This window comes from Paenibacillus sp. GCM10012306 (assembly GCF_042649265.1).
Taxonomy (GTDB): domain Bacteria; phylum Bacillota; class Bacilli; order Paenibacillales; family Paenibacillaceae; genus Paenibacillus_AQ.
This window is the reverse complement of the sequence record NZ_JBHRYW010000011.1, coordinates 19,660-77,330: the sequence shown is the minus strand read 5'-3', so window position 1 is coordinate 77,330 and position 57,671 is coordinate 19,660. Positions and strand designations below refer to the sequence as shown.

Below are 57,671 nucleotides of genomic sequence, written 5' to 3'. Positions count from 1 at the left end.
CTCGCTTGTGAATGTGCGGATCATTGCCATTATGGCCGGAGGGATACTGTTTGGTCCATGGGTAGGGCTGATCACCGGGGTGATCTCAGGCGTACACCGTTTTCTAATCGATATCGGCGGGGTAACCTCGGTCCCCTGTCTTATCACGAGCGTGATTGCGGGGGTAGTGTCTGGTGTGATTTACCGTCGCAGCTCTGTTGAACGGCGCTGGATCGCCGGCATTCTTGCCGGGATGGCCTGTGAGGCGCTAACGATGGTGCTTATTCTAGGAATGGCACATCCAACTTCGCTTGGGGTGGACATCGTGTCCAAGATTGCTTTTCCGATGATTATCGGCCAGGTCAGTGTAGGCCTGATCGTAATGCTGGTTCAGAGTGTGGAGGGAGAAAAGGAGCGGATCGCCGCCAAGCAATCCAAGCTTGCACTCGATATCGCCAACAAGACGCTGCCGTATTTTCGCAACATCAATCCCGAATCCTTGCATACCATCTGTCAGATCATCAAGGAGGATATTGGAGCGGACGCTGTAGCCATCACAGATACCAGGCTGATCCGCGCATACGTTGGTATAGGGGAAGAGCATTATGCCGAGACCAGCGAGATTATTAGCGATGAGACCAAGCAGACGCTGTCCAGCGGCGAGATTACGATCCGGAACAATGATACCGACCATACCAACCCCCTGATCAAATCGTTGATTATTATCCCGCTTAAGGAGAAGGGCGAGGTGACGGGGGCGCTCAAAATTTACTACACCAAAGCCCATAAGATTACGTATTCCCTTCAGGCTATGGCGGTGGGGCTGTCGCAGATGATTTCTACACTGATGGAAGTATCGCGGGTGGAGGGCATCAAGGAGATGGCGAACAAGGCGGAGCTGAAGGCATTACAGACAAGCATCAACCCCCACTTTCTGTTCAATGCGCTGAATGCGATCATTTCCTCGATTCGGATCAATCCAGATAAAGCACGGGAGCTGATTGTGAATCTGTCCGGGTATATGCGGTATAATCTGGAGCTGACGGATGAAATCATTGATATTAACAAGGAGCTGCAGCAGGTTCAGCAATATGTGGAGATTGAAAAAGCGCGCTTCGGCAGCCGTCTAACGGTGCTTTATGATATCGATGATGAGGTGGAGGTACGCATCCCCAGCCTCATTATTCAGCCGCTTGTGGAGAATGCCATTGTACACGGGATTTTGAAGGAAAAAGGGAAGGGTACCGTGACCATTTCGGTAAAAGATCAGGGTGATACGGTGCGAATCGGTATCCGCGACACTGGAGTTGGCATTTCTGAAGAGACGATCGAGAAAGTCTACAGCGGCGATATGCCGGAGAACAAGATCGGACTATACAATGTACACCAGCGGGTGAAGCTGATCTATGGGAACGGACTGACGATTCACCGACTGGACAAAGGAACGGACATCTATTTTGATGTCAAAAAGGAGAGCCGATGAGAGCGATAATTGTAGAGGATGAGGAGCTGGCCAGACAAGAGCTGGCCTTCTTGATTGAGGCCCACAGCGGAATCGAGATTGCTGCCCAATTTGAGGACGGGCTGGATGCGCTAAAATATTTGCAGAGCCAGGAGGCAGATGTGCTTTTTCTGGATATCAACATTCCTTCCATCGACGGGGTGCTGCTCGCACAGAATATCAGCAAGTTCTCGGTGAAACCCTATATTGTGTTCATCACTGCGTACAAAGAGCATGCCGCTGAGGCGTTCGAGATAGAGGCGTTCGATTATATTCTGAAGCCGTACAGCGAGGTGCGGATCAAAGCGATGCTGCACAAGCTAGAGACAGCCTATGCCGCTCGTGGTCGGCAGGACGAAGAGGGTGAACGTAATCCGCTCAGCGATAAGGTGAATTTATGGAAAAACGAGAAGATCATCGTGGTGGATGCGGACGATATTTATTACGCATCAGCACAGGAGAAGACCACCAGTGTGATGACCAAAAGCGAAGAGTATAGTATGGCGCTCAGCATCAGTGATTTTCATGCCCGGCTGCCGCAGGACAGATTTTTCCGATGCCACCGTTCCTACTTAGTTAATTTGTCGAAGATCAAGGAAATCATTCCTTGGTTCAACAATACGTATCTGCTGCGTCTGCGTGATCTGGAGTTTGAAGTGCCGGTTAGCCGCAGTCGGGTCAAGGAATTCAGGCAGATTATGCGATTGTAAGCGCATTTCATTCCTCATTTCAGTCATCTCATTCCGTATTTCCCTCAAGCGGTGTTGCTTTCGCTACAATGAAGAGGCAATAGAGACTCTTGCAGCGACCAACGAGAGAAAGAAGGAAATGGCTATGACTACAACTACGGATAGTAAAAGTGCCAAACGATGGCTTATTGTACTAGGTACCGTCATAATGCAAATGGGTCTGGGTACGATCTATACCTGGAGCTTGTTCAACGCACAACTGGTCTCCAAATTCGGATGGGAGCTAAGCTCCGTCGCAATAACTTTTTCCATTACCAGCTTCGCGCTGGCTTTCGCAACGCTGTTCGCGGGTAAGCTGCAGGACCGGTTCGGTCTCCGTAGACTAACTGGAACCGCAGGGATCGTGCTAGGACTGGGGCTAATGCTCAGTTCACAGGCCAGTTCTCTCCCGATGTTCTATCTACTGGCAGGATTGATTGTCGGCTATGCGGACGGAACGGCTTATATTACTTCGTTATCTAACCTGATCAAATGGTTTCCCAAAAATAAAGGCTTAATCTCCGGCGTATCTGTTGGTGCTTATGGGACAGGAAGCCTGGTATTCAAATATATTAATGGCAGTCTGATCGATTCGGTGGGTGTATCTAACGCATTCCTTTATTGGGGAATGATGGTGATGGTGATGGTCGTTATTGGTTCGCTTCTGGTTAGAGAAGCTGCGGCGCCAGTCGCTGTGCCAGTTGCTAAGCAGCCTTCATCTGGTGGGGCTCCTGCGAGAACGCGGACAGGTGCAACTGCAACCGCCTCCGGTATTTCCACCGCTGCCAAGGACTATACCGTTAAAGAAATGCTTCGCACCAAAGAAGCGTATCTGCTGTTCATCGTTTTTTTCACCGCTTGTATGAGCGGCCTGTACCTGATAGGCATTGTTAAGGATATCGGCGTGAAGCTGGCTGGACTTGATGTGCAGACGGCAGCCAATGCGGTGGCGATGATCGCGATTTTTAACACAAGCGGACGTCTGATCCTTGGGGCATTATCTGATAAAATGAGCCGCTTGAAGCTGGTGGGTGCATCACTCGTAGTAACCGCTGTGGCGATGCTGACGCTTAGCTTGGCTGATCTGAGCTTTGGTCTGTTCTTCGCCTGTGTGGCGGCAATTGCCTTCTGCTTCGGCGGTAACATTACGGTATTCCCGGCTATTGTCGGTGATTTCTTCGGTCTGAAGAATCACAGCAAGAACTATGGCATCGTCTATCAGGGCTTCGGTATCGGTGCTTTATCAGGATCATTTATTGCCGCTTTACTGGGTGGATTCAAGCCTACCTTTATCGTGATTGGTCTCTTGTGTCTGCTGGCTTCGATCATTGCGATCTCCCTGAAGCCGCCAGTGCAGAAAGAGAAAACAGAAAAGGGATTGAGTCTGAAACCTTACGGGGGGACAGCTTAACCATATATAGATTGTGATGTTGGCCTAAATAAAGAGACAGACAGAGCAAAAGGTAACACCTAAGTAGAGGATGGTTAGTTCATTATGTGGGCTAATCTCCTCTATTTTTGCTTTGCGTTCACTTGATCGCCTATGCTGCTACAGTTGCCATCCCGCCATGTTCCTTCAAGTAACGTTTCTTTTTCCAAAGTCGACTCAGCGTTTAAATAGCGGCATTTTTGTACCTTATATTGATGATTTTAGCGTGAAAAAGGGAATTAAGAGCATTATTGCACCTTATTTTCCTACATATCCCTAAAAAGTTGATATACCTGAAGAATTAACATACAAAAATGCCCTTAATGAATGTTCCCGCTTCGTTGCCGCCGAATTAAGGTACAAAAATGCTCTTATTTATATATTCGTGAGGCTGGTTCTGCTGACGATGGACAAGTTATTGCACATGCTTGGGGGAAAGCACTGTCAGGGAGTGGGTTAGCCCCTATTGATCTTCCCATTGATCTTCATACCCCCTATGGTTATGGAGCCGCGCAGGCTTCCCTTCACTAAAGCTAAGCGGAATGTTAGTTGAATAAATAACTATATAAAGTGAACTTAAGAATAACACCTTACTGATTGATGATATCCGTATATTCACAGGGCATTCTCCAGTCAGTTTAGTTCTAACATTTTGTTTGGAAATTCGCTTTTCCTTCTAAGACTGTATGCAAGAATTTTTTCGATTTTTTCAATCGTTTCTGGACATCTTCAATTTCTTTAATTTTTTGTTCAACAACCTGCTTCTTTACCTCGTATGATAAATTAAGCTCTTGGCTGACTAACAGACTTATTTCCTCTATGGAAAAGCCTACGGATAAAAGTGCCTTTACATCTTCCAGGAACTCAACAATCTCCTTAGAATAAATACGATAATTATTGGCATCTCTTTGCAGAAAGATGTCCGGAATTAGATTTTTACGTTCATAGAATCTCAACGTTGAGATAGGCAGACCCGTTAATTTCGAAACCTCATTTATTTTCATAATCTATGACCTCTTTTACTTGTTGCTATAAACTTAGGTTTATAGTTCATAATGCGAATATGATAACGAACGACATACACAATGTCAAAAAACTACCGTTATCAAGAGGAGAGAAATTCTATGTTTAATAATACTCTAAATAATGATTTCGCCAGTATTGTCAAGGAACGCCGTTCTGTTCGTAATTATGACGAGAACTTTAAAATATCGAAAGAAGAGCTTAGTGAAATAATTGCGGAAGCCAGCCTGGCCCCGTCCTCTGCAAATATGCAGCCTTGGCGTGTAGTTGTGGTGGATACTCCGGAAGGAAAAGAAAAACTAAGACCGCTTGTGCGTTTCAACACTTTGCAAAATGATACTTCATCAGCCATGCTGCTGATTTTTGGCGACACCGAAAGCTATTTAAATGTTGAAGAAATTTACAACACAGCTGTGGAACAAGGAAAAATGCCAGCAGAAGTACGTGATAGCCAGGTTCAAACGATCCTGTCGATGTATCCAACTTTACCGAAAGAATTGAAAATCGAAGTGGCAAAAATCGATAGCAGCCTGTTTGCTATGCAGTTAATGTTAGTCGCTCGTGCACATGGGTATGATACGAATCCAATGGCAGGCTTTGAAGTTGATCAGGTAGCCAAAGCATTTGATTTAGATGAAGAACGCTATGCGCCAGTAATGATTATCTCCATAGGCAAAGCGAAGGAAGCAGGATATGAATCCGTGCGGTTAAGCTCTGACAAGATTACATTTTGGAGATAAGCATTTGTATTAACGAGAGGCGATCATTCAATAAAAAATAGCGGTAGTCTAGTACTTTATATCGTCCATGACTGCCGAATTTACTTCCATTGGGAAGGTTAAGGTACAGAAGCTAAGCAAGACCGATAAGTATGGTCGTAAAAAAAGGAGGTCCCTGGAGCAACGCTCCGGGAATCTCCTTTTTGATTGATATGTTTGCTTCCTCATGGCCAACCTGGATGAAGGCAATTAGCCTTCCAACAGCAGCGCTTCCGGATCTTCCAGCAGTTCCTTGACTTTGACCAGGAAGCTTACGGCTTCGGAGCCGTCGACGATCCGGTGGTCATAGGACAGGGCGATATACATCATCGGCCGATTGACAGTAGTCTCTTCGTCCAGTGCAATCGGGCGCAGTTGGATTTTGTGCATACCCAGGATACCTACCTGTGGGGTATTAAGGATCGGTGTAGAGAGCAGTGAGCCGAACACTCCGCCGTTAGTTATCGTGAATGTGCCGCCTTGCAGCTCAGCCAGGCTAAGCGTGTTGGCCCGTGCTTTAGCGGCCAGCGCACCGATTTCCCGCTCGATCTGCGGGAAGCTCAGCCGGTCCGCATCGCGGACGACCGGTACGACCAGACCTTCCTTGGCCGCAACGGCAATGCCGATATCATAGTATTTCTTCAGCAGCAGATCCTCGCCGTCGATCTCGGCGTTAAGCATTGGATAGGCCTTCAAGGCGCCGATCACGGCCTTGGTGAAGAAGGACATGAAGCCGAGCCCGACATCATGCTTCTCTTTGAAGTTATCCTTGCGGCGTTTGCGGATATCGAGAATCGCCGTCATGTCCACCTCGTTGAAGGTGGTCAGCATCGCCGCTGTCTGCTGCGCTTCCACCAGACGGCTGGCAATAGTCAGCCGTCTGCGCGACATGCGCTTGCGCTCAGTCGCTTTGCCGTCCTCCGGGTGCGGCGCTTTGCCCAGCGCCGCAAGCGGCTTCGCCGCCTCCGGCTTGCCTTGCGGCGCCGGAGCAGCTGGCGCAGCAGCACTCGCTGCGCCATGGTCCTGTACATCGGCCTGGCCAATCCGGCCGATTGGGTCACGGGCGCTAACCTCGCCAAGGGCGATGCCGCGCTCCCGTGCCAGCTTGCGCGCGCCCGGCGTAGCCAGGGCCGCGGAGCTGTCGCCCGCGCCCACAGCTACGGGCGCGGGACTTGTAGCGGGTGCAGGCGCTACCGCTACTGCCTGAGGCGCGGCGGCGTTGCTGCCGCCTGCCGCTTCCTGTGCGGCCACGGTGTTACTGCCGTTCGCCGCTTTTGGCGTGCCGGCTGCTGCCGCGCCGATAATGCCGATGGCTTCGCCAACGGCTACGTTCTCGCCGGCTTGCCGCAGGATGGAGGAGATGACCCCATCCTCCTCTGCACTAATCTCAAGATTGACTTTGTCCGTCTCCAGCTCTGCCAGTACATCTCCCTGGCCGACAGTATCGCCCTCTTTAACCAGCCATTTGTAGATCGTTCCTTCGGAAATGGATTCGCCTAGATCAGGTACTTTAATTTCAGACACAGGCCGCTACCTCCCCAAACTTTATAGTTTACGCTATAGTGACACCGTCCTCTTAGGAGGACGGTACAGCCGTTTGTACTTGCGAATTCAATTTCAGGGCTTCCGTAACAATTCTACGTTGCTCGTAGGTGTGAACATCTGCATATCCGCTTGCCGGGCTGGAACGCTCCGGACGGCCGATATATTTAACCTTGGTATTCTCGGGAGCGATGGCCCGTAAACGAGGCTCAGTGAAGCTCCAGGAGCCCATGTTCTTCGGTTCTTCCTGTACCCAAACGATTTCCTCCAAAGAACGGAAGGTGCTCAGATGAGCAGCCAGTTCCTGTTCTGGGAACGGGTAGAGCTGCTCCAGCCGCAAGATATGCAGCCAGGACCATTCCTTGCCCTTTGCAGTAGCAGCTTCCAGCTCGGCTTGCAGGTCAATAGCGACCTTGCCGCTGCAAACCACGAGCCGTTTCACTTCAGCCGGGTTTTGGCCGAGCAGCGGCTCAGGCAGTACAGCCTGGAACTGCCCTGAAACCAGTTCGGTTCCGGCAGAGGTGCTGCGCGCGTTGCGGATCAGGCTCTTCGGCGCCATGACGACGAGTGGACGGGCATCTGCTTTGCCGCACAGAGAAGCCTGACGGCGCAGCAGGTGGAAATACTGGGACGCAGTGGTCAGGTTCGCCACCGTCCAATTTTCTTCCGCTGACAGCTGGAGGAAACGCTCCAATCTAGCGCTGGAGTGCTCCGGTCCCTGACCTTCGTAGCCGTGTGGAAGCAGCATAGCTAGGTTGCTGCGCTGTGTCCATTTTGCCCGGCCGGCTGAGATGAACTGGTCGATGATGACCTGCCCGGCATTGGCGAAGTCGCCGTACTGGGCTTCCCAGATCACGAAAGTCTCAGGTGCAAATACGTTGTAGCCATACTCGAAGCCAAGCACCGAAGCTTCAGACAACGGGCTGTTGTACACGCCAAAGGAGGCGTGAGTTTCGCTCAATTGATGCAGCGGAGAGAACAACTCTCCGGTCTCGCTGTCATGCAGGACGAGGTGACGGTGCGCGAAGGTACCGCGCTGTGCATCTTGGCCGCTCAAGCGAATCGGAGTCCCGTCTCTAAGAATGGTCGCGAAGGCCAGAGTTTCTGCCAGTGCCCAGTCCACCTTCTCGCCTTCGTTCAGCGCGTCTTTGCGCCGCTGCAGAATCCGCTGCAACTTAGGATAGACTGTGAATCCGTCAGGAACGCTAAGCAACTCGCGGTTGATCTGTTGGAGCGTAGCAAGAGAGACGGCAGTCAATTTGCTAGGGACAGTCTCTGTCTTCACGGGAACGGAAGTCTTGCTGTCCGCGCTCTTATTTTTGCCTTCTTTCATATTATCATAAGCCTGCTGCAAGATGCTCTCTGCATCGGCATTCATTTGCTTCACATCTTCATCTGTGACGACCTTCTCCTGACGGAGGCGTTCGGCATAGATTCTGTGAACTGTCGGGTGATTGCGGACCTTGCTGTAGACGATCGGCTGGGTTGTTTCCGGATCATCCATCTCATTATGGCCGTGGCGGCGGTAACCGATCAGATCAATGACAAAATCCTTCTTGTACTTATTGCGATAAGCGCTAGCCAGACGAACAGCTGCTACACAGGCTTCCGGGTCATCAGCATTAACATGGATGATAGGGATCTCATAGCCTTTGGCCAGGTCACTGGCATAATGCGTCGACCGAGAGTCCTCGCTTTCGGTCGTGAAGCCGATTCGATTGTTGACGATGATATGAATTGTACCGCCATTCGTATAACCGTCCAGCTTGCCGATATTCAGTGTCTCGGCCACAATGCCTTCACCTGGGAAGGCGGCATCTCCGTGCATCAGCACAGCGATTGCCTTGTTCGTGTCGAGCTTCGGCAGGCCTGGTGTGCTGCGCTCTTCTTGAGCGGCACGGGCGAAGCCTTCTACGACAGGATTAACAAACTCCAGGTGGCTCGGGTTGTTCGCCAGTGTCAGCCTAGTGCGGACGGTTTCGCCTTCACGTACGGCGCGATCAGCACCCAGATGGTACTTTACGTCTCCGGTCCAGCCGTAGTTAATACCCATGGAGCCTTCCGAAGGGAACAGTTCCTTGTTCGGTGAATGATGGAACTCGGAGAAAATGATATCGTACGGCTTGCCCAGGATATGAGCCAGTACGTTCAGACGCCCGCGGTGGGCCATACCCATCAGGATATGCTCGGCACCTTCATGCGCGGCAGCGCGTACGATTTCGTCCAGCATTGGTACCAGGGCATCATTGCCCTCCAGACTGAAACGCTTTTGGCCTACGAAAGTCTTGTGCAGGAAGGTCTCAAACTGCTCCACTTGAATTAGCCGATTCAGCAAATCCTTGCGTTCGGCGGTATTCAATGGCGCAGGTGAGTTAACGGACTCCGCCTGGCTGTTCAACCAGCGAAGTTCCTGTTCATCATGCACATGACCAAATTCGTAGGCTATAGTTTGTGTATAGGCTTGGCGCATCCGGTGAACGGCGTCCCAAGCGGTTTGAATATTATCCGGGACATTCTCCCAAATTAGTGAAGCAGGGAGGGCCATGAGGTCCTCTCGCGTCAATTCATACGTTTCATGATTCAGCCATTTTGTCATAGGATTGTGATCCCGCTCCAGCGGGTCAATATTGGCGGCCAAATGGCCATATATACGAATGTTAGCGATTAGCTTAGAGGCTTTGACAGCCTTGCGAAGCCAAACTGCATCTCCCGAGACGATAGGCTGCGGAGCTGGTTCAGCATCCGGCGCCAGGGGAGGCGGGCCATAAACAGTAAAAAGTTCACGGTAATTATTTTCAACTGAGGAGGGGTCTTTCACAAACTGCTCATACTTCTCCTGAATGTAGCCCAGATTGGGGCCATAATATTTGCTCCAAACAGATTCATTGTAGGGCTCTTTGGCTGCCATGAATACATCCTCCTAACGGATGAACTCCAAACGCGGGGCGCTGGTATGGGCCTTGTTCGGAGCTGTGATGGTTGCGTTTTCATTTCCTTACTATTGTGCTACTTTCGGTGGCCTTAATCAATTCATACTTTCGTCCAATCCAATCGCAAAACGGTATGGTTCAGCCTGGTCATTGATGCCATAGCGCCATAAATAGATTACATCAACAAGTGTAACTATTAAAATAATTCGATAGTCCTCGTTTTTTTTATAAAACCTGATTACAATGCTCGGATATGGGTTAATGGTTCTATAATTAGTCTATTTTGGGTTAGTAGAATTATTAATAAGTTCAAAATTGTGCATTGGGTACAGGTGGTTTCAACTTGGACAGGTATTAGTCAAAAAGAGCTAAACTTTTTACATTTCTCACCTTAGAAATTCCCAGAAAACGACACACTTTTCCGATTCTTTCTTGTATAATGTTATTGCAGTATGGTTTTTAATAATAATTTCTAGCCAGATCCTTTCATGTAAAGGGTCCAGTAAAGGGTAAACCTGTTGAAAGGCAGGGGCACAAAGTCTCGGGTCTAAGGTAGAAATACTACGACGGCCGGACTGCCTGGGGACGCGAAATCTTAGGAGGAGATTTTTTGGATAAGTCCAACCAGGGGAACAACGGAGAACTGCAGACAGTTGATCTGGATTTAGAATGGGTATATTTGCTGCTGAGTGCCAAGAAGGCGGGCATCAAGGCGGAGGAGATTCGCCGTTTCTTTAATGAGAAGGCTTTGAAGGCTATTTAGCAGCTTGAATCATAACAGATACATATAGAGAAGGGCACAGCATATGCTGTGCCCTTCTCTATATGATGGGGCCCCAAGCTATTGAAGCGCTCAGGGCCGAAATCTTTAATCCTTTTGTTCAAGACGCCATTTTTGATAATCTAGAAATTCCTTGAACTCCCGCTTGCTGATGCCGGAGCTCATTGCCTCTTGCACGAGCCGGAACCATTCCGAATCCAGCGGCGTCTCTTCAGTGTCGGAGAGGTCTCCATATAGCAACACGTGAATAGATACTTGTAGTGCGTCGGCAATTTTTTCAATGAATTGGATAGAGGGGTTGGACTGAATATTTCTCTCAACATTACTCAGGTACGACTTGGCCACATCCGCCTTGTCCGCAAGTTCGGATAAGGATAAGCCCTTCTCGACCCGGAGTTCATGGATGCGCCCTCCCATATTATCAGGCACGATGACAACGCCCCTCCGTACTTTTTGTATAAGTATAACAAATTTCCTTGAAACGGACAAAGACACATTGCTGTTCAGAGGAGAAAAGAGGAGGGGATTGGAGCAAAAACCGGCATGTCTTAGCCCGGTGAAGGGTGTAAGAGATGCCGGTAGTTTTTAGGAATCAGACTTATTTTAATTCTCCGGCGCCTTGCTTGGCGTTGAAGGTCAACTTCACGTCCAGTTTGTCACCTTGGAAGATGTTTTGATCCTGGCCGTTCTCAACGAACTCAAAGGCTAATTTGAGCGTCTTGGATTGGGCTGCGGAGATGCCGCCTGGGAAGGCATTGGCTACCAAATCGTAGCCTGGATTGCTCTGCAAATCCTTGAGTGTTGCTTCGGCAACGACATGGCCAGCAATTGAGCCGCTAGTATAGCTGCTGTCAAGGAGCTTTACTTTAAAGTGAGCACCCAGATCCTGTCCGGCGTTGTTGCTGTTAGTATCAGTTACGATATACGTAGTAACCAGCTTCAGTTCTTTAATGTCGAGCGAGCCGCTATTCTGCAGAGTGAAGTTGCGGACAGCGATGTCACCTGGCTTCAGATTGCTCAGGTTCACATTTTGCTCAGGATTAGTATTCAGATCCAGCGTACCAGCGGCGAAAGTTGCTGTGCTTTCCGCTGTATCGCTGAAGTAAGCGAAGGTGCCGCCCCCGATTAAAGACAATCCCAAAGCCGCCGTTGCTACGCCAAGACCCAATGTTTTTTTGATACCCATGAATAAATTCCTCCTCTTATATGGTTAATAAAATGGTAGACAAAATAGTTAATGCGTTGAGATCGAACGGCTTACTTGTATTCGCCAGCGCCTTGTTTAGCCTCGAAGGTCCACTTCAATTTCAGGCTGTCTCCCTGGTAGTAGTTCTGAGGCTGGAGGTTGTCGACAAAGGCAAACTGAACAGACAGCTTATCCAGAGTTCCTGCCTTGATCCCTGATTTTTCGCCGAAAACTGAACCAAGGATGCCTGCTTTTACAAGGTCAGGCGAAAGGTTTTCCAGCTCAGACAGTTTTTTAATCAGAACCGGAGAAGTGATCTTGTCTTTATTAACCAGGAAGGTGACCACGATGTCATCTTTCAAGTTATGGGTTCCATTGTCATTGTTCACGTCTATAACTTCAGTTGCCGTTTTCAGCAGCACTTGGGAAATATCAAGTGAGCCGCTATTCTTCAGCTTGAAGTCTCTGGTGATGATATCACCTGGCTTGAGATTGTTGAGGTCCACGATCACAGAGGGATCAGAATCCAAGCTCAATGTTCCGTTGTTAAAAGAAGCTGTACTTTGCGCGGTATCGCTGAAATATGCGAAGGTTCCCCCGCCGACCAAAGTCAATCCAAGCGCTGCTGAGACAACGCCCAGCCCCAGTGTTTTTTTAATATTCATTCTTTCATCCCTCTCTCGATCTTTTTAGTTTCTGACTTTACGTCATGTATATTGTTGCTCCACGTTTCGTAAACGGGAGTTTACAATCCTATTAATGTAAGGTGTCCGGCAGTGACTCAGCAGGGGCAGGCACATTATTCTTCTTTTCCAGAGCGGTGATAGCTTTCCAGGTACTGTATAACGCGTACAACAGGAGCAGGAGACCTGGTACGATCATTAGCAGCACGCTACCTGCCTTGGAAACTGCGAAGTTCATGGCATAACCAACATAAGGAACGGTAAAGCCGGTATACTCTCCGATCACGTTGGTCGAACTGACCGGGGACATGTCGGCAGCGTTATTGTTGTCGCCCTTGGTTGTATAGCTGGCCTCGCCAATGGCGCTGTTCATGCTGACATCGACGATACGGTGGGTGATCAGAATGTTCTCTGGATTCATGAAGGTAATGACATCGCCTTTCTGGAAGCGGGTCATATCACCACCGGGTTTGAGCGCAATGATGGAGCCGGTATGGATGCCCGGTTCCATGGAACCGGATAGGACCGTCTTGATTTGATAACCGAAGAAGGTAGGCTCTCCGCCTGAGGCCTTGGAGACTACAACTGCTGCGACTACCACCAGGAACACGATAAGCATCAGGGTGGTTATCGTATTGCCAATGATTTTTTTGATAAGCATTTCTTAATCGCCGCCTTTAATGGAATCTGATTCTGGAGAAGCAGAGGGTGCTGGAGTTGCCGAAGGAATTGAATTCGTTACTGGCAAAGTTGTAGCTGAAGGCGACGGCTCTGCGGACGGCTGTACGTTCGGTGTTTCCTCAGGTGTGGAGATAGGGGCAGGCTCTCCGCTCGGGGAGTCTGCGGGCTCAGCAGTAGCTGTTGGTATTGGAGAGGCCGATGCCGCTGGTTCGTCCGTTCCGTTGTTCTTGCCATCAGGATCGGGGTTGCCGGCCGGAGGTGTTTCTGGCTTAGGTGCACCTTTATCCGGCTTGCCTGCTTTTTCCTTGGCTTTCTCAGCAGCTTCTTCCTGCTTTTTCTTCTCCTCTGCTTGCCGTTCTTCTTCCTCCTTGCGGGCTTGTTCCAGCAGCTTGGCTTTTGCCTCGGCGATCTGCTCTTGCTGTCCTTTCAGAGTGTCAATCTCGCTGGCGAGGGAACGCTTAGCCTCGTTCATCTCTGTATTCATCTGTTCATAGCTAGACTGTAACTCCGTGGAGACTTCTGTTTGGGGTGTGTAGGCTCTGGCGAAGAATGTCAGGATGGGCTCCTGGGTCAGGAAGGCCGGAATGTTTGGTTCCAGCAGGGATGTAACAGGACTCTCCGGAGGAAGTGAACCTCCGAGTTCATGAATTGAGACGAGATAATTTAGAATTCCGGTCAAGGTGGTTACAAGAGATTCGGACAGTACGTTGCTTTGACTAAGGCTGCTTTGGAACTCCTCGAAGAATTGGGCATCGCGGATTTCCAGACAGTTGGGTTCTAAGTTGATCATATACCCTCCGATCTGGGACAAAATTCGGGCAGAGCTTGCAACCTCTTGCATAATCTCTAGCCAGACCCCTGCATTGAAGCTAAGCTGGCTATCAAGCGCACCAATCTCACCGGTAGCCGCTGTAATCTGCTGCGCGGTCTCCTGCGCGGCATGGTCCAGCTCTTCCAGCGACAAGCCTTCGACCGCTGCGGAGCTTCCCAAAGCTAGCGTGACAGAGTGGCTGTTCAGTGAAGCTGTGAGTTCGTTAATCCTTTTAATGTGGTCGCCCAATTCCTGCAGCAGCTTCTCGATCTGGCCGGGGAATACTTTGCACAGCTCTATTGTGGTGTTCTGCTGCTTCGAAGTGTTGAATTCACCATAAGTGCTGCCGATCTGATTGGACGTATAAAGGAAAAGAACCGATATGGCCATGCCTGATTGCAGCATTCGCAGACCGATATGCTTACGTTTTCTTTTTCGTTGGCGAGCTGATCTAGGATACAGAGGAATACCTCCTCTCATTTCTTACCGGGATGCCGGTTCGCTATATTTGTTCTTTATTAAGAACGATGTGATAACCAAATCATACACGGGCACTAGGAAAAAGAAAACCGCTAATTTCATTGATTTGTGCTTTATAAAGAACTAAAAATGCTTATTATCTCTTATATACTCTGTATATCGCTAGTTTTCTAATAAAATTCGTAATAAAGAACGATATTGTGTGCCTGATTATGAAAAAAACCGGACCACATTTAATGTGGTCCGGTTCGTTACGTTTTGATCATTAGAGTAGGGGGACTAAGAGGGGGATAGAGAATGTTCCCTCCTTTTTGTGATTAAAAACCTGTATTGTATTTCTCCTCACTGGAAGAGCGGTGTTTGGTGTTGTCCTTGTCTTCCTTCTCTTCGTGCCTCTCCAGATTCAGATCTTCCATCGGAATTGCGTCAACGGTTGCTTCACTTTCGTACATCTCGAACAGGCTTTCCTGATCTGTAGGGTACTGTTCGGGATTATCAAGGCTGGTGCCTCCGAACGGTTTCTTGGGATTGCTCATAACATGTTCCCTCCCTTGCCTAATAATGATGAAGCTGGTTATTTCTTAAGGGTTATGACGACAGTGTGCCCGTGATCTTACTAATCCATAACCATTCTAGACCCGACAGATTTGTTTCTACCCGTATCCTTGTTAGTAGCATTCAGCTTACCGACGGTCATCACCCTTTAATGTGCAATTTTGAGCTGGTCCAAAAAGTAATATCTGATTAGATAAAATACCATTAAATCCTTGGCATTGGTTAATGCATACAAAAAACAGAGGCCCTCAGGCCTCTGTATCCAGTGATGTTCCGATATCGCATAGTTTGTTGGCCAGCACATCCTCATAAAGACGCTTAAGCCACTTTAGTTCGGTAAGACAATGCTCGTACCGTCCATACATTACATGCAGCACAGATCGGGGCACGAGGGGGATATGCTCTTCATAAATCTGATAGGTCAGATTGACATCATGTTCTGCCTTCAGAACACGTTCGTTCAGCAGTTCTGCAAGCTTTTCCTGGTCTACATAGCGGGAGAAGGCGAGTGGAATATATAGTGGATGGAAGACAGGATCATTCTTCTTGATCTGCTGCAGGATGAGCTGCTCGAATATATTCTTGCCCTTGTCAGTAATGCTATAGATCGTCTTGTCAGGTCTGTCCTTGCTGCTTATCACTTCTACCGCTTCAATGAGCCCATCTTGCGACATCTTGTCGACAGCATAATAGAGTGACCCCATCTGCAGCTTCATAATCTGGTCCATTCGGCGATCCTTCATCACCAGTGTGATTTCATACGGGTGCATGTTCCGTTCCAGGAGCAGGCCGAGAACTGCAAGTTTAATGGACATGGCTTACCTCTTGGAGGGGGACGTCTGTGCCGATTTACCTGGAATCAACAGACGGTCACCTGGCGGCATCAGCAGCACGAAGACCAAAGCGAGTACTGCAGGGACCAAGGCCCACAGGAAGGTATCCGCAATGGATGTGGAGAGTGCAGATGATATTTTCTCCAGAACTGGTGCTGGAATCTTGGCTCTGGCTTCCGGAGTCAAAGCGGCACGTGGATCACCGAACGCCGCGGTTTGGCCACCGGCACCAAAGGCTTCAGTTAAGCTATTCGTAAAGCTGTTACGCTGAATAATCCCAAAGATCGTAATCCCGAGCGTCATCCCGAGCGAACGCATAAATGTGTTGGTGGAAGTAGCAGAACCGCGTTCACGCATCCCGAAGTTATGGATGGAGGCCATGCTCAGAACCGAGAAGGAGAAGCCGACGCCGAAGCCAGTCAAGGCCATAAATACATTGAGCAGCAGGCGAGAAGTGTCCGGTGACAAAGTGGTCAGCGTGAACACCCCGGCAACGAAGCAGATCGCTGACAGTATCATAATGTTGCGGAAGCTTGTCTTGCTTGCGAGTAGACCACCTGACTGGCTTCCTAGAACGGAACCAATCATCATCGGCATCAGAATTAGCCCGGAATTGGTTGCTGAACCGCCAAATACGCCTTGGACGAAGATCGGAATATAGATGGTTGCCACAATAAAGGCCGAACCATAGAAGAAGGCGGTAATGCTGCTTGTTGCGAACAATCTTTTACCAAACATGGCGAACGAGATGACTGGCTCTGCAGCTACACGTTCGATGAGAATGAATGCGATTAGGAGAACAGCAAAGCCTGCGAACAACCCGAGGATTACGGAGGAGTCCCACGCATATTGATTGCCGCCCAGTTCCAGGGCGAACATGAGGCAGATGATGGCTGCAACCAGTGTGAAGGCTCCGCCCCAGTCAATACGCTGCTTGGAATGGGTAACAGATTCTTTGTAAGACAATGCAATCAGGAAGATGGCGACAATGCCCAGTGGAAGGTTGATGTAGAACACCCATTGCCAGCCTACATAATCAGTGATGTACGCTCCCAGTAACGGGCCTAGTACACTGGAGATACCGAAAACGGCCCCGAACAGGCCGGTGAGCTTGCCTCTTTTCTCAGGCGGGAAAATGTCAAAAACAATCGTGAAGGCGATCGGCATCAGCGCCCCGCCACCGATTCCTTGAACCGCGCGGTAAAGGCTAAGCTGGGTAATCGTAGTCGCCGTTCCACACAGCGCCGAGCCTACCAGGAAGACAATGAGTCCGAACATGAAAAATCGTTTGCGGCCATACATATCGGAGAGCTTGCCGAAGATCGGGGTACCAGCCATGACCATAACCATGTAAGCAGAGGTGACCCATACGATTTTATCCAGCCCGCCCAAGTCGGCAACGATGGTGCCCATCGCCGAAGCTACTATGGTATTGTCCATTGCAGACATCAATATACCGAGCAGCAGGCCTACAACTACAAGTTTAAGATTACTTTCTTTCGAATGCATGCGTACAGGCTCCTTTTTATTATAGTGTTCAACATCAGAAAATCAGGAAACATGGATATTATATTCAAATTTGAATAGGGTGGCAATATGCAAATTTCTTTTATAGTTATTCTGGGCACTGTCTGAAAAATGTAGTCAAAGAAAAAGAGCACCGGAAGCGATGCTCTTCAATAGATACTGAATATAAGTCTATGAGCTTAGGATGTACCTTGTAACGCCTGCTCTGAACCCACGTCTTCTGTTGGGAATGCTCTGGATTCGATATAGTTGATGAAGAACTCTGTCAACTGCGGATCGAACTGGCTTCCCGCGCAGGCTCTTAGCTCCACGATGGCTTCTGTTATGGATTTTGTAGGCTGGTAAGGTCGTTCGGTAGTCATGGCGTCAAAAGAGTCGATGATGGTCAGCATCCGGCACAGGCGGGGAATTTCCTCACCTTTGAATCCGTAGGGGTATCCTTGTCCATCATACCTTTCATGATGCAGCTCGATGTAGGGCGCCAGATCCTTGAATTTTTCATTGGTCATCGCCATTCGTTTGCCCCAAGTGACATGCCATTTCACCATTTCCCATTCTTCAGGCGCCAGCTTGTCCTGCTTGTTGAGGATGCCCCATGGAATCTCCAGTTTCCCGATATCATGAATCAGCGCACCCAGGGTAAACTGACGTTTGGTGAGATTGTCCAGATTGAGCATTCCGCTGATGTCCAGGGCATATTGAAACACTCGCTTGGAGTGCTTGAAGGTCTCCAAATCTTTGTACATGAACAGGTTCAGCTGCTGCTCAATGTCCCGCACGTCCTGGCTGAAATCAATCTCGCGTTCCAATGGCGATTGGTTGCCATAAATATGGACCATATTCTTGCCCTGCTTCTTGGCATAATACAAAGCCTGATCCGCGTGTTCGACAAGTTCTGATTTCTCATGCACATCTGGTCTGTAGCCAGCGATGCCTGCCGAGAAGGAGAGACAACCTTGCGGGAAAATTTCTACCCCTTCGAAAGGGGAACGGTTCAGTGTCCTACGCAGCCGTTCGATGAACTGCTTGGCTTGAACTGTATCATGCGCAGGCAGGAGCAGTGTGAATTCCTCGCCGCCATAACGGGAAACGATAATCTCCGTCCCCTTGGACTCTTTTTTCAGCAGCTCTGCGAGGAAGACAATTAGCCCGTCGCCTTTCAAATGACCGAAATGATCATTGTATTTCTTGAAGTCATCAATGTCGATCATGGCCAGGGAAAGCGCAGAGCCGTCGGCCTTGGACTTGCGCATGGCTTCTTCCAGCGCCGTCTCGAAATAGCTGTGGTTAAACAATCCAGTGCGCTGATCCCGGTTGGCACGTTCCTCAATGCTGCGGTACATCGCGAACAATTGTTTGAATGAATAGGAGAGCAGCACGCTTAGACATAGAAATAGTGCCAGTCCGACAAATTCGTTGTGGGACACCAGAATAGTTAATACAAGTGAAAGCACCAGCGTGCTAAGATACGCCAGAAGGGTATCTCTGAGCATCCCTTTGAGCGTATCGTACAAATTTTCGTGGAAGACGACGTAATAATAGAGTCCAATCAAGAACGTGTTTAGGATAAAATATACAGCCATGCTTCCGGCATAGGCGTACAGGTGATGGCTCAGCAGAGGACCTTCAGCCCCGCCAAGTGCGGTGAAAATTAGTGAAGATGTACAAATCATGATGGAATAGACTGCAAAATTATTGAGAGGCTTCCACCAAACCTTATTCCGCTCCAGGAAGAAAGAAATAAGAGAAGAGAGCAACAGTACCGTTAATGAAAATGAAGGGCCGAACAGAAAGATGCAGGCCAGGTACACCGAAGAATCCAGGGATAAACCATTGCCCTGTGGAGGAAGCTGAAAAGTGAACACGGTCAGAATGACTGCGGCTGTCGACATGGCGCATATCCATACCCAGTCCGAAGCAGCGTAATGCAGAAAGGCACCCCTATTATAGATGGCAAAGAGACCAAACCCAGCCATGCAAACGATTAGTGCATACAACTGGCCTATATTTCGCCTGAAAAAGTTTAATGTACGGTTGAGCAATATAAGCCCTCCTCTCGTGCAATGTCATGATGTTCCATTATTTTAAGGGAAAGTACCCAAATTTCCTAGGGTCGAGGATACAAAGAATTTATCTGGAAAAACAAGGGTATAATTCTAATTGAATTCGCTTCCATACCCTGAATTCCTGCTATTTTATAACAAAAAACAATTATTTTTACTCATTTTCAGCATCATTAAATCAAAGAAAAGTATGGTGATGTGACTTTTTTGATAGTCTTGACATACCCATGGGGGGTATATTATAGTGGATTCAAGGAGGCTGATGCATGTGTCTGTTAATGAAAAAGAACGGGCAGGGCATTCCTGCAGCGATGAATGCGGGACTTCCGATTCTGGTGTGCGTAAGAGTCATCACTCTTCCGATTTCAAGAGCCTGCTGACCACAAGACTCAACCGAATTGAGGGCCAGGTTCGCGGAATCAAGGGAATGATTGACCGAGATACCTATTGTGATGATGTCCTTAATCAACTGGCTGCGGTTCAATCGGCACTGGGCGGTGTTGGACGGCTGCTGCTCGAAGGCCATATGAAGAGCTGCATTATCGAACGTATCGAAGCTGGTGAGCATGAGGTCATCGACGAGTTGCTGGTGACTGTGAATAAATTAATGAAATAATTGGCCCAATTAAAAATTAGAGGTTAACTATACGCGGGCATTAGAGCGAAGGGTCGGAGGGATTCTGTAGAAACGATAGTGTTCGCCTTTAAATCCTGATTTCAACCTATAACTCTTTTTACCATCTAGAAATCGGGATTTAACAGCGATCGGAAGAACCCTCCGAGCCCGTAGCGCCCTCATTTAGCGCAACCACCGATTTTGATTTTGAGCCAAAAAATTAGGGAGGAATTATCATGTCAAATGCTGTACTTAACGTTGAAGGAATGTCTTGCGGTCACTGTGTGAGTTCTGTAGAGAAGGCTGTATCGAATCTTGGTGCTTCTGCGAAGGTAGATCTGTCAGCCAAGACAGTAGCCGTTGATTTCGATGAGAACAAGGTTAGCCTCAGCGCCATTAAAGAAGCTATCGAAGATCAAGGGTATGATGTAGTTTAACTTGAAGCACAGTAATAAGGCTTGGAGCAGTACGGACCTTCTTGGTTCCCGAGGCGCCAACGCCTTTTCTTTTGAAGATTATTATACCCCTTGGGGGTATGTGAAGAGGTGGAGAAGATGGGAAACACTGCAGCGGTACCGGAGGAGAAGCAGACGACTCTGCAAATTACAGGCATGACTTGTTCGGCTTGCGCAGCTCGGATTGAGAAAGGGTTGTCCAAAATGGAGGGCGTCTCCCGTGCGAATGTGAACCTGGCACTGGAGCAAGCGACAGTGGGCTTCGATCCGAAGGTGGCCGGACTGCCTGAGATCGAAGCGAAGATTCGTGCACTGGGCTATGATACCGTAAAAGAATCTGCCGATTTTGATATCTCGGGCATGACCTGTGCAGCTTGTTCGGCACGTATAGAGAAGGTGCTGGGGAAAATGCCGGGGATTGCTTCGGTGAATGTGAATCTGGCACTGGAAACCGCGCATGTCGAATACACACCAGGCGATATCGGGACCCGAGAGATCATGGAGAAGGTCAGCAGCATCGGATATAAAGCTACGCTTAAGCAGGATCGCAAAGACAATGTTGATCGGCGGGGAGCGGAGATTAAGCATAAGCGGAACAAATGGATCATCTCCGCTATTCTGTCCTTGCCGCTGTTATGGGCAATGGCTGGACATTTTTCCTTTACCACCTGGATCCCTACTCCTGATCTGTTCATGAATCCTTGGTTCCAATTGGTATTGGCTACTCCAGTTCAGTTCATTATCGGCTGGCAGTTCTACGTCGGCGCTTATAAGGCGCTGCGCAATGGCAGTGCCAATATGGACGTGCTAGTCGCACTAGGGACCTCGGCTGCTTATTTCTATAGCTTATACCTGACAATTGATTCGCTTAACATGTCGGGCATGGATCATACGGTAGAGATGTATTATGAGACGAGTGCGATTCTGATCACGTTGATTCTGGTCGGCAAATGGTTCGAGGCGCTGGCCAAGGGCCGCTCATCGGATGCTATTAAGAGTCTTATGGGCTTGCAGGCGAAGACCGCGCTCGTTATTCGGGACGGAGCCGAGATCAGCATCCCTGTGGATGAGGTAGTTCCTGGCGACATCGTATTGGTTAAACCGGGAACAAAAGTACCTGTGGACGGCGAGGTCGTAGAAGGTTTGTCATCAGTGGACGAATCTATGCTGACTGGCGAGAGCATCCCGGTGGAAAAGAAGCCCGGGGATACTGTAATTGGCGCAACGCTGAACAAGAACGGAATGCTGCGGGTGAAAGCCAGCCGAGTAGGACGGGACACTGCGCTTGCACAGATTATCCGAGTCGTGGAAGAGGCGCAGGGTTCCAAGGCGCCGATCCAGCGGATCGCTGATGTCATTTCCGGTATCTTCGTACCGATTGTGGTCGGGATTGCGGTCTTGACCTTCCTGATCTGGTATTTCGGTGTTGCTCCCGGCCAGTTCTCGGAAGCGCTGGAGAAAGCGATCGCGGTGCTGGTTATTGCCTGTCCGTGTGCCTTGGGGCTGGCAACACCAACGTCAATCATGGCGGGCTCGGGCCGGGCAGCGGAACTGGGCATTCTGTTCAAGGGCGGTGAGCATCTGGAAGCCGCACAAGGCATTCAGGTCGTTGTCCTCGATAAGACAGGGACTGTAACTAACGGCAAACCTGTGCTGACCGATGTTATTATCGCTGAAAGTGCTGCAGGGAATGACAAGGCAGCAGCCGAGAATGAGCTGCTTTCGTTGACCGCCGCTGCGGAAAAGCTGTCCGAGCATCCGCTTGCGGAGGCGATTGTCGCCGGAGCGGTGGACAGAGGACTGACCCTGCCGGAAGCAGGACAGTTCAATAACATACCTGGCCGGGGTATATCGGCTGTGGTGAATGCCCAAGCGGTGAAGGTTGGTACACGCCGCATGATGGAAGAAGAAGGCCTGGATATTACGGCCTGGACGGCGCTGATGACAGGACTGGAGCAGGAAGGGAAGACAGCGATGCTGGTAGCTGTCGAGAAGGCAGTGGTCGGGGTCGTCGCTGTGGCCGACACGATCAAAGACACTTCACGGGCAGCTGTAGCTGCACTGCACAAGATGGGTATCGAGGTTGTCATGATTACAGGTGACAACAAGATCACTGCCGAGGCCATTGCGAAGCAGGCCGGGATCACTAAGGTGCTAGCCGAGGTCCTGCCGGAGGGCAAGGCCGAGGAGGTTCGCAAGCTGCAGGCGGGCGGAACCAAGGTGGCGATGGTCGGCGACGGCATCAACGATGCGCCGGCGCTGGCGACCGCCGACACAGGCATGGCGGTCGGCACCGGGACAGACGTGGCGATGGAAGCCGCGGACATCACACTGATGCGCGGCGATCTGAAGAGCATCCCGGATGCGATTGAGATGAGCCGCAAGACGATGCGGAACATCAAGCAGAATCTGTTCTGGGCGCTGGCCTACAATACGATCGGGATTCCAATCGCGGCCCTAGGCTTCCTAGCCCCATGGCTCGCGGGAGCGGCGATGGCTTTCAGCTCTGTATCTGTTGTGCTGAACGCACTGCGGTTGCAGCGGGTGAAGTTGTAAGGCAATATAGAGTTGATTTCTGTCGACAGGAGCGTCATAAAATCTGTAGACAGAATTAATAAAAAGTCGCAGGTGCCGTATTAGGCAGCTGCGACTTTTTTTAATATCAGGACAGGAAGACACGATGACTTTCTCTTAGATAAGGGTCATAATTTTGCTGATTTAGACATCGGCATATTAACAGGAATTGCGGCAGCTTTTTTCCGGCCCAGACGGTTCGTGCCAATAACCCCTGCGATGATCAGAGCTGAGCCAATCAAGTGGTACATCGTGATTTCTTCACCCAGAAAGATCGCCCCAGCCGCAAGCGATACAATTGTGGAGAGATTGGCGAACACGCTCATGAGGGAAGCTTCGATTTTGGACAAGATATAGTTAGAGGATAATGTAGTGACGAGTGAGGCAATGACGCCCAAATAAAGTGCCGATAAGATAAACGTATCGCTGCTCAGCGGTTTGAAGAACTGGCCCATTGTTCCGTTGCTGATATGCTCGGTTACCGAAATAATCAGGAAAGTGGCGAAGCCGATTCCCATCATCAAGTAGCTGATTTCAGCAGGGCTGAAATGCTTGGTGAGTGAACGGGCCATCACGCTGTATCCGGCAAAAGCCACACAGGTCAGGAACAGCAGCACAATTCCGGTCATATTGGACAGATTAATGCTGCTGCCTTTCATCACAAAGATGAACACCACACCGAATACGGACAGGAAAATACATAACTTTTGCAGGAGCGTCGTTGTTTCTTTCAAGAAGATCGAAGCGATAATCATCGTAACTACCGGTGTAAAAGCATAGAGAATCCCTCCTTCGGCCGAGGTGGCGTGCTGGAGTCCGAATACTTGAAGCGTGAAGAACCCGAGCGGATACATGGTTGCCAGCAGTAGTGCCTTGAAAATAGGCTTGCCACGGTAGGAGATTTTGACCCAGCCGAAGGCGACCGGGATCGACATCACCAGGAAAGAAGCGGCGAAGCGGAAGGTCAGTGTATCGAGCGGTCCGGCGTGGCCGAGTGCTACTTTGGTAAACAAAAATGAGAATCCGATGATAGCCGCATTGAGTACGGCGAGAATATATGCCAGTTTGAGACCTTTTGGCTGCATGGTTGCATCTCCCTTTCTATAGCAAGGCGGAGAGTGAATCCGCCTCTGTTTGTTACTTTAAAATTAAAAGAATTTATGTCGCCCTACAATGTCTGTTTTTCATAACTGTACCGATACAGATGCAAGATTCGTTTATAATGAATGGAGAAGAATGGTGTTAGCATGAACGTATGCTTGGTGCGGGAATCTATAGGATAAAATATTGGATTCTACTTTTTGTGCGAGACGAAGGTTGTATAGGAGGGCATTATGAAAAAGTATCATTCCGTCTTAGCGGATATGGAAAACCAAATTCGGGAGGGGAAATATAGCCCTGGACAAAAGCTGCCCTCCGTGCGAAGTGCCGCAGCATTCTACGAGTGCAGTATTAGCACTGTTTTAAGGGCATATGGAGAGCTCGAAAGAAAACACACAGTATATTCCATTCCGCAAAGCGGATATTACATAGTGGAGAAACCTGAGGACCAGGGGCCTTCGACTGGCCATGAGACTCTGGATTTTGCCTCCGCTTCGCCCGATCTGAACGTATTTCCGTATTTGGATTTTCAGCATTGTCTCAACAAAGCAATTGATATCTACAAATACCACCTGTTCACTTACAGTGATATTTTGGGATGGGGGACGCTGCGTCATACCTTGGTATCCCATTTGGCTGAATATCAGGTGTTTGCCAAAGCAGAGCGGATCATTATCACCTCGGGCATCCAGCAGGCGCTCGAAATTCTGGCCAAGATGCCATTTCCAGGCTGGGGGACACAAATTCTCGTCGAACAGCCAGGCTACGACATCTATCTGCGTTATTTGGAGGGCGAGGGTCTGCCCGTCAGTGGAATCGCTCGTTCGGCAGCAGGCATTGATCTGCAGGAGCTGGAGGAGAAATTCAAGAGCGGGAACATCAAATTTTTCTATACAATGCCTAGGTATCAGAATCCGCTTGGAACCTCCTATAGCGCAGAGGAACGGAGAGCCATCGCCAGCTTGGCCGCCAGATACGATGTCTATATCGTTGAGGATGACTACATGGCCGATCTGGGTACGGAGCGGCGTTTTGATCCCATTTATGCGTATGATCAGACTTCACACGTTATTTATTTAAAAAGCTTTTCGAAGATTATCTTCCCTGGTCTCAGACTGGGTGCGGTAGTGTTACCAGAAGCTCTGCTGGAGGCCTTTCGTTCGCATAAAGGTTATACGGACACCTCCCTATTGTCTCAGGCGGCACTTGAGATCTACATCAAGAATGGGATGTATGAGCATCACAAGCACAAAATAAAGGACCTGTACGGGGAGAGAATGGACGCGCTGTATGCGGCACTTGAACGGCACAACACAGAGGGCTTGATTGAGGTGTCTCCCGGTAGTTCCGGTGTCTATGTGCAGTTTAAACTGCCGGGAACGCTGAACCTGGACCGCCTGCTTAAACGTCTGAAAGAGAGGAAGATCAGCGTTGTGTCCGGAAGGGGATTCTATCTAACCGACTATCAGGAGCGGGAGAAATTTATACGGATCAGCATTTCACGCGCCCGGTTGGAGCAGATCGACGAGGGCATTCAGGTGATTGTTCAGGAGGTAAAGCGCACGGGCAGGTGGTAGACCAACTAGTCTGTACATTTTTATTTGTATGCTCATGTATGTTATTAATATAGAGACAGGCTTGCAAGAGAAGCCAATTCCGGGATAAAGAGAGGCGAATGAGTAATGAAACCGAATAATGAAACTCTGGAGCTGTTGAACCGACATGCCTCGGTTCGTCAGTATAAGGATACCCCTGTCAGCGAAGATCAGCTTGCAGCTATCATTGGTGCAGCTCAGATGGCTTCCACTTCCAGCAACGTTCAGGCGTACAGCGTTATCGCAGTGACCGACCCTGCATTAAAAAGCCAGCTTGCTGCATTAGCCGGTAATCAGGTCTATATCGAGCAGTCCCCTGTCTTTCTGGTCTGGTGTGCAGACCTGTATCGCCTTCGGGAAGCGTCCACGCCACATCTGGCCGGCAGCCCCTCCTATGAGGACACCACGGAGAATCTGATCGTCGCTACAGTCGATGTGGCCCTCGCTGCGCAAAATGCAGCTGTAGCAGCAGAGTCGCTGGGGCTGGGCATCGTCTACATTGGCGGTGTCCGCACTAAGATTGCAGAGGTGTCGGAGCTGCTGGGGCTTCCAGAATTGGTCTACCCTGTATTCGGTATGTGCGTTGGTTATCCGGCAGCAAGGGCAGGGCTGCGTCCGCGTCTGTCGCTTCAGGCTGTGCTACATCGCAACGGCTATGATGCTAAGGCAACTGTGGAGCAGGTTAAGGCTTATGACGAAGAAAGTCGGGTATACATGCGTGAACGGACCGGCGGTGCGAATGACACACCTTGGTCTGCAATGATGGCAAAACGATTATCGGAGCCGGCTCGTCTGCAGTTGAAGGACTTTTTACAGGCAAAAGGCTTCCTGCGTAGATAATTCTGGGTACATCTATCAGAAATATATAGAGCAATTAGAGGAAATCCCCCGGGAGCTTAGGCTTCAATCGGGGGATTTTTTAATGGGAATTTCCTTATATCTATAACGAATGGAAAATGATATTATCCAAATAAATGCAATTATGTATGTTTATTTTGGCCGAAAGATTCTTTCGATCAACAGGTGACAATTGTCAACTTAAAGCAGTGACACTCCATACTAATGTCATCTCCTTTTTGACATTAGTATTAGATGCATGAAGAAGAACTCAACGGATTATGGGAGGGAATAGGGCATGGAGACAGTAATTGCAATGAAAGGCGTCAGCAAAGTATTCAAGGAGAAAAAGGCGGTAGATAACATTAGCTTTAACATAAACAAAGGTTCGATTACCGCCATTCTGGGGCCGAATGGAGCAGGCAAGACCACAGCCATCCTGATGATGCTGGGTCTGCTGGAGCCGACTGAAGGCTCTGTAACCATCTTTGGACTGCATCCCAAAGACAAGGCGGTGCGTGAGAAGACGGGTTCCATGCTGCAGGAGGTCAGTGTCATGGACCGTTTGAAGGTCAAGGAGATCATCAACCTGATCTCCAGTTACTATGAGCGCCCCATGGATCAGAAGCTACTGGTGGAAGCAACGGGTCTTGTCCCGGCAGATCTAAACCGGTATGCCGAGAAGCTATCGGGTGGCCAGAAGCGCAGTCTCGGCTTTGCGCTCGCACTTGCTGGAGATCCTGATCTGCTGTTCTTTGATGAGCCGACGGTCGGGCTGGATATTACCGCCCGGCGGCGGTTCTGGGAGAAGGTGCGGGGACTGGCAGCTCAGGGCAAGACAATTCTGTTCACTACGCACTATCTGCCGGAAGCGGAGGATATCGCCGACCGTATTCTCCTTTTTAACCGGGGAATCCTCGCGGCAGACGGCAGTCCGGACGAGATCAAGGCGAGAATCGTGAAGCGCTCGCTGTCCTTTTTGCAACCGACTGGTGGACCGGATCTTCAGCAGCAGTTGCTGGCTCTCCCTTCCATAGACGGCTGTTACTATAAGGACGGGCGAATCTTCGTGACTACAGAAGACACGGATGACGCGTTGCGGGATATTTTTACGGCTGGTCTGCCGGTGAAGGATGTACGCATTGACCAGGGACGGCTGGATGAAGCCTTTGAACAGCTTACAATGAACCAAGAGGGGGCGATCTAACGATGAGAAGTCTAACGATGCAGTGCAAAGCAGAAATGCTGCGAATTGTGCGCAATCCCTACTATGTATTTTGGTCGTTATTCATGCCGATCATGTTCTATTTTATTTTCACTCGGGTCGTAAACACGAGCGACAGCGATCCGACCTGGGCAGCACATTATCTCATGTCGATGGCGGCCTTCAGCGTGATGGGATCAGCGATTATGACGCTTGGCATTCGTCTTGTGCAGGAACGCTCGCAGGGGTGGACGACTTTTATCCGTATTACTCCGCTACCGGGATACGTGTACTTTTTGGGCAAAATGTTCGGTCAGACGATGATGCATCTCTTCTCGATCATCTGCATTTTTGCAGCAGGCTATCTCATAAATGGGGTCTCGCTGTCTATGGAGCAGTGGCTGCTAAGCGGATTGTGGCTACTGGTCGGCTCCTTGCCTTTCCTCGCAATGGGTACGCTGGTGGGTTCGATGAAACGGGTGGATACAGCCAGTGGTGTCAGTAACGCCGTCTATATGGCCCTTGCTATAACCGGTGGTATGTGGATGCCGCTGGAGGTTTTGCCGCGCCTGATGCAGAAAATCGGAGTTTGGCTGCCTTCTTACAACTATGGAAATGGTGCCTGGCAGATCGTGCAGGGTTCGCATCCGGAATGGAGTAATATCCTGATTTTGCTCGGTTATCTCGCCGTATTCATGATACTATCGGTGTATATTCGTAAAAAACAGGAAGCGGTGTAAAAAACGATGAAGCAGTGGCAGTTCCGGCTATTTCCCAAAAAGCACGGCATCTTCCCGTTTATTTGGGTGGTTTATATGATCCTGCCGATTTTGAACATGCAAGAATATACCGGAATCAAACTGGCGGTAGGATATGCCATGATGGGGTTGTTCGCAGTAACTTATCGCCAGTTGTACTGGGCCCAAGGCCGTGCATTTACCGCTTGGTTGGCCGTGCAAATGCTGATTATTTTACTGCTCTCGCTTCTTTACAACCCCCAAAACGTTTATCTCGGTTTCTTCACAGCCAATTTTGTCAGCTGGTATAGCGATAATCGGAAATTCAATATCATCTATGCCATCTTTGTGGTGCAGGAATTATTCCTTGTGGCTTGGGGACTCAGGGAAATGGAAAGTACGGATTCATTGTTTCTGCTTCCATTCATTATAATCATGCTGATTTCGCCTTTTGGGATACGTTCTATGTTCCGCCGCCGTCATCTGGAGAAGGAGCTGGACGAGGCCAACGAGGTCATTAAAGAGCTTGTTAAGCGCGAAGAACGCATGCGTATTGCCCGTGACTTGCATGATACGCTTGGTCATACGCTTTCGCTGATTACCCTGAAGAGTCAGTTGGTTGAGAAGCTCGTATCCAAGGATACGCAGCGCGCAGAGGCTGAAGCGCGGGAGATTCAGCGCACCTCCCGTGCTGCGCTTAGGCAGGTGCGGGAACTGGTCTCCGAGATGCGGGCCATCACAGTGGCCGAGGAGTTAACCGAGGCCGGAGAGATGCTGCGCACAGCAGAGATTGCCCTGGAGATTGAGGGGGATGTTTCCCTTGGGGAAGTATCCGACCTCAATCAGAACATACTCAGCCTCTGTATCAAAGAGGCGGTTACCAACATTGTGCGGCATAGCGGGGCCAGTAAATGTGTTATTAGCACTGTGAAGAGTGATGGACAAGTGAGAATCATCATCCGGGACAACGGGCATGGATTGCAGTCTCAGGTTAGCTCAGATGCTGGATTCAGAGAGGGCAACGGCCTGAAGGGAATGCATGAACGCCTGTCCCTGATTGACGGCTCACTGACCATCAGTGCCGACGGGAGTAAGGGTACAGTATTGACCGTAATGATTCCCCTGGTGGTCAAAGAACGAAAGGATGGGGAGACCGCATGATAACAATCTTAATTGCAGAGGATCAGCGCCTGCTGCGCGGCGCCATGGCTTCCTTGCTAGACCTGGAAGATGATATCGAGGTGGTTGGAGAGGCGGGGGACGGTGCTGAGGCGCTGGCCCAGATCGAGAAGCTTCAGCCGGATGTCTGTCTGATGGATATTGAAATGCCACGAATGAGTGGGTTAGAAGTTGCTGAATTACTGAAGAAGAAGGGCTCGCGAACCCGTGTCATCATCCTGACAACCTTTGCCCGGCCTGGTTATTTCGAACGGGGGGTGAAGGCGGATATACAAGGCTATCTGCTCAAGGACGAGCCTGTCGAGAAGATCGCAGGTGCGATTCGCCAAGTCATGCAAGGCCATAAGGAAGTATCCCCGGAGTTGGTCTTCGGAAGCTTGCGGGAGGAGAATCCGCTGACCGCAAGAGAGCGTGAGATCCTTAAGCTGGCGGGAGAAGGCCAGACAGCGGGTGAGATCGCAGCTACACTGCATCTTTCTTATGGCACAGTCCGCAATTATATTTCCGAGATTCTGAACAAGCTTGAAGTGAAAAGTCGGATTGAAGCGGTAAGAATTGCTGAGGAGAAGGGCTGGATTTAAGGAGCGGCCTCTTTAGCTTAAGTCACGCTTTCTTCAATGAAAACAGAATATAGATCGTATCAATTGCCTGGGACTCTTCCAAAACCCACGAGGTTTGGGCTAAAATTCGCTGCAACCCCTCCAGCCCAAGGTATTGGATTTGCACGCCAATAAACTCTGTAAATCCCAGGTATCCCGGATTTATATGCAACCGGTCGAAAATTAATGAACCGGTGACCCGGGCGTCCGCCGGGGAGTTGATATAGAAATGGTTTAAATTATTAATGATATCCGAATCCGAACCGTACTCAAAAAGACCGCCCTCCGATGAACAGAGCTGAATCCACTCGGAGCGCTCCAAACTCATCTTTTGTAAAGCCTCCGGTTGGCTCCAGTCATAATGAATAGTATTAAGGGTAATGTCTATGTTATGGAAACGTTCCCCCGGCTGCTTCAAAACTTCAATGCACCGTTTTGCGAAACTGGGGCCGTAGCTATCGATATCTAGAATGTTGATTTCAATCTTCCGTCTCTTGAGTAATTCCGGGTCAGATTCCTGGATTAGAATCAGTGTGTTGATGCTGTCGGTAGCGGCCCCTCCAGCAATATTGAAGAAACAAAGGTTCCGTTCAGGGAATTGCTCCAGCTGGGGCAGCAAAATTTTCAACTGGTGCCGGCAAAGATCTCTCAGTCTGATCCGAAGTCCCATGAAGGAGGTTTGCTTCACCGCCTACTTGTCCCGGAGCCCTAATTTTACCCCCCGGCTTAAACCTGGGCCGAGTTTGTACAGCAAAGTATGCACGCCGCTAAGATAGGAATTGTCTACATTCGACATTTTCACAAAGATCTTTTGAATAAAGCTAGGCATCTTCTTTAATGATTCATACTCATAGTTTTCAACTCCACCTCTCATTATCACTTTTCGTAAATTAATTCATTTAACAAATAAAGCTCAGGAGAATTAGAATACTCTCCTGAGCTTTATCGTATCATTTTCTGTTAAAAAATTACATATCATTCCGTTGATTAGAGCGTTACTTGAGCGCTTCTGCAGAGTTAGGATTGCTGCGCTCGGCTCTTGGCCTGCTCCTCACGCATCCACTGCGACAGCTGACGCTTCAGAGCAAGGAATTCTGGCGTATCCCCAATCTCCTCGCGGCGCGGGCGCGGGAACGGCACATCTACCGTGTGCAGAACCTGACCCGGGCGGCCCGAGAACACATAGATACGATTCGAGAGGAGCAGCGCCTCTTCAATGTTGTGGGTGATGAACAGCACGGAGCGGCGGTTTTCCTCCCACAGCTCCAGCAGCCAGCGCTGCATTTCGCTGCGGGTCAGTGCATCCAGCGCACTGAATGGCTCATCCAGGAGCATCAGCTCCTGCGGTGCCAGCAGCGCCCGGAGGAATGCCACGCGCTGCTGCATCCCGCCTGACAGCATATGCGGGTAAGCCCGTTCGAAGCCGGCGAGGCCGACTTTGGCCAACCACTGACGAGCTTCTTCGCGGCTACCGTCCCGTTTAGCGCCCTTGATCTCTTGGGACAAGAGGACATTATCCTCGATGGTCCGCCAAGGAAAGAGAGCTGGCTGCTGTGGCATATAGCTGATCTCCCCGCGCTGGCCGGTAACGATGGCTCCGTTCATGCTCACCGTTCCACTGTCCGGCTGCTCCAGGCCGCCGATGATATGGAACAGCGTGCTTTTGCCGCAGCCGGAAGGGCCGAGAATGGTCACGAATTCTTGTTGCTCCACCTTTAGTGAGACATTGTTTAGTACAGGAGTAGAGCGGCGGCGCTGGGTGAAGGTCTTGGAGACGGCACTGACTTCGAGAGCAGGTGGCAATCCGTGCAGTCCTGTAGCGACAGTCCTAGCCTCGTTTTTCACCGGCTCCTGCGGTGCAGGTGTATGTGTAAGTTGAGACATTTCGGAAATCCCTCCTTTCTAGGGGTTGCGGCGCGGCTTCCAGCGCACCAGCCATTTTTCCAGCAGAGCGATAATGGCGAAGAGCACCAGGCTCAGCAAGACAACAATGACGATGGCGACGAACATTCGGTCGGTGCGGTAGGCTGATTTTTGCAGCTGCATATAATACCCGATCCCCTTGTCGGCGCCGATCCATTCGGCAACCACGGCTCCCATGACAGCATAAGTAGCGGAGATTTTAACCCCCGAGAACATCGCAGGCAGAGAATGAGGCAACTCCAGCTTGGTGAAAATCTGCCATTTGCTTGCCCCAGCCATTTTCATATAATTCAACATCACCCGATCGCTCTGTGACAGTCCGCCCATGGCGGCCACGGCGACAGGGAAGAAACAGACCAGCGTAATCAGCACCATCTTTGGCAGCAAGCCGAATCCGAACCAGATGACAAGCAAGGGTCCCAAGGCGATGGATGGGACGTTCTGGCTCAGGATCAATAGCGGATAAAAGGCTCGTTTCGCCCACGGCAGCAGGTGCAGCAGCAGCGCTACCACAAGGCCCACACCAGTACCAATGGGAAAGCCGATCAGCGTCAGCTTCAGTGTAGCCAGCGTATGCTCCCAGATGCCGGCGGGATTGCCTGCGAATTCATGCCCGATATCGCGGGGACTAGGCAGAATCCATTTTTCAATATCAAAGAAAGATACGGATAGCTGCCATACTGTCAAAAAGAAGATGACCGCCACAAAGGGCGGCCATATCTGCTTCCAGGACGATCTCACGGCCGGTATTTCTCCGTCAGTTTGTCCATGCTGATTCCGTTCGGATTGTGGGCGATTTTGATCTGGGAGATAACGCTCGGGCTGCCGGCTTGGACTAGTGCTTCATGCATCTCGCGCACGACTTCTAGCAGGTCATTTAGTTCGCCTTCCATCGTCGTTTCGAGCGGGTTCACTTGATGCTTCACACCAGACTTCTGAATAACCTCGATAGCTTTATCCACATAAGGGATGGAATCCTCATTGTTAGGAGTTTTAGGAATAACCTGAATGCTGAGTAGTGTGTTAGCCAATATAATCAATCCTTTCTTAATCTATTATGGTTGAATATGAATACACTTATTTACTGTGCTGCCGGGAGATAATCATTCGTAAACGCTTTGCTGGTATCTACTGGTTTCTCGAGCAGCTTAAGGCCATACATCCAGTCGGCATAGTTTTTCCAGACCTCGGCCTTTTGTTCACCCCAGCGCGGCGCATCATCCTGATATTTTGGACTGAGCCATTTCTGACTGGCCATCACAAGTTTCGGATCGAGGTCAGGGACGGCTTTGATCAGAATATTCGCGGCATCCTCTGGATGATCGATGGCGTATTTGTAGCCTTTGGAGGTCGCTTTAACGAAGGCTTTGACGATCTCGGGATGCTCGGTGATCTCTTTCTCGCTGGTGGTCAGCACAGGTGTGTAATAATCGAGCTGTGGCGCGTAATCCTTTACATAGAGCATGTCGATTGGTTCCCCGCGCAGTTCAGCTTGAATACCGGTCCAGGCATAGAAAATCCAGGCGAAATCAATATCCCGCTTCACAGCTGTAAAAAAGTCGGCTTCGCCCATATTGATGATCTTTACCTTTTTCACATCGGCGCCTTCCGGGTCCATGATAGCTTTGAGTGCTGCTTCTTCCACCGGGGAACCCCAGCCTCCATATGTTTTTCCTTCAAAATCCTTCGGAGAGGTAATGCCCTTGCTCTTCGGAGCCGCAAAACCAGACGTATTATGCTGAATGATGGCGGCAAGCGAGACCAGCGGTACGCCCTGTAGGCGGGCCAAAGTCAGGCCTTCCTGATACCCGATACCAAAAGCGGCTTCACCGGAAGTGACCATCGTGTCTGCACCGGCTGCGCCAGGCTGCACAATTTCAACATCCAGTCCCTCTTCCTTGTAGTACCCAAGATCTCTTGCGACATATAACCCCGTATGGTTCGTGTTCGGTGTCCAGTCGAGCGCGATCTTGATTTTGGTCAGTTCTTGCGGCGTGCCTGACTCCCCGGCGGTCTGAGTGGCGCCAGTGTTTGTCTTGTCTGCTTCCTTGTTGCTTCCGGCAGAGTTGCCGTTATTGCTACCGCATCCGGCAACCGCGATAACGAGCAAACAGGTCAGGCTCAGCATAAGCAGTTTCTTGACTCCCATTTTTTCTATCTCTCCTTTGATGGTACCGGTCCTCAGCAGTATGACTGCGTCAATTCCGGCGAATTTCCCGTCTTCACATCGTCACCCGCTACCTAAAATGCAGGCAGCGCGATTCAATTCCCCATGAAATGCATTAATCGGAAATATACCATAAAAAAAGCGTCCCGAAGATGAACGGGACGCGGCTTTGCGCAAGGATGGCATTGGCCCTAAAGCGGCCATGCTCAATTACGGTTCCTACGCTGGCATTATCCAGATCAGGTATAAGGGTCAGTATCTTGAGGGATACACTCTCAGCCGGCCAATTCCAGCCCCCCTGGTGCTATGAAGTTAACGGGTGATGCTACTTGCTTACGGTGTAATTATAGACGCCCATCTTTTCGTTGTCCAGCAGCTTTGTTGTTCATTTGGCAGCTTAAGGCGCTTCGACTACCCCTGATATTTAATTTTTTTCCGGCGGCGGGCCGTGATGCTGTTCCAGATCTCCCGTACAGTCAGGACAATGCTGATCACAATACCGCTGAAGGTTAATGCTAGCGCGAAATACTGGAAGAGGGAATATTCCATCATTTTGCCCCATTGAATACTGCCCTCCAGATCGTCAATCACCTGATTCATTCCGTATATCCCGCTTACCACAGTGAAGACGGTCAGAATCATCAGCAGCATATCTCGCCGTTTCGACTGGAACTGCACCTGATACTGAAACAGATCATTCAGTGTCTGCTTCACCTCGTCGAACAGCGCATCGTTGCCATAAACTTTGCGGAGCTGGATGAAAATCTCCCGACCCTGCGACCCCGAGATCAGCTCCAGAAAATAGAATTTGGCTGAGAACTTATTGATGTAGAAGATCAGATCCTCAATATCATCATTATCCCGATTGATGCGCAGCCGGGAGTGCATATTGGCAAGTTTCAGCAGGACGATCTTGTGGAACATATTAAGTAGCAGGCCATAATAATATTCCCCGTACATTTGATTGGCAAGCGGTACGGCGAGTGAGCGTTCAGCCCGGCTGATGCAGCAGAAGGTCTGTTCATTGGTTATATAATACGTTTGGGGACCCCAACGGTTATAAGTATGCTCTTGACAGTATTGTTCGATGTATCCAGGATCGCTGGCACTGATGTAGGGGCGATTGGCCGCATCCAGCCCATCAAGCTGGGAGGCGCGAAAGCGTATGTTCAAAGGGATATCATCGGTATCTCCATCCGGTTCCAGACCATAAAAGGCTTGTACCAGCATACGTTCATCTACAAAAAAAGGCAGCGTCTCAAAATAAGCCCCGTTCAGCTCGGATTGGTCTAAGAACGGCTTCAGCCCATCCGCCAGACCATTAAAGATAAAATCCTCGACTTGACGGAAGGACCGTTCTCCGCTGTGAATAACCATCAGTTCATCCTGTACACTGACGTTCTCAAGGGTACGGAAACGGTCGGCAAATTCCAAGGCGATGCTAAAGGGGAGCTTTTCTTCCTCAATCTGCACCCGCAGGGTTACAAAACCGGTCTGAAACGGGCAAATGAACAGATCTGTGGAGAGTACCCGGAAGGCTACGTTCAGTTGTGACATTTCCATTCGGCAGGTCAAATTATTCACGCGTGAAAAGCGTCGGAAAGAATCCTTATCATCATCCTGTGGGAACAGAACATGGGCTGCGAAAGGCAGATAGGTGCGCTCCATCTTTTCGTGGGAGACACGGTATCCATTGCCATAATAAGCGTCTTCCAGTTCTTTTTTATCGAGAGAAAAAGAAGTATATCCGCTCTTCTCCAGTTCGGAAATCAGTCGTGCAGACGCCCCTTGCTTGATGGAGAAGGGGAAAATAAACTGGAGCAGTGCGGTATGTAGTAGGGGTTCGGCAGATAGCATATCCATCATGAGTACCACCTTATGTACAGGATATCAACACAATCTACATTACCCCAAAAAGCAAATTATGATTACCCGGCCTTAATGGCCGGGTGTTGTCTGTGCGGAATCCTGTCCGGGACGTATTCTCCAGGCAGCAAGGCTGAGCAGGAAGAGAACACTAGCCAATGCTGCAAGCAGTCCGGCCGTTTGCGTCACTTGTAGGTGATCCATCGACCAGCCGGTAAGTAGTGGCAGAAGTGCTCCGCCAATCCCGCCGGAGGCGATCATAATACTTGGTGTGGATTCCTCGGTACCCGGCATTAATTTGCTGGAGAAGACCAAGGCGATGGAGAAAAGACCGGACATGAACAAGCCCAGCAGAATGATAATGGCAAAGGCAACAAGACGATGTTCCGTGAATGGAAACAGGGCCAGCAGCAACACGGTCATCAGGCAGCTGCCCAGAACATAGACACGGTAAGATATTTTCTCGGCGAGTACCCCAGCGAACAATCGTCCTATCGACATCGCTAGCCAGAAGCAGGTAACGGTCAGGGCTGCCCCCGATTCAGACATGCCCAGCTTGGCAATGAAGATGGCGGGCATGAAATTTACCAGGCTCATTTCCGTACCCACATAGGTAAAGAAGAAAACAATGAATATTCCGAGTATGAACCATTGCTTTCCCTTGTAGGGAAAGCGCGGCGTATGATTGTCTGAAGCCTCGTTCGTCACCGAACGGCGCGGAGCACGGTCATCCAGTAAGGATTGCAGCTTGCCGAATCGGCCCTTGCTCCAGAAGATTAGGGAGATCAGGGAGAAGGCAGCTACAATCAGGAAGCTTAGTTTCCACCAGCCGGCGACGATAAGTCCGCTGGAGATTAAGGGCATAAGCAATGCGCCGACACCGAATAGAACTTCAAGCCGACTCATGGCAACAGCGGTACCTTCTGTGACTGCAGCAATAATGACCGTGCCAATGACGGCTTCAACCATGCCAAAGCCAAAGCCTGCGACAACAGCAATGAAATACATCCAGCCCCATGGCGGCAGGAAGGTGTAGGCGATCTCGGCTACTAGCAACAGTCCAGTGGCAATGAGAATACCACCGCGCTTGCCAAAGCGGCGATTCAGGAAGGGAGAAGCCAGCACACCGACCAGGAAGCCGGCAAATTGGGCGAAGATCAGTTGTCCACCAGCACTGTAGCTCTGGTCATAATGCTCCAAGAGAACGGGAAGAATAGAGCCCAGTACCACATGGGCCAAGCCGATTACAAAGTAGGAGAGACAGCCAAGCCAAATCAATTTTTTCACGTTGAAATACTCCTTAACAAGTTAAATTTATGGACCTTGTCGGATTCAATGTGCTCAGGACGGGTACACTATCTTAAGTACAATGATTATCATAAGTCTAATTGGGAAATGTGGATATATAAACTTATATTTACACTTGCCAAGGAAGGAGATGTCTTGAGTAATGAATTCCCACGACCTGGAACAGAGCATCATCAAGGCACTGGATGACAACAAGTTTGGCTCTTTCGGAACCGTGGAAGACGGGAACAAACCGAAGGTGCGTTACATGGCAGTCTTTCACGATGGACTTAACATTTATTTGGCAACGGATCGCAAGACCCATAAGGTAGATGAGCTGAAGGGAAACCGGAATGCTTTTCTGCTGCTCGGTTATGAAACCGGTGGAGGCAAGGATATACTGGAGATTGAAGCGACTGTAGACATTACAAAGGACGAGACCCTCCGTTCTAGGGTTTGGAATAAGGATCTGGAGCCTTGGTTCAAGGGTCCGGAAGATCCGGACTATGTCATTCTGGAGCTTACCCCGTCACGTATCGAATATATAGGCAAGAACAAAGAGCATGGCGTCTGGGAGAGACAGCTTGCAGGCAGCGTAAAATAATCCTATATCAGGCGAACAAACAGCAAGCTTCCTATAACGGAGCCTGCTGTTTGTCATTCTCTGTTTATGGTGAAAAAATCATGGAATCTTCCGCTGGAGCGATTAATGCTCACTGCCTGCGGTAGCTGGCGCTTCCATGGACAGCAGATCATCTTTTTCTTATAATAGATGAAAGTGATCGGATGATCCGGTGAATCGACAGATACTGTGGAGGAGGGCGAAGTCATGGAACCAGCGGCAATTGAAGATTGCGACAATACATGCCACGGTTCAGAGTTGGAACCGGAAGACGTGTCCTTGATTCTGCCTGACCGGGAAATAACAGACAAGATGGCCGAGATGTTCAAAGCACTGGGTGACCCGACAAGGGTACGTCTCATCTATGCTCTGTCACAGCGCGAGCTGTGTGTGCATGACCTGTCCGACATTCTGGATATGGGCCAGTCTGCCGTATCCCATCAGCTGCGGTACTTGCGGAACCTGCGAATTGTGAAGCGCCGCAAGGAAGGCAAGACGGTGTTTTATTCGTTGAACGATGCGCATGTGGAGCAGATCTTCCTGCAGACGCATGAGCATATCAGGCATGAATAACTATTAATGTATACAGCAATAGACCGCCTATGGCGGTCTATTTTCATGTGTGGATCTTTAACCGGCGTGATTCAGTCCTGAAGGCACCGGAGTTCTTTTTAAAGAAATAGCAATCCATATGGCATAAGCGGCAAGTACGGCCAGGATAAGAAGATCGTAGCCGATGAAGGCATCGGTGTTATCATTGCCGACAAACTGAATCAGGTTATGTAGGAAGTGGAACAGAATCAGCGGAATAATATTGTTGTTCTTCACCATCAGTAGGGCCAGCACTGTGCCTATAAGTAGGGCATACACGATCTGAAGCAGCGTCTGGGTGAGATTCTGACCAGAAAGAGCATTAAGAATGTGGGTGATCGAGAACAGAATGCTGGAAGTCACTACAGCAGTTTTCACGCTCTTGGTGAGCAGCGTCTTCAAGATCAAGCCTCGGTAAATGCTCTCCTCCACGAATCCCACGAGCAGGGTGAAGAAGAGATAGAACAATACATCGGAGAGTTCGATTCCGCGGAAGCCTTTAAGCATATTGATGATAAGGATCAGCAGCAGAGGGGCATAATAAATCCAGTTCGTTGCAGGAATGCTACCTAGCGGGCGGAAGCCCATGTAGCTCCACTTGTGTCTAATCGTAAAATAAGCGATCAAAACGAGTGCGATAGGAACAAAAGCAATAAGCACAGGGGCAGTGTAACTAAGCTGTTTGATAGTAGCGTAGGTTCCGGCAGCCATCATGGCCAGCAGCAGCAACCCTTCAATAATAATAACGGTCCATATAGGACGTCTCTGTGAAAAAGAAGCTTTAACCTTCTGATTAGACATCGTGTAACGCCTTCCTCTCCATGATATCTTTCAACCACTGCTTCTCCATTTGAAAATGATTCAATCCATAAGCCAGCACAGACACTCGATAATAGTAATCCTCGGGGTTAGGCAGTTCATCTAGCTCTCCGGCGACAATAGTTTTCACGGCCTCAAGCGTTCGGATCTCTTGCTCCATCTTGGAGAGATATTCATTCATCCTTTGCTGGCGGACTGCCTCATCCAGATAGTCGTAGAAGAAAATACGGGTTAGCTGCTCGTTTCGTGATGCCGCCTGCAACGGCCCGCTTAGCCATTCCAGAAAAGCTTCCTTTCCGGCAGGCAATAGTGTGTACAGCTTCTTGTTCTTGGTGCTCCCAGTCTCAATCATGGAGACCCTCCCCTTATCGGTCAACCGTTTGAGTGCAGGGTAGAGACTGCCGTAACTAGCCTTGTAAAAAATCCCTACGGAGCTGTCAATGGTCTTCTTCAAATCATATCCGCTCATGGCCCCTTCCATTAACATGCCTAATAGTACGTGCTCTAACATGGGACACCTCAATTTATATCTAAACGATATATCTATTTGATATATTAATCATTACATTTTTTTGTAAAAAAGTCAAACATTTTTTGCGTGCTAAAAATGCCCCGGCCATAATGGTGGCAGGGGCGCTAATAGTGGGACCAGAGCTGCATGCGAGATCTTACACCTTTAACTTTCCGTGTTGCAATGGGGAAGTCTCGATCTGGATGGTAACGTGACTGATATTATATGTATCCTCGATCAGCGTAATTGCTTGTTTCAATATTGCTTGAGCGTCCCAGTCATCTTCAATCCGTAGGTGGCCGCTTAGGGCATTAAGTCCTGAGGTAATGGTCCAGATATGGAGGTCGTGAACATCAACAACGCCGCTAATTTGCAGGAGGGATTGTTTGACCTGATCGCTATTCACCGCAGTCGGCGTGCCCTCCATAAGGATGTGGAACGAATGTCTCAGCACACCCCAGGCACTTTTAAGTATCAGAAGAGCTACCAGCACACTGATGACAGGGTCAGCTGCATACCAAGAGAATAACTGCATGACCACTCCGGCAACAATCGCCCCGATTGAACCAAGGGCATCACCGATAATATGAAGATAGGCACTGCGCACATTGAGGTTATCCTTAACATCGCCTGTGCGCATCAAAACCCAGGCGCTCACCAGGTTGGCAAACAAGCCGATGGCGGCGATGATTATCATAGAGCCGCTAGCGACTACGGGCGGTTCGAACAAGCGGTGCCAGGCCTCCCGGATCACGAATCCGGCAATCACGAATAGCATGACACCGTTGAACAGTGCGGTCATGACCTCAAAGCGATAGAAGCCGTAGGAATTTTTGGAGGAGGCCGGTTTAACGGCAAATAGCATAGCTACGAGGCTTAAGGCCAGCGAGGCAATATCGCTGAGCATATGACCTGCGTCGGAGAGGAGGGCAAGGCTGTGAGTGAAGAGCCCGCCGAAGAACTCTACGAACATGATCCCCGAGGTAATGATGAGGGCAATCAAGAGCCCTTTTTTATTATTAGGTGCGTGTGAATGTCCATGATGATCATGAGTATGATCGTGATGGGAATGTCCAGGATTTTCATGAGAATGTTTGCCTGAGTGTGTAGGATGATGATTCATGGAAAGACCTCTTTTCAGAATAACATATGAATGACTGCTCATATGTTAGTGATAATTGCTTGAACAAGGGATTACAAGATGTTTTGAACAAAGTGGGGACATTTCGTTATTCTCAGAAAGGAGGAGGGAAATTATGCATACGCACATTGACACTCCAAGATTGGAAGGCATATAATGTGGTTAAGTCAACATATGAACAAATACTCATATATGATTATCTAAGGGAGATGAGTAGTTTGAATACGACTCAGGCAACGATAAAACGCCAGTGGGAGCTGGAAGGGCTGGACTGCGCAAACTGCGCAATGAAAATCGAAGATAAAGTGGGCAAGATCGAGGGTGTGACTTCTTGCTCCGTGAATTTCGTGACAAAGACGCTGACTATGGTTACCGATGAGAACCATGCAGAAGCGGCCGGAGTAGAAGCGGCGCGGACTGTCACGGCACTAGAACCCCATGTGAAGCTAAGAGAGAAGCTGGCTGGAGGTAGAGCGGTCTCGCAGGCTAAATCTGGTCATGGTCATGGGCATTCACATGATGGGAAGGGACATACACATGATCATGGAACCGGTCATCATCATGGACATGAACATGGGCACACCCATGGCGATGAGGATGGCCACGGGCATACGCATTCGCACGGAGAAGGAGACACTCGCCGTATCTTGACCCGCCTAGCAGGCGGAGGGATTCTTGCAGCGGCAGGTATGCTGCTGCCGGTGAACGGAGTTGTCGAGCTGCTGATTTTCCTCGCCGCATACTTTATTGTCGGTGGCGAGGTGGTGCTTCAGGCAGCCAAGAATATCATCAGAGGTCAAGTATTTGACGAGAACTTCCTGATGGCACTGGCGACTATCGGCGCATTTGCGATTGGGGAGTACCCGGAAGGGGTCGCCGTAATGCTCTTCTATCAGGTTGGGGAGCTGTTTCAGGGCCTGGCTGTGAATCGTTCACGCAGATCGATTACGGCGCTGATGGATATTCGCCCCGAGTTCGCCGAGCTTAAAGTCGACGGCGGGACAAGACGTGTCTCGCCAGAAGAAGTGGCAATTGGCGACATTATTCTCGTCAAGCCTGGTGAGAAGGTACCGCTGGACGGGACCATTCTTGAAGGCAGCGCGATGATGGATACCTCGGCATTGACCGGTGAATCGGTCCCACGCTCTGCGGGGCCGGGCAGTAAGGTCTTGAGCGGGTTTATTAACCGCAACGGGGTAATTACCGTGGAAGTTACGCAGACATTTGGAGAGTCAGCGGTCTCCAAGATTCTGGAGTTGGTGCAGAATGCGACCTCCAACAAAGCCAAGACAGAGAATTTTATTACCAAGTTCGCTCGTGGCTATACACCTGTAGTAGTGATTACAGCGCTGCTGCTGGCTGTTGTTCCTCCGCTTCTGATCAGTGGAGCAACCTTCTCGGACTGGATCTACCGGGCATTGGTCTTCCTCGTTATCTCTTGTCCTTGTGCGCTGGTCGTGTCGATCCCGCTGGGCTTCTTCGGAGGTATCGGTGCCGCTTCCCGGAGTGGCATTCTCGTGAAGGGCAGCAATTACCTGGAGGCACTCAATGATGTTAAAGTCGTTGTCTTCGACAAGACAGGTACGCTGACTAAGGGACAGTTCAAGGTCACTGGCATATACCCAGCAGAAGGCAGAACTAAAGACGAACTGCTACGTACGGCCGCCTATGCGGAGAGCCATTCGAACCACCCGATTGCGGAATCCATTCGGGCCGCTTACGCTGATGAAATCGCCAAAGAGGCCATCGCGGATTATAACGAAATCTCCGGTCACGGCATCTCCGTGAATGTGGACGGCAAGGCCGTGCTAGCCGGGAATGCCCGCCTGATGGAACGGGAGGGCATTGCTTATCAGGTGCCGGAGCAGAATGGCACGATCGTGCATATCGCGACTGGCAAGCAGTATGACGGTTACCTCGTCATTGCGGACGAGGTGAAGGAGGATTCAGCGCAGGCTATCTCGGCGTTGAAGGGACTCGGTATTCGCAAGACGGTCATGCTGACCGGCGATGCCGCTTCTGTTGCGGAAGCTGTAGGCCAGGAACTCGGCGTAGACGAGATTCATGCCGAGCTGCTGCCGCAGCATAAGGTTGAGGCTATTGAGCGGCTGGAGCGTGAGAAGAGCGGACGGGAGAAGATTATTTTTGTCGGGGATGGGATCAACGACACTCCTGTATTGGCCAGATCAGATGTTGGTATCGCAATGGGCGGACTGGGTTCCGATGCTGCAATCGAAGCTGCGGACATTGTCATCATGACCGATGAGCCTTCGAAGATTGCTACCGCCATCGGCGTGGCCAAGCGGACACGGAGAATCGTCTGGCAGAACATTGGGTTCGCATTAGGGATCAAGGCGATCTTCCTTCTGCTCGGTGCATTTGGAATCGCAACGATGTGGGAAGCGGTCTTCTCCGATGTTGGTGTCACCGTTCTGGCTGTACTTAACAGTGTTCGCGCACTGAAAGTTGAGCAGCAAGGTTAAATTTATTATAAAACCTCCAGTATTTGCACATTTATGTGTGCTGACAGACTGGAGGTTTTTTGATTTGTTCTTATTCAGGTTTGGGGAGGCTGAGACTGCTGATCCCGGAACGCACAATTTCACAAGAAGCGGCGAATTTAACGGACTCCTCGTCATTCAAGTTCAGCTCCAGCAACTCATGGATACCACTGCGCCCTATAATGGCAGGTACACCTGCGCACACATCCTCTTGCCCGTATTCTCCTTCCAGAATTGCCGAGACAGCAATGATTTTGTTCTCATCGTTCAGGATAGCCCGGGTAATGTAGGCGAGAGCACTGCCAATCCCAAAATGCGTTGATCCCTTACGGGTGAAGATTTCCCAGCCGGCATCCTTCGTCTTGCGGGCAATATCGTCCAGGTCGAGGTGACTGAATCGTTCGCGGTGTTGCTCCATAATGTGCAGAATAGGTTTGCCGCCGATAGTTACATGGGACCAGGCAACGAACTGGGATTCGCCATGCTCGCCTAATGCGTATCCGCTCACGCTGCGAGGGTCGATGGAAAAAACATCGGACAGCAGCGTCTTGAGCCGGGAGGAATCGATCGAGGTACCTGTGCCGATGACCCGGTGCCGGGGGAGTCCGGACATTTTCCATACCATATAAGTAACGATATCGACCGGATTCGCTGCGATGACGAAGATACCGTCGAAGCCACCAGCCATAATCCCGGTCACAATTTCTTCAGTTATCACCGCTGCAGCGTCAAGTACATCCAGCCTGGTCTGGCCTGGCTGCGGGTTGGCGCCCGCCGTGAGAATGACAACGTCCACACCGGCACAGTCACTATAGGTTCCAGCATATACTTTGGTTCGGGTACCCGTGAAATCCATGCAGTGGGAGAGATCCAGCGCCTGAGCCATGGCCCGGTCGTAGGTCCGGTCGATCATCATGATCTCATCGCAGATGGATTGGTTGACCATGGAGTAGGCACAACTGGAGCCCACCATTCCGGAGCCGACAATCGCTACTTTTCTTGTTTTACTCTTCAATTTGTAAATCCCCGCTCTCTCAAAAAAGTCTGCGATTTGCTGCTTTAATTATTCATGCGCATAGCTTTATTTTAGCCGATTATCCAGGAAGTTACCTGACATACTGTGAAAAAAACGGAGGAAGCATGTTCCTATTCACCTCAGGTTGTACATGATATTAGCGGGGCTTTCGTGTGGACAGAAACCATAGAATGGTCTGCATTAAAAAGAGCATCCATCAAACCGCTAGGCTTGCTGAATGCTCTGTCATGGGATAGTGCTGATGCCTTCGGACTAGAATCAGGACTGTGGAATTCTTGTCTCTGGTGGCACGATCACATTGTAGCGCTTATACATGAACAGTCTCCAGTGAACAATCATGCCGAAGGCGAGGATGAAGAACAGTCCCCCGGATTGTGGTACTGAGACATATCGGTTAATGAACTCGTGCAGCAGTGTGCGAACCAGTAACAGGCCGAGCAGAATAAATGCGAAGCTCTTGGAGCGCTGGGCAAATACCTGTCCGTCCCGCTGCTCGAAGCTGGTTGTATGGATAAGCGGGTAGGCAAAGATAAACCAGCCGACCAAAAAAGCGATAGCTGCCCACCATAGCGGGAACCTTACCTCGGGGACGATGAACATGGCAAAGCCAGTTGACATGCCGAGGGGGGGAATCCATATTTTGCGAATGGTAACCGGGCGGGCGCTGGCCTTCAGCCGAATAAAGATCACCATCAATGCCATGATAACGGCCCCCACGGTGGAACCGATATGCAGTAGCGAGGGGTTGATGCTACCCATAATTCACGACCTCTCTGTGATTTGAGTCACTTGTGCTTTCATTATAACAGAAAAATGATGGCAAAACATTGAAGCTTCCGCGATGCTCCCGACACGATACCCCTTAGCATGACGGGCTGCAAGCTCAAAAAAAGCCTACCGGACCCAGGTTCCGGCAAGCCTTCTATTCATCACTCTCAATGAGTATCTATTATAAGTTCCAAAATGCACAGTTTATGAGCGGCTGCGGCCTCCGGTGGAGCGCACGATCAGACTTACAATGAAGATCAGTACGATGGCACCAATCAGGGACGGAAAAACATAGAAATCACTAACCTTGAGTCCCCAGTTTCCCAGCAGCATGCCACCTAGCCATGAGCCGAGAATCCCGGCAATAATATTGCCGATTACGCCTCCTGGAATATCTCTGCCCATAATCAGGCCTGCCAGCCACCCGATAATTCCGCCAACAATCAACATCCATAGAAAACTCATTATGCTTCAGCTCCTTTGTGATGTACTGTACGATGGTAACTATTAACCTGTTACTGATTGTTTTAACCAGTTGTGAAGAAGTGGTTAACGCCTTTGCTTTTCCCTGAATTCTATAGTTTCAGTCTGATGTAATGCCCTGGCAAACATGCTATAGTGGAAAAAAATGATAATCGATAAAGGAGTCGCTGCCATGGAACGCTCTGATGAAGTGTTATTTTATGTTGGTACGTACAGTCCCGAGATTGAACAGGGCATTCGTCTGTGCACCTTGAACCGTAGCACTGGGGGCATGAGAATTCTGGAGGGAACGAGCGGTATCGAGAATCCTTCATACCTGGCGGTGAATCGCGCCGGGAGTGTCTTGTATGCGGTCAGCGAGAAGGATGAGGGAGAGGTTCAGGCATTCGCTATTGATCCTGAATCGAAAGCGCTGTCACCACTGGGCAGCATCCACAAGACGGCAGGCGGCGCGCCGTGTTATGTGTCTATCAGTCCGCAGGAAGATCAGCTCTTCGTGTCCAATTACTCGGGGGGCAATGTCAATGTGTTTCCTATAAATGAAGACGGCTCGATTCTGGAAATGTTGGCTCAGGTCCGGCATACTGGCTCTGGATCACGTGTGGACCGGCAGGAAGCTCCGCACCCGCACTCGGTCATTCCAGACAGCACCGGTGACCGTCTCTTTGTCTGTGACCTTGGTCTGGATCAGGTTGTTATCTATCGCAAGGAGGCGGACAAGCTGGTCAAGCAAGCTGCGGTTGATCTGCCGCCGGGCTCCGGACCGCGCCATCTGACACTTCACCCCTCCGGAAAATGGGCTTACCTGATCAACGAGCTGAACAATACGGTCACGGTGTTCACGAAGGATGAACAGCACGGTGAACTCACTGTCTTGCAGCATGTCAGTACACTGCCTGAGTCCTATATTGCTGGCAGCGACGATTCAGGGGCCGACATTCATATTGCTCCGTGCGGTCGTTACCTGTATGCTTCCAACCGGGGGCATGACAGTATTGCGCTATTCCTTATTGACGCCCTCACAGGCCTTCTGGAGCCTGCCGACTGGCAGAGTACCGGCGGACGGACTCCGCGAAATTTTGCTATTCTTGGCGGGAAGCTACTGGCAGCCAATCAGAACAGTGGTACGATTGTCTCGTTCCATATCGACGGGGATAACGGGCGATTGATTCCTACAGGCAATGAACTAGAAATTCCAGCTCCAGTCTGTATTAAGACGCTTGAACTTGAGTAGAAGCCCTATTTAGTAAAAATAAATACAGGCCATTCCAAGTCCAACCGGGTTACCGGATGGCAGGAATGGCCTGTTCGTAATGATATAAGAGCAGTTTACTTAACGTACATTTTCGGTGCTTGCGCCATAGAATCCGATGTCGTCCAGCATAATTTTGTCGCCTTTTTCTTCAAGATAGAATGTAATTTCGGTCAGGTTCTCCGGTTCCAGAGCGGGCTCTACCTCCTGGAATCGCTCAAAGGGCAGTTCGTAGGTTTGGAAGACGGCCTCCGTAGGATCTCCGTATTTGCCATCGCTAACGCGTTCTTCCAGCCAGGGAAGCAATGTGAACTGAGTGTGCGGCAGCGGCAATACTTCCATAACTTCAGACAATGGCAGGCGCGCCGAGGTATCGTTGCTGTCTGTCAGTTCTACCTCCACCTCCGGTGCTAACGCACTTTCCTCATTCTCCTCTTCATCGTCGTCGGCATTGCGGTTGGCGAGGGAGAAGGAGAGGCCTTCCGCTTCCGTCAACTCAAGGGAGGCAGCGGCTTCTTCCTTCCATTTGATCCGGTAGTAGGCTTCTTCCCCCTTCCCGGCGGTACGTTTCAAAACAACACCATAGGTGGTTTTGCTCTTGTCTTCCCGGTCCTTGGCAAGCTCTTCGGTCCAGGTCATGCCTTCGGCAGAGGCGGTTCCGATGCCTGCGGTATATTTGTTGCGATCCTCGTCAAAGTTGACAAGGGTACGATAGTCTCCGCCCTGGAAACGGCTATAATACGCAGTGTCCGGCAGCCATTGCAGTCCGCTCCGGTAATCGCGGAACAGCCCCCGGTATTCATTCTTGCCGAGCAGTGTCGTCTCCAGAAAAGCTGATACGTACACCTTGGTAATCTGCCGCTGTTCGGCGCCTTCCATGATTAGACTGCGGTCCAGGAACAGCCCCGCAGGCAGCGACTGATCGCGCAGCCCCCAATCGCTGTTGAACTGGCTGTGATTGGCGTCGGCGATGTAAAGCGAGCTCTTGAAGGACGCTGAGCCTTTGGAGTAGGAGGAGCGGATGTATTGCCGATCCCCGTAAAAGTCATGCACATCGCCATCGCGTGCGCCCTGTAGTGTCAGATAGCTGATATCCTTCAGTTTGGCCTGCTGTCCGTCAATAGCTTTATCGGTAGGCGCGAGGGCAACGACGGCAGAGATCTGGAAGCGGTCCGTTACTGTTTTCCATACAGGATCGTTCTTGAACCAACGCCCCGAATCGGCGGCCATTGCTACGGCCTGTCCACCCCGACTGTGGCCTAGCAGAGCCGTTTTGCTGAAATCAATTTTTCCATAGAAAGGATTGCCGGGCTGATCCGAGAATGCTGCGAGTTGTTCCATGTGCTTAAGGATCAACCAGGCACGGACCGTAAAGTCATTGTCGGGAATCCCCGTCCAGGCTGAATAGTTAAGGAAGTTCTCGTCCAGTGAGACGGCGATAAATCCCCGGCTGGCCAGCAGTTCCCCCAGGTAGGCGTAGCCCCCATCAGAATAATCCTCCATCATATGATTGCCGTGAACGATCAACACCAACGGATGTGAACCTTCTCCCTCGGGCATCCAGACCCGGCCGTTCAGCGGCAGGGCACTATAGTCAAAACCCCAGAATAGGCTGCGCAGCTTCGGCCAGCCCTTCTTGATATATGCAGATGCGTCGACTGAGGAAGATATGAGTGGTGCCTCGCTGCCAAACTCCTTGCGGTGCAGATCATTGCCGCTGGCGTAAGTGAAGGAGTCATAAGCGTAAGGACCAGGCTCCGCAGGATTGGCGGCGGTCAGTGGTGGGATAATGCTGCCCCCAGCGGCAGTTGCCTCGGGACTGCCGGGTTGATTCTGTCCTCCACCAGCCAAAGCCAGCTGTGATAACAGAAGTGCTGATGCCAGAAGCACTCCGGCAGCTACCCGCTTGTTCCGCAGCAGTCCCAGAGCGATGCCACCGAGGGCGCTAAGCCCGGTACACAGCACGGTTATGACCGTAGAGGCGATCCAGTCCATATTAGTGCCGTTTAGGACAAGCCATACAATTACTAAATCTGAGAGCAGACAGCCTGCGAATAACCGCGGGATGCGCAGACCCGTTATTGCAATCAGTAAGGCTGCCAGATGTCCTGCCGCGGCCAGTACGATTGTCCCCACCACAGCGGCAAAGATAATGTCGGCCGGGATGCCGAAGCCGGTTGGCATTCCCAGGATGGATACTGTGAAAGCCAAAAAGCTGAGCGTCCACAGTCCAGCCAGTGCGGTTCTCCATAGCGTTGTATCATAACGATAGGTTTCCCTGATTCTTTGTGTGATTACAGCAGAAATTCGCTTGTGCAGCCGCGGCTTTTGCGGCACAGGCACAAGTTCTAAATCCATTCCCATGACAGTGTCCTCCGAAAATTGCAGTGAGATCCTGTTGCTCCCTCATTTTATCTTATAAATTGCAGTAATGACATTACTTTAAAGAAAAAAAGGTTTGACAGGCTAGGAGGGTTTAAGTATTATATCAATCATAACCTACTAATTAGGTAGGAATAATGAATAAAGTTCTTACCGTACAGACGGAGGAGCGCTTATTACAGCTCGCAGACACGTGTCTTTGGGACCGGTTTGACCTGCCATTTTAGGCCTTCCTCCGTCATTTTTTCATGCCTGAATCTACCATGTAAGTCAGAGGAGTCATCGGAAAGAGAAACATGAACTCATCACAACAATATGGGGGGATGGTTAGAATGAAAAAGAGGATCAAGAAGGGACTTTTAACGGGCTTTACACTGTTGTTGGCGGTGGGCCTTACGGCTTGCGGAAATAATACAAATTCGGCGGGAAATCCACCGGCCGAGGCTACCAATTCAGGGAGCAACACAGCAGCAACGGCTGAACCGACTAAAGCTCCTACCAAAGATCCGGTAGAACTACTCAACGTTTCCTACGATCCAACACGCGAACTTTATGAGAATTATAATAAGGCCTTCTCGGCCTACTGGGAAAAAGAACACGGTCAGAAAGTAACGATCAAGCAGTCCCATGGCGGTTCCGGCAAACAAAGCCGTGCGGTGCTGGATGGATTGGAAGCGGACGTGGTGACACTTGCGCTGGGCTATGATATTGACGCCTTGCAGGATGCGGGCCTGATCCACGAGGGTTGGCAGAGCAATTTCGACCACAACAGTTCTCCGTACACCTCAACGATCGTGTTTCTGGTGCGCAAGGGCAACCCGAAAGGCATTCAGGATTGGCCGGATCTTTTGAAGGAAGGGGTAGAGGTGATTACGCCGAACCCGAAGACTTCAGGCGGTGCGCGCTGGAACTACCTGGCGGCTTGGGGATATGCGCTGGACCACAATAATAACGATGAAGCCAAGGCAGAGGAATTTGTAAAAGAGCTGTTCAAGCATGTGCCCGTGCTCGATACCGGTGCGCGCGGAGCGACCACAACGTTCGTTGAGCGTGGGATCGGCGACGTGTTGCTGGCCTGGGAGAATGAAGCCTACCTTTCTGTGAAGGAACTCGGTCCTGATAAATTCGACATCATCAATCCGTCCGAGAGCATTCTGGCTGAGCCGCCGGTAGCTGTCGTAGATAAAGTGGTCGATAAGAGAGGGACCCGTGAGGTCGCCGAAGCCTACCTGAAGTATCTTTACACTGAAGAAGGGCAGAAGATCGCTGCGGAGAACTACTACCGTCCAACGCTGGAAAGCGTGAAGGAAGAGTACAAGGATAAATTCCCGGCAATCAAGCTGTTCACATTAGCAGATAAGTTCGGAACATGGAAGGAAACACAGGAGAAGCATTTCAATGACGGTGGAATCTTCGACAAGATTTATGTACCGGGTAAGTAAAATCCTGTTTGGTTCAGAAGAGATACCAGCAAGTATGTTGTAAGTAGTCTTGAGCTGATCGGTACAAGAGCCGAAGGCGAGAAAGGATGAACAGGGGATGAGTGTCACCGCAACTACCACTGCTGTCGCAACAACCGCGCGGAGGAAGGTTCTGCCCGGCTTCGGGCTGACTATGGGCTATACTGTGCTGTATTTGAGTCTTGTCGTGTTATTGCCGCTGTCGGCGTTGCTCTTTAATTCGACAGGCTTGAGCTGGGCTAAATTCTGGGATGTAGCTACAGATGCACGTGTGCTGGCATCCTATCGTGTCAGTCTGTCAACGGCCGCTGCGGCGGCTTTGGCTGATGCATTTCTGGGGCTGCTGCTGGCTTGGGTCCTGGTGCGGTATGAGTTTCCAGGCAAAAGGCTGTTCGACGCTCTGATCGATCTTCCGTTCGCGCTGCCGACAGCGGTAGCGGGTGTCTCGCTTACCGCTTTGTATGCCAATAAAGGCTGGATTGGTTCTTGGCTGGAGCCACTGGGGCTGAAGGTGGCCTTCACCCCGCTCGGCATTACATTGGCATTAATGTTCATTGGCATCCCGTTCGTCGTCCGCACAGTTCAGCCTGTACTTGAGGAACTGGATCGTGATATGGAGGAGGCGTCCGCTACATTAGGGGCTGGCCGCTGGCGCACCTTCCGCAAGATCGTGCTGCCAGAGCTGTTCCCGCCGCTTTTGACCGGCTTCTCCCTGGCTTTTGCCAGAGGCATTGGCGAGTTCGGATCGGTCGTCTTCATTTCTGGCAATATGCCGATGAGAACCGAGATTGCGCCGCTGCTCATCATGTCCAAGTTGGAACAGTTTGACTACGCCGGAGCCACTGCCGTGGCGCTGCTCCTGTTGTTGATCTCTTTCCTGATGCTGCTGGTGATTAACACCTTACAGCGCTGGGCGCGCAAAACGTCCCGGTAACAGATGATCTTCTGGGAAATGATAAGGCCTGCTTTGTAAAAACGTTGTAAGGAGGAATACCGATGGCGGGCACTGTCCCACTGTATGCTCCCCAATCGCGAAAAAGCGTCTCTTCACCGGCTACACAGGAATCTACGGTCGTAAAGTGGCTTCTGATTACCGCTGCCGGGCTGGTGCTGTTCTGGCTGATTGTGTTGCCGCTGATTGTCGTGCTGACCGAATCGCTGAAAAAAGGAGTGGATGTTTATCTGGCTGCCTTGACCGATCCGGATGCACGTTCCGCCCTGCGGCTGACTCTACTGGTCGCATTGATTACGGTTCCGTTGAATACTATATTCGGTATTGCGGCAGCTTGGGCGGTCACCAAATTCAGGTTCCGTGGCAAGGGCTTCCTTATCACCTTGATTGACCTGCCATTTGCGGTCTCCCCGGTCATTGGCGGGCTCATCTTCATTCTGGTATTCGGGGCTCACGGCTGGTTCGGTCCATGGCTGAGCGCGCATGATATCAAGATTGTTTTTGCTATACCAGGCATCATTCTGGCCACATTGTTCGTGACCTTTCCTTTTGTAGCCCGGGAACTGATTCCCTTGATGGAGGATCAGGGAACGCAGGAAGAGGAAGCGGCCATTACTTTGGGCGCCAAGGGCTGGCAGATTTTCCTCCGAGTCACGCTACCCAACATTAAGTGGGGCTTGCTGTACGGTATTATTCTCTGTAATGCGCGGGCCATGGGAGAGTTCGGAGCAGTGTCTGTCGTGTCAGGACATATTCGCGGAGAGACGAATACGCTGCCGCTTCATGTCGAAATTTTGTATAACGAATATCAATTTTCGGCATCCTTTGCGGTTGCCTCGCTGCTCCTGTTATTGGCTTTGGTAACAATGATTCTCAAGAGTTGGCTGGCGCGCAAAAATGCTCATTGACGTGCTTTTATATCCGTGCTAAGTTAATTCGTAGTATACAAATTGGTAATAAAGGATTTGAAATGAACATCTCCCCGGATATGGGGGAAGGGAGGCTGGGGAATGGCTAAACCACTGAAGGTGGATGAGGTATGGCTGGAACGTATAGCGGGGCTTTTGGATGATATGGAATTTGGTTCGTTGCAAATCGTCGTACATGAAGGACAGATTGTGCAAATGGAGCGTACGGAACGCAAGCGTTTTGAGAATGGTAATGCACGCTATAATGGTGAGACCGTTAGCCGGCGTACCGATACCCGTCCAGCGAGACGAGGGTAGGTCATTCGCTGTCGCTGCTGAATGATGACCGTCCTTTGCATCCACTATAACCGGAGATATGAAATGGCCCGTTTCCCAACAGAGGGAGCGGGCCATTTCTGCGATCATGGAGTTGACTTTATTGTTTAGTAGCGGCGTGTTCGCTGTGAAACTATAACGCTCTCAACGAACAGACAGATGGCAGTGATACCGTGCATGATCCAGCCGACTACAGGAATCAGGGCTACGACAGAGGTAATAACACCGAGAGCGTTGCCGACGAATGGCCCCCGTTCTTTCATCATCACGATAACCGTAACTGCATGCAGTAGAAAAGCGATGCCCAGCGGAGTCCAGCCGTTCGCTACAACGAATATGCCGCCCACAAATGGGATCGCGAGAAATGCTTCATAGAGGAAGGTTACCCATTTCAAAAGCTTTGCCAGGGAAGACATTAGACTTCACCAACCTTATATAAAAGTATTGTTAAAATAGTCCTTCGAAATAGGTTACGCAGCAAGCGCCAGATTGTTTCAAATGATGGATAGTGTACTCTTGTTGTGGACAGCTTAGTCGTATATAGTGGGTAACAGAAATGCTGTGCAGGAAACATGTGTTTTTTATTCGGAAACTAGAAGGGGGAGAGGATATGGAGATCCAGGGCAAGCTGGTTATCCGCCATGCGCCACCTTCGGTCGAGCAGTATTTGGCGCTACGGGTTCAAGCAGGGCTTAGTCCAATGAGTGAGGAAGGGGCGGCCATCGGGTTGCCGCGGTCCATCTTTGCGGTTACGCTATTTGAGGACGATGTATTGATTGGTATGGGACGGGTCATCGGAGACGGCGGATGCTTCTTCCAGGTGACCGATATCGCTGTGCAGCCTTCTCATCAAGGACAGGGACTGGGTAAAATCATCATGCGCGAGATCAGGGAGTTCCTGGATACACTGCCTGACAAATCTTATACCAGCCTTATTGCTGACGGAGAAGCGTCGCGGCTGTATGCTCAGTTCGGGTTTGCACCTGTCGCTCCCAAATCACAGGGGATGGCCTTCAAGCGCTGAGCTGCGAGGTGTCTAAGTAACCCTATTAGCGGATCATTGACAGGCCGCGGTATAGTGGACTGGTCAGAGCCTGGTGCGCGTCTAAGTAATTCTATTAGCGGATCATTGACAGGCCGCGGTATAGTGGACTGGTCAGAGCCTGGTGCACGTCTAAGTAATTCTATTAGCGGATCATTGAACAGGCCCCCTTATCCAGGGGGTTTTCGTATGCCTGCTGTTGTCCCCAGGGAATCCGAAATTCTATATACGTGTAGTTATGGCATCATCTTTATCAAAGAGAGAGAGGAACAAGAAAATGGATATAGTGGTATTGGCAGCATCAGGAACGATCGGAAAGGCAATTGTAGAGGAAGCGTTGAAAAGAAAACATCAGGTGACGGCGGCGATGCGTCATCCCGAGAGCTTTGCTTTTGAGCATGAGCGCCTAAAGCTTGTGGCTGTGGATCTTCTGGACCCTGTATCTGTAGCGTCTGCGGTGCGAGGGCATGAGGTTGCCATCAGTGCGTATGGGCCAAAGGCTGGCGAGGAGAACGAGTTGCTCGCGGCAGCCGCTTCGTTGGTAGAGGGTTTGCAGGCAGCGGATATGGATCGCCTGGTGATTGTGGGCGGTGCAGGCAGTCTGAAGACGGAATCCGGCGAATGGCTGATGGATACGCCAGAATTCCCGGAACATGTACGGCCGTTGGCTGCAGCCCATGCGGATGCCTATGAAATCTATAGAGGCTCAGATCTGGACTACACCTATGTGAGTCCTGCGGCTTCGATACAACCTGGACGTCGTACGGGGATGTTCCGCATCGGTCTTGACCGGTTGGTCGTCGACGAGAACGGGCAAAGTGCGATCAGTGTGGAGGATTTTGCTGTAGCCATTATTGATGAGGTAGAGGAAGGAAACTTCAGCCGCGAAAGATTCACGGTGGCTTACTAGAATACGTTTTGTACAGCAATGCTATGAGTATTCCGTACAGCTAGAAGCGATGTAATCGGAGAAATCTAGTGGCAACAATGACCGGAAGCCCAAACATTACCGTTGTGACGCTGATCCTTGTTAATAGCTTGAATCAATTTCATAATGCGGATTTCTAACCGGACTAGGTTCATTATCTAGGTATACCTAAACCATGTACAACTAGATATCGATGATTAGACGCTCACTTATGAATTTATGAAATTGATTTGTTTAAGTTCAATATATTCAGGCACCGGGTACAGTAGAAAGGGGCGGAGCAATGTATCTTGTAACTGCAGAGCAAATGAGAGAGCTGGATCGTATCACGATTGACAAGCTGGGTATCCCGGCGGTTGCATTGATGGAGAATGCAGGACGTGCTATTGCCGAGGAGATCATTGAGCTGTGCCGTAAGCGGAACGGCGGCGTTGCTGGCGGGGGCAGTTGGCGTACTGTTGACAACGGGACTGGTCAAGGCGTGACCGGTTTTGACGTCAGCGGAGATCGTGCGCTGACCTTGGATACTGCCGCCGCTGAACACTGGCTTGTTCTAGTCGGCAAAGGCAATAATGGCGGCGACGGACTGGTCGCCGCCAGGTATCTCCGCGAGGCGGGCATTGCCGTCACGCTGGTGTATGCCATGCCGCCGGAGTCGCTGACCGGCGAGGCCGCCCTGCAGCGCGATGCCGCTGCAGCTCTGGGCTTGTCCGCCGCCGTCTACGGCCAGGACCGCCTGGACTTTGCCGCATGCAGCGGCATCCTGGATGCGCTGCTCGGCACTGGCGCCGTTGGCGCGCCTCGCGGCGCCTACGCGGAGCTGATTGCCGCCGCTAACGCCAGCGGCAAACCGATTGTGTCCGCGGACATCCCGAGCGGGCTGAACGCGGACACGGGGGAGACGCATGCGCCGTGCGTGCATGCGTCAGTGACAGTCTGCCTCGCGTTTCTCAAGCGAGGCCTGCTGCAGTACCCCGGCGCGGGGGCTGCGGGGACTGTGGTGGTTCGCGCCATCGGCATCCCCGTGTCTCTGGCGCGCGAAGTTGGCCTGCAGAGCTACTGGCTGACGCCGGAGGTGCTGCAGGCGGGGCTAGGCGTGAATGTGTCACGCCAGCGTTCACCCGAAGGGCACAAGGGCACCTACGGCCATGTACTGGTGGCCGGTGGCACGCTGCGCATGAGCGGTGCAGGTCTATTGGCGGCTCGGGCAGCGCTGCGGGCAGGCAGTGGTCTGGTAACCTGGGCGCTGCCACAAAAGCTGATGCCTGCCGTTATTGGCGCCGCACCGGAGCTGATGCTGGCTGAAGTCGGCGGGGATGAGCAGGGCAACTGGAACGCCGGAACGGCTGCGGAATTACTCCGATTGAGTGCTGAACGGGATGTAACAGCCGTTGGGCCTGGCCTTGGGCGCTTTCAAGGAGATACCGGCTGGCTCCGGACCATATGGGAAGGAACAGAAGGGCCGCTGGTCATCGACGCTGATGCTCTGAATATTCTGGCTGAGGCGGATTACAGTCTTTGGGCTAGCCGCCGGGGACCAGTTGTTCTGACACCCCATCCCGGGGAGATGGCCCGGCTGGCCGGTATTTCCACCGCTGAAGTGCAGCGTGACCGGATTGGGCTCGCGGAAAGCTACGCCCGGGAGCACGGCGTGATCCTCGTGCTTAAAGGGGCACATACCGTGATTGCCAGCCCGGACGGGGAGATCTATGTCAACACCACAGGACATCCCGGTATGGGGACTGGCGGTGCGGGTGATGTGCTGACCGGCATCATCGCCGGCTTGCTGGCCCAAGGACTGAATGCCATACAGGCTGCGGCGTTTGGTGTCTATTTGCATGGCCTGGCTGGAGAACGCGCAGCAGGTCTGCGAAGTCATCCGGCGTCATTGATTGCCGGAGATATCATTGAGGCACTGTGAAGAGGGCCGAAAAGACTGAGTTCACCGAATGCTGGATCGAATGCTGGATCAAGCGATAGAAGCATATTGCTGGAACGCTGTAACACTAAGGAGTCTAGATACGGAGTAGCTGGAAGCTATAACTTACTGAGCTAACTATATAAGACGAACTTAGGATTTGAATTCAAGGTTCGAGCTCAGGAGTCGAACTCGAGATTCGGACTTAAGGTTCAAACTCAAGATTCGGACTTAAGGTTCAAACTCAAGATTCGGACTTAAGGTTCGAACTCAAGATTCGGACTTAAGGTTCGAACTCAAGATTCGGACTTAAGGTTCGAACTCAAGATTCGGACTTAAGGTTCGAACTCAAGATTCGGACTTAAGGTTCGAACTCAAGATTCGGACTTAA

General features: G+C 50.5%; 53 protein-coding genes and 2 riboswitches (1 of these 55 running past the window's edge). Of the genes, 25 read left to right on the top strand and 28 right to left on the bottom strand.

The features are described 5' to 3' along the window. The 3 genes from ACFORK_RS21855 to ACFORK_RS21845 form a co-directional block, all read left to right on the top strand. Window positions 1-1,462 carry the 3' portion of a LytS/YhcK type 5TM receptor domain-containing protein gene (locus tag ACFORK_RS21855; RefSeq protein ID WP_379202969.1) on the top strand. The gene continues 203 nt to the left of window position 1, outside the view, so only the last 1,462 of its 1,665 coding nucleotides appear in the window; its start codon lies beyond the left edge, outside the window; it ends in the stop codon at window positions 1,460-1,462. Beyond that, window positions 1,459-2,190, top strand: coding sequence for a LytR/AlgR family response regulator transcription factor (locus ACFORK_RS21850; RefSeq protein WP_379202967.1), 732 nt, complete (start codon window positions 1,459-1,461; stop codon window positions 2,188-2,190). The genes ACFORK_RS21855 and ACFORK_RS21850 overlap by 4 nt, the downstream gene beginning before the upstream one ends. Before the next feature lie 124 nt (window positions 2,191-2,314). Then, complete coding sequence (locus tag ACFORK_RS21845; protein ID WP_379202965.1) at window positions 2,315-3,619, top strand: L-lactate MFS transporter; 1,305 nt, start codon at window positions 2,315-2,317, stop codon at window positions 3,617-3,619. 662 nt (window positions 3,620-4,281) lie between these two features. Here the strand turns inward: ACFORK_RS21845 and ACFORK_RS21840 are convergent. Beyond that, the gene (locus tag ACFORK_RS21840; protein ID WP_379202963.1) at window positions 4,282-4,641 is read right to left on the bottom strand and encodes a MerR family transcriptional regulator; all 360 of its coding nucleotides are present in this window, start codon (window positions 4,639-4,641) and stop codon (window positions 4,282-4,284) included. A 120-nt stretch (window positions 4,642-4,761) separates the two neighbouring features. Between ACFORK_RS21840 and ACFORK_RS21835 the strand changes: the two genes are divergently transcribed. Further along, window positions 4,762-5,400 carry a nitroreductase family protein gene (locus ACFORK_RS21835; RefSeq protein WP_379202961.1) on the top strand — a complete coding sequence of 213 codons (639 nt, stop codon included), beginning with the start codon at window positions 4,762-4,764 and terminating at the stop codon, window positions 5,398-5,400. A gap of 228 nt (window positions 5,401-5,628) precedes the next feature. Here the strand turns inward: ACFORK_RS21835 and odhB are convergent, their stop codons facing one another. Then, entirely contained in the window at window positions 5,629-6,942 is a 1,314-nt protein-coding gene (odhB, locus tag ACFORK_RS21830) for a 2-oxoglutarate dehydrogenase complex dihydrolipoyllysine-residue succinyltransferase (RefSeq protein ID WP_379202959.1), read from the bottom strand. A 52-nt stretch (window positions 6,943-6,994) separates the two neighbouring features. Continuing rightward, window positions 6,995-9,868 carry a 2-oxoglutarate dehydrogenase E1 component gene (locus ACFORK_RS21825; RefSeq protein WP_379202957.1) on the bottom strand — a complete coding sequence of 958 codons (2,874 nt, stop codon included), beginning with the start codon at window positions 9,866-9,868 and terminating at the stop codon, window positions 6,995-6,997. A 520-nt stretch (window positions 9,869-10,388) separates the two neighbouring features. After that, window positions 10,389-10,473, top strand: a riboswitch (cyclic di-GMP riboswitch). A gap of 27 nt (window positions 10,474-10,500) precedes the next feature. Here ACFORK_RS21825 and ACFORK_RS21820 point away from each other — a divergent pair. Then, window positions 10,501-10,653 (top strand): anti-repressor SinI family protein, encoded by a 153-nt coding sequence (locus ACFORK_RS21820; protein ID WP_246316984.1) that lies wholly within the window; start codon window positions 10,501-10,503, stop codon window positions 10,651-10,653. A gap of 105 nt (window positions 10,654-10,758) precedes the next feature. Here ACFORK_RS21820 and ACFORK_RS21815 read toward each other — a convergent pair whose 3' ends face one another. The 9 genes from ACFORK_RS21815 to ACFORK_RS21775 all read right to left on the bottom strand — a co-directional run bounded on the left by ACFORK_RS21815 (window position 10,759) and on the right by ACFORK_RS21775 (window position 19,403). Continuing rightward, the gene (locus ACFORK_RS21815) at window positions 10,759-11,088 is read right to left on the bottom strand and encodes a helix-turn-helix domain-containing protein (protein ID WP_217622300.1); all 330 of its coding nucleotides are present in this window, start codon (window positions 11,086-11,088) and stop codon (window positions 10,759-10,761) included. A 181-nt stretch (window positions 11,089-11,269) separates the two neighbouring features. Continuing rightward, window positions 11,270-11,857, bottom strand: a complete 588-nt coding sequence (locus ACFORK_RS21810) for a TasA family protein (RefSeq protein WP_379202955.1) — start codon at window positions 11,855-11,857, stop codon at window positions 11,270-11,272. A 71-nt stretch (window positions 11,858-11,928) separates the two neighbouring features. After that, window positions 11,929-12,522, bottom strand: a complete 594-nt coding sequence (locus tag ACFORK_RS21805) for a TasA family protein (RefSeq protein WP_379202952.1) — start codon at window positions 12,520-12,522, stop codon at window positions 11,929-11,931. Window positions 12,523-12,613: 91 nt separating this feature from the next. After that, window positions 12,614-13,201, bottom strand: coding sequence for a signal peptidase I SipW (gene sipW, locus ACFORK_RS21800; RefSeq protein WP_379202949.1), 588 nt, complete (start codon window positions 13,199-13,201; stop codon window positions 12,614-12,616). Window positions 13,202-13,204: 3 nt separating this feature from the next. Continuing rightward, window positions 13,205-14,512: a hypothetical protein gene (locus tag ACFORK_RS21795; protein ID WP_379202947.1), complete on the bottom strand. Its 1,308-nt coding sequence runs from the start codon at window positions 14,510-14,512 to the stop codon at window positions 13,205-13,207. A gap of 317 nt (window positions 14,513-14,829) precedes the next feature. Next, entirely contained in the window at window positions 14,830-15,048 is a 219-nt protein-coding gene (locus tag ACFORK_RS21790; RefSeq protein ID WP_379202945.1) for a hypothetical protein, read from the bottom strand. A gap of 267 nt (window positions 15,049-15,315) precedes the next feature. Further along, entirely contained in the window at window positions 15,316-15,882 is a 567-nt protein-coding gene (locus tag ACFORK_RS21785) for a PadR family transcriptional regulator (protein WP_379202943.1), read from the bottom strand. Window positions 15,883-15,885: 3 nt separating this feature from the next. Then, window positions 15,886-17,409: an MDR family MFS transporter gene (locus ACFORK_RS21780; RefSeq protein ID WP_379202941.1), complete on the bottom strand. Its 1,524-nt coding sequence runs from the start codon at window positions 17,407-17,409 to the stop codon at window positions 15,886-15,888. Window positions 17,410-17,606: 197 nt separating this feature from the next. Continuing rightward, window positions 17,607-19,403 carry a bifunctional diguanylate cyclase/phosphohydrolase gene (locus ACFORK_RS21775; protein WP_379203192.1) on the bottom strand — a complete coding sequence of 599 codons (1,797 nt, stop codon included), beginning with the start codon at window positions 19,401-19,403 and terminating at the stop codon, window positions 17,607-17,609. A gap of 424 nt (window positions 19,404-19,827) precedes the next feature. Between ACFORK_RS21775 and ACFORK_RS21770 the strand changes: the two genes are divergently transcribed. The 3 genes from ACFORK_RS21770 (at window position 19,828) to ACFORK_RS21760 (ending at window position 23,117) form a co-directional block, all read left to right on the top strand. Further along, window positions 19,828-20,106, top strand: a complete 279-nt coding sequence (locus tag ACFORK_RS21770) for a metal-sensitive transcriptional regulator (protein ID WP_379203189.1) — start codon at window positions 19,828-19,830, stop codon at window positions 20,104-20,106. A gap of 236 nt (window positions 20,107-20,342) precedes the next feature. Then, window positions 20,343-20,543, top strand: a complete 201-nt coding sequence (gene copZ / locus ACFORK_RS21765) for a copper chaperone CopZ (RefSeq protein WP_379202939.1) — start codon at window positions 20,343-20,345, stop codon at window positions 20,541-20,543. A 117-nt stretch (window positions 20,544-20,660) separates the two neighbouring features. Next, complete coding sequence (locus ACFORK_RS21760; RefSeq protein ID WP_379202937.1) at window positions 20,661-23,117, top strand: heavy metal translocating P-type ATPase; 2,457 nt, start codon at window positions 20,661-20,663, stop codon at window positions 23,115-23,117. Between the two features lie 146 nt (window positions 23,118-23,263). Here the strand turns inward: ACFORK_RS21760 and ACFORK_RS21755 are convergent, their stop codons facing one another. After that, window positions 23,264-24,220, bottom strand: coding sequence for a DMT family transporter (locus ACFORK_RS21755; protein ID WP_379202935.1), 957 nt, complete (start codon window positions 24,218-24,220; stop codon window positions 23,264-23,266). Window positions 24,221-24,469: 249 nt separating this feature from the next. On the opposite strand from ACFORK_RS21755, the gene ACFORK_RS21750 reads away from it, so the two are divergent. From ACFORK_RS21750 to ACFORK_RS21725, 6 genes are all read left to right on the top strand, one after another. Beyond that, entirely contained in the window at window positions 24,470-25,813 is a 1,344-nt protein-coding gene (locus ACFORK_RS21750; RefSeq protein WP_379202933.1) for an aminotransferase-like domain-containing protein, read from the top strand. Between the two features lie 105 nt (window positions 25,814-25,918). Continuing rightward, entirely contained in the window at window positions 25,919-26,671 is a 753-nt protein-coding gene (nfsA, locus tag ACFORK_RS21745; protein ID WP_379202931.1) for an oxygen-insensitive NADPH nitroreductase, read from the top strand. Window positions 26,672-26,966: 295 nt separating this feature from the next. Continuing rightward, window positions 26,967-27,875, top strand: coding sequence for an ABC transporter ATP-binding protein (locus ACFORK_RS21740; protein WP_379202929.1), 909 nt, complete (start codon window positions 26,967-26,969; stop codon window positions 27,873-27,875). A gap of 2 nt (window positions 27,876-27,877) precedes the next feature. Beyond that, the gene (locus tag ACFORK_RS21735) at window positions 27,878-28,612 is read left to right on the top strand and encodes an ABC transporter permease (RefSeq protein ID WP_379202927.1); all 735 of its coding nucleotides are present in this window, start codon (window positions 27,878-27,880) and stop codon (window positions 28,610-28,612) included. A gap of 6 nt (window positions 28,613-28,618) precedes the next feature. Beyond that, on the top strand, window positions 28,619-29,770 hold the full coding sequence (locus ACFORK_RS21730) for a sensor histidine kinase (protein WP_379202925.1): 1,152 nt from the start codon (window positions 28,619-28,621) through the stop codon (window positions 29,768-29,770). After that, window positions 29,767-30,369 carry a response regulator transcription factor gene (locus tag ACFORK_RS21725; protein ID WP_379202923.1) on the top strand — a complete coding sequence of 201 codons (603 nt, stop codon included), beginning with the start codon at window positions 29,767-29,769 and terminating at the stop codon, window positions 30,367-30,369. Before ACFORK_RS21730 ends, ACFORK_RS21725 begins: the two co-directional genes overlap by 4 nt. A gap of 22 nt (window positions 30,370-30,391) precedes the next feature. On the opposite strand, the gene ACFORK_RS21720 is transcribed toward ACFORK_RS21725, so the two are convergent. From ACFORK_RS21720 to ACFORK_RS21690, 7 genes are all read right to left on the bottom strand, one after another. Continuing rightward, window positions 30,392-31,015: a hypothetical protein gene (locus tag ACFORK_RS21720; protein WP_379202921.1), complete on the bottom strand. Its 624-nt coding sequence runs from the start codon at window positions 31,013-31,015 to the stop codon at window positions 30,392-30,394. A gap of 389 nt (window positions 31,016-31,404) precedes the next feature. Next, entirely contained in the window at window positions 31,405-32,271 is an 867-nt protein-coding gene (locus ACFORK_RS21715) for an ABC transporter ATP-binding protein (protein ID WP_379202919.1), read from the bottom strand. A gap of 18 nt (window positions 32,272-32,289) precedes the next feature. Beyond that, on the bottom strand, window positions 32,290-33,051 hold the full coding sequence (locus tag ACFORK_RS21710) for an ABC transporter permease (RefSeq protein ID WP_379202917.1): 762 nt from the start codon (window positions 33,049-33,051) through the stop codon (window positions 32,290-32,292). Next, window positions 33,048-33,341, bottom strand: coding sequence for an MTH1187 family thiamine-binding protein (locus ACFORK_RS21705; RefSeq protein ID WP_066374901.1), 294 nt, complete (start codon window positions 33,339-33,341; stop codon window positions 33,048-33,050). The genes ACFORK_RS21710 and ACFORK_RS21705 overlap by 4 nt, the downstream gene beginning before the upstream one ends. Before the next feature lie 50 nt (window positions 33,342-33,391). After that, the gene (locus ACFORK_RS21700; RefSeq protein WP_379202915.1) at window positions 33,392-34,459 is read right to left on the bottom strand and encodes an ABC transporter substrate-binding protein; all 1,068 of its coding nucleotides are present in this window, start codon (window positions 34,457-34,459) and stop codon (window positions 33,392-33,394) included. A 216-nt stretch (window positions 34,460-34,675) separates the two neighbouring features. Beyond that, window positions 34,676-34,787: riboswitch (TPP riboswitch) on the bottom strand. A 101-nt stretch (window positions 34,788-34,888) separates the two neighbouring features. Beyond that, window positions 34,889-36,340, bottom strand: coding sequence for a hypothetical protein (locus ACFORK_RS21695; protein ID WP_379202913.1), 1,452 nt, complete (start codon window positions 36,338-36,340; stop codon window positions 34,889-34,891). Window positions 36,341-36,415: 75 nt separating this feature from the next. Next, window positions 36,416-37,630: an MFS transporter gene (locus tag ACFORK_RS21690; RefSeq protein ID WP_379202911.1), complete on the bottom strand. Its 1,215-nt coding sequence runs from the start codon at window positions 37,628-37,630 to the stop codon at window positions 36,416-36,418. A gap of 163 nt (window positions 37,631-37,793) precedes the next feature. Here ACFORK_RS21690 and ACFORK_RS21685 point away from each other — a divergent pair, with 163 nt between their 5' ends. Together ACFORK_RS21685 and ACFORK_RS21680 are read left to right on the top strand one after the other, a co-directional pair. Next, complete coding sequence (locus ACFORK_RS21685) at window positions 37,794-38,234, top strand: pyridoxamine 5'-phosphate oxidase family protein (RefSeq protein ID WP_379202909.1); 441 nt, start codon at window positions 37,794-37,796, stop codon at window positions 38,232-38,234. 225 nt (window positions 38,235-38,459) lie between these two features. Further along, the gene (locus ACFORK_RS21680; protein ID WP_379202907.1) at window positions 38,460-38,825 is read left to right on the top strand and encodes an ArsR/SmtB family transcription factor; all 366 of its coding nucleotides are present in this window, start codon (window positions 38,460-38,462) and stop codon (window positions 38,823-38,825) included. Window positions 38,826-38,882: 57 nt separating this feature from the next. Here the strand turns inward: ACFORK_RS21680 and ACFORK_RS21675 are convergent, their stop codons facing one another. From ACFORK_RS21675 to ACFORK_RS21665, 3 genes are all read right to left on the bottom strand, one after another. Beyond that, entirely contained in the window at window positions 38,883-39,644 is a 762-nt protein-coding gene (locus tag ACFORK_RS21675) for a CPBP family intramembrane glutamic endopeptidase (RefSeq protein ID WP_379202905.1), read from the bottom strand. Next, a complete protein-coding gene (locus ACFORK_RS21670; RefSeq protein WP_379202903.1) occupies window positions 39,637-40,173 on the bottom strand; it encodes a helix-turn-helix transcriptional regulator in 537 nt (178 codons plus the stop codon). The genes ACFORK_RS21675 and ACFORK_RS21670 overlap by 8 nt, the downstream gene beginning before the upstream one ends. A 157-nt stretch (window positions 40,174-40,330) precedes the next feature. Continuing rightward, a complete protein-coding gene (locus ACFORK_RS21665) occupies window positions 40,331-41,296 on the bottom strand; it encodes a cation diffusion facilitator family transporter (RefSeq protein WP_379202901.1) in 966 nt (321 codons plus the stop codon). A 236-nt stretch (window positions 41,297-41,532) separates the two neighbouring features. Between ACFORK_RS21665 and ACFORK_RS21660 the strand changes: the two genes are divergently transcribed. Continuing rightward, window positions 41,533-43,797, top strand: a complete 2,265-nt coding sequence (locus ACFORK_RS21660) for a heavy metal translocating P-type ATPase (protein WP_379202899.1) — start codon at window positions 41,533-41,535, stop codon at window positions 43,795-43,797. Between the two features lie 70 nt (window positions 43,798-43,867). Here the strand turns inward: ACFORK_RS21660 and ACFORK_RS21655 are convergent, their stop codons facing one another. From ACFORK_RS21655 to ACFORK_RS21645, 3 genes are all read right to left on the bottom strand, one after another. Further along, a complete protein-coding gene (locus tag ACFORK_RS21655; protein ID WP_379202897.1) occupies window positions 43,868-44,830 on the bottom strand; it encodes an L-lactate dehydrogenase in 963 nt (320 codons plus the stop codon). Window positions 44,831-45,109: 279 nt separating this feature from the next. Then, window positions 45,110-45,610 carry a CcdC family protein gene (locus tag ACFORK_RS21650; protein ID WP_379202895.1) on the bottom strand — a complete coding sequence of 167 codons (501 nt, stop codon included), beginning with the start codon at window positions 45,608-45,610 and terminating at the stop codon, window positions 45,110-45,112. A gap of 213 nt (window positions 45,611-45,823) precedes the next feature. Next, window positions 45,824-46,084, bottom strand: coding sequence for a GlsB/YeaQ/YmgE family stress response membrane protein (locus tag ACFORK_RS21645; protein ID WP_379202893.1), 261 nt, complete (start codon window positions 46,082-46,084; stop codon window positions 45,824-45,826). Window positions 46,085-46,274: 190 nt separating this feature from the next. Here ACFORK_RS21645 and ACFORK_RS21640 point away from each other — a divergent pair, with 190 nt between their 5' ends. Beyond that, window positions 46,275-47,336 (top strand): lactonase family protein, encoded by a 1,062-nt coding sequence (locus tag ACFORK_RS21640; RefSeq protein ID WP_379202891.1) that lies wholly within the window; start codon window positions 46,275-46,277, stop codon window positions 47,334-47,336. Between the two features lie 99 nt (window positions 47,337-47,435). Here the strand turns inward: ACFORK_RS21640 and ACFORK_RS21635 are convergent, their stop codons facing one another. Further along, a complete protein-coding gene (locus tag ACFORK_RS21635; RefSeq protein ID WP_379202889.1) occupies window positions 47,436-49,718 on the bottom strand; it encodes an alpha/beta hydrolase family protein in 2,283 nt (760 codons plus the stop codon). 350 nt (window positions 49,719-50,068) lie between these two features. Here ACFORK_RS21635 and ACFORK_RS21630 point away from each other — a divergent pair, with 350 nt between their 5' ends. The 4 genes from ACFORK_RS21630 (at window position 50,069) to ACFORK_RS21615 (ending at window position 53,374) form a co-directional block, all read left to right on the top strand. Then, window positions 50,069-51,178: a sulfate ABC transporter substrate-binding protein gene (locus ACFORK_RS21630; RefSeq protein ID WP_379202887.1), complete on the top strand. Its 1,110-nt coding sequence runs from the start codon at window positions 50,069-50,071 to the stop codon at window positions 51,176-51,178. Between the two features lie 97 nt (window positions 51,179-51,275). Beyond that, window positions 51,276-52,130 carry a sulfate ABC transporter permease subunit CysT gene (gene cysT, locus ACFORK_RS21625; RefSeq protein ID WP_379202885.1) on the top strand — a complete coding sequence of 285 codons (855 nt, stop codon included), beginning with the start codon at window positions 51,276-51,278 and terminating at the stop codon, window positions 52,128-52,130. A 62-nt stretch (window positions 52,131-52,192) separates the two neighbouring features. Further along, entirely contained in the window at window positions 52,193-53,056 is an 864-nt protein-coding gene (gene cysW, locus ACFORK_RS21620) for a sulfate ABC transporter permease subunit CysW (protein ID WP_379202883.1), read from the top strand. 102 nt (window positions 53,057-53,158) lie between these two features. Beyond that, window positions 53,159-53,374: a YezD family protein gene (locus tag ACFORK_RS21615; RefSeq protein ID WP_379202881.1), complete on the top strand. Its 216-nt coding sequence runs from the start codon at window positions 53,159-53,161 to the stop codon at window positions 53,372-53,374. 125 nt (window positions 53,375-53,499) lie between these two features. On the opposite strand, the gene ACFORK_RS21610 is transcribed toward ACFORK_RS21615, so the two are convergent. Next, complete coding sequence (locus ACFORK_RS21610) at window positions 53,500-53,808, bottom strand: hypothetical protein (protein ID WP_379202879.1); 309 nt, start codon at window positions 53,806-53,808, stop codon at window positions 53,500-53,502. A 194-nt stretch (window positions 53,809-54,002) separates the two neighbouring features. On the opposite strand from ACFORK_RS21610, the gene ACFORK_RS21605 reads away from it, so the two are divergent. The 3 genes from ACFORK_RS21605 (at window position 54,003) to ACFORK_RS21595 (ending at window position 57,283) form a co-directional block, all read left to right on the top strand. Further along, entirely contained in the window at window positions 54,003-54,416 is a 414-nt protein-coding gene (locus ACFORK_RS21605; RefSeq protein WP_379202877.1) for a GNAT family N-acetyltransferase, read from the top strand. Window positions 54,417-54,711: 295 nt separating this feature from the next. Continuing rightward, window positions 54,712-55,344, top strand: a complete 633-nt coding sequence (locus ACFORK_RS21600) for an NAD(P)-dependent oxidoreductase (protein ID WP_379202875.1) — start codon at window positions 54,712-54,714, stop codon at window positions 55,342-55,344. A gap of 301 nt (window positions 55,345-55,645) precedes the next feature. Beyond that, the gene (locus ACFORK_RS21595; RefSeq protein WP_379202873.1) at window positions 55,646-57,283 is read left to right on the top strand and encodes an NAD(P)H-hydrate dehydratase; all 1,638 of its coding nucleotides are present in this window, start codon (window positions 55,646-55,648) and stop codon (window positions 57,281-57,283) included. Window positions 57,284-57,671 lie beyond the last annotated feature (388 nt).

Coding starts and splice junctions, on each gene's coding strand:
- ACFORK_RS21850 (WP_379202967.1), top strand. CDS start 1,459: ATGAGAGCGATAATTGTAGAGGATGAGGAGCTGGCCAGACAAGAGCTG.
- ACFORK_RS21845 (WP_379202965.1), top strand. CDS start 2,315: ATGACTACAACTACGGATAGTAAAAGTGCCAAACGATGGCTTATTGTA.
- ACFORK_RS21840 (WP_379202963.1), bottom strand. CDS start 4,641: ATGAAAATAAATGAGGTTTCGAAATTAACGGGTCTGCCTATCTCAACG.
- ACFORK_RS21835 (WP_379202961.1), top strand. CDS start 4,762: ATGTTTAATAATACTCTAAATAATGATTTCGCCAGTATTGTCAAGGAA.
- ACFORK_RS21825 (WP_379202957.1), bottom strand. CDS start 9,868: ATGGCAGCCAAAGAGCCCTACAATGAATCTGTTTGGAGCAAATATTAT.
- ACFORK_RS21815 (WP_217622300.1), bottom strand. CDS start 11,088: ATGGGAGGGCGCATCCATGAACTCCGGGTCGAGAAGGGCTTATCCTTA.
- ACFORK_RS21810 (WP_379202955.1), bottom strand. CDS start 11,857: ATGGGTATCAAAAAAACATTGGGTCTTGGCGTAGCAACGGCGGCTTTG.
- ACFORK_RS21805 (WP_379202952.1), bottom strand. CDS start 12,522: ATGAATATTAAAAAAACACTGGGGCTGGGCGTTGTCTCAGCAGCGCTT.
- sipW (WP_379202949.1), bottom strand. CDS start 13,201: ATGCTTATCAAAAAAATCATTGGCAATACGATAACCACCCTGATGCTT.
- ACFORK_RS21795 (WP_379202947.1), bottom strand. CDS start 14,512: ATGAGAGGAGGTATTCCTCTGTATCCTAGATCAGCTCGCCAACGAAAA.
- ACFORK_RS21790 (WP_379202945.1), bottom strand. CDS start 15,048: ATGAGCAATCCCAAGAAACCGTTCGGAGGCACCAGCCTTGATAATCCC.
- ACFORK_RS21785 (WP_379202943.1), bottom strand. CDS start 15,882: ATGTCCATTAAACTTGCAGTTCTCGGCCTGCTCCTGGAACGGAACATG.
- ACFORK_RS21780 (WP_379202941.1), bottom strand. CDS start 17,409: ATGCATTCGAAAGAAAGTAATCTTAAACTTGTAGTTGTAGGCCTGCTG.
- ACFORK_RS21775 (WP_379203192.1), bottom strand. CDS start 19,403: ATGGCTGGGTTTGGTCTCTTTGCCATCTATAATAGGGGTGCCTTTCTG.
- copZ (WP_379202939.1), top strand. CDS start 20,343: ATGTCAAATGCTGTACTTAACGTTGAAGGAATGTCTTGCGGTCACTGT.
- ACFORK_RS21760 (WP_379202937.1), top strand. CDS start 20,661: ATGGGAAACACTGCAGCGGTACCGGAGGAGAAGCAGACGACTCTGCAA.
- ACFORK_RS21755 (WP_379202935.1), bottom strand. CDS start 24,220: ATGCAGCCAAAAGGTCTCAAACTGGCATATATTCTCGCCGTACTCAAT.
- ACFORK_RS21750 (WP_379202933.1), top strand. CDS start 24,470: ATGAAAAAGTATCATTCCGTCTTAGCGGATATGGAAAACCAAATTCGG.
- nfsA (WP_379202931.1), top strand. CDS start 25,919: ATGAAACCGAATAATGAAACTCTGGAGCTGTTGAACCGACATGCCTCG.
- ACFORK_RS21740 (WP_379202929.1), top strand. CDS start 26,967: ATGGAGACAGTAATTGCAATGAAAGGCGTCAGCAAAGTATTCAAGGAG.
- ACFORK_RS21735 (WP_379202927.1), top strand. CDS start 27,878: ATGAGAAGTCTAACGATGCAGTGCAAAGCAGAAATGCTGCGAATTGTG.
- ACFORK_RS21730 (WP_379202925.1), top strand. CDS start 28,619: ATGAAGCAGTGGCAGTTCCGGCTATTTCCCAAAAAGCACGGCATCTTC.
- ACFORK_RS21725 (WP_379202923.1), top strand. CDS start 29,767: ATGATAACAATCTTAATTGCAGAGGATCAGCGCCTGCTGCGCGGCGCC.
- ACFORK_RS21715 (WP_379202919.1), bottom strand. CDS start 32,271: ATGTCTCAACTTACACATACACCTGCACCGCAGGAGCCGGTGAAAAAC.
- ACFORK_RS21700 (WP_379202915.1), bottom strand. CDS start 34,459: ATGGGAGTCAAGAAACTGCTTATGCTGAGCCTGACCTGTTTGCTCGTT.
- ACFORK_RS21695 (WP_379202913.1), bottom strand. CDS start 36,340: ATGGATATGCTATCTGCCGAACCCCTACTACATACCGCACTGCTCCAG.
- ACFORK_RS21685 (WP_379202909.1), top strand. CDS start 37,794: ATGAATTCCCACGACCTGGAACAGAGCATCATCAAGGCACTGGATGAC.
- ACFORK_RS21680 (WP_379202907.1), top strand. CDS start 38,460: ATGGAACCAGCGGCAATTGAAGATTGCGACAATACATGCCACGGTTCA.
- ACFORK_RS21675 (WP_379202905.1), bottom strand. CDS start 39,644: ATGTCTAATCAGAAGGTTAAAGCTTCTTTTTCACAGAGACGTCCTATA.
- ACFORK_RS21670 (WP_379202903.1), bottom strand. CDS start 40,173: ATGTTAGAGCACGTACTATTAGGCATGTTAATGGAAGGGGCCATGAGC.
- ACFORK_RS21665 (WP_379202901.1), bottom strand. CDS start 41,296: ATGAATCATCATCCTACACACTCAGGCAAACATTCTCATGAAAATCCT.
- ACFORK_RS21650 (WP_379202895.1), bottom strand. CDS start 45,610: ATGGGTAGCATCAACCCCTCGCTACTGCATATCGGTTCCACCGTGGGG.
- ACFORK_RS21645 (WP_379202893.1), bottom strand. CDS start 46,084: ATGAGTTTTCTATGGATGTTGATTGTTGGCGGAATTATCGGGTGGCTG.
- ACFORK_RS21640 (WP_379202891.1), top strand. CDS start 46,275: ATGGAACGCTCTGATGAAGTGTTATTTTATGTTGGTACGTACAGTCCC.
- ACFORK_RS21635 (WP_379202889.1), bottom strand. CDS start 49,718: ATGGGAATGGATTTAGAACTTGTGCCTGTGCCGCAAAAGCCGCGGCTG.
- ACFORK_RS21630 (WP_379202887.1), top strand. CDS start 50,069: ATGAAAAAGAGGATCAAGAAGGGACTTTTAACGGGCTTTACACTGTTG.
- cysT (WP_379202885.1), top strand. CDS start 51,276: ATGAGTGTCACCGCAACTACCACTGCTGTCGCAACAACCGCGCGGAGG.
- cysW (WP_379202883.1), top strand. CDS start 52,193: ATGGCGGGCACTGTCCCACTGTATGCTCCCCAATCGCGAAAAAGCGTC.
- ACFORK_RS21615 (WP_379202881.1), top strand. CDS start 53,159: ATGGCTAAACCACTGAAGGTGGATGAGGTATGGCTGGAACGTATAGCG.
- ACFORK_RS21610 (WP_379202879.1), bottom strand. CDS start 53,808: ATGTCTTCCCTGGCAAAGCTTTTGAAATGGGTAACCTTCCTCTATGAA.
- ACFORK_RS21605 (WP_379202877.1), top strand. CDS start 54,003: ATGGAGATCCAGGGCAAGCTGGTTATCCGCCATGCGCCACCTTCGGTC.
- ACFORK_RS21600 (WP_379202875.1), top strand. CDS start 54,712: ATGGATATAGTGGTATTGGCAGCATCAGGAACGATCGGAAAGGCAATT.
- ACFORK_RS21595 (WP_379202873.1), top strand. CDS start 55,646: ATGTATCTTGTAACTGCAGAGCAAATGAGAGAGCTGGATCGTATCACG.